We start from the raw sequence: 57,671 nt of genomic DNA, 5'->3' as shown, positions 1-57,671 counted from the left end.
ATCCTGTGTGATGACAACGTGATGCTCCTGGAGATTCTGAGCGAGGTCGTGCAGGCACAGCCGGATCTGAAGGTCGTGGGCAGCGCGTGCGACCGCGAGCAGGCGCTTCGACTCGCTCACCGTCTTCAACCGGACCTCGTGATCCTGGACGTCCGTTTCCCCGGCGGCGGCCCCTCCGTTGCCAGGGACATCGCACGGTGTTCACCGGCCAGCCGAATCGTGGCGTTCTCCGCCTACGACGACAAGGGTGCCGTCGAGCAGATGCTGATCGCCGGCGTTTCCGAGTACGTACTCAAGGGTGTGAGCAATCAGGAGCTCCTCGCGGCTCTGCGCCGAGCGGCAGAACCTCGATGAAGGTCAGCTGAGGTAGGTACGGCCCGCCACGGGAGACTCCTCCGGCTCACTCCAGACCCATGTGGAGACGCAGGACGAGTCCCTGCTCCACCGCTCGGATCTCGACCAGATCGCACACCTGATGCATGATCCACACACCTCGGCCGCCGGACGCCGCCCGGGGGTCGGGCCGGCGGCGGCCCGTGAGGGGATCGGCCAGCAGGCCCTGGTCGCGGATCTCCGCGACGAGTTCACCATCGGCGCACCACATGCGCAAAGTCCCGCGGCCGCCTCCATGACGCACCGAGTTGCTGGTCGCCTCGCCGATGGCGAGGAGCCAGTCCGTGCGGCGGACCGGTGGCAGACCGGCAGCGGCCGCCCAGCGATCAGCCTCGTCACGCACGAACGCCAGTCCCTGCTCGCCGAACGGGACGACAACGGCATCCGGCGGCTCGGGCAGCGGGGTGTCGCAGTCGCGACAGACCTCGTGGGGATCGGCGTAGCGGGAGCTGGCACGGTAGGCCCCCGGATCACCGACCACCGGGTGGGTGCGGTACGCCTGTGCCAGCACTTCCTCGGGCAACGCCGTGTCGTAGGGACACAGGATGCTGACCGGGCGCCCGGTGAAAGCCAGGTTGATCAGCGCTTCGTGGCGAGTCGCCTCCCACGCCTCCGCCGGCGTACGCCCGACCCAGATCGGCTCTCCCACGATCGACGCCTTTGTGCGTGCGTCCCCTGCCTGGTCGGCGAACTCCTGGAGCATCGACAGGATGCGTCCCGGATTGCGTCCCGCCTGGTGCATGTCCACCCACCTGACGTGCTTGCGGTTGCCCTCGACGAGGTCCTGCAGAAGCGAAAGGCGCTGGCCGGGCACAGCCACCAGCACGGAATGCTCGTGGTCCAAGGCGTCCTGGACGAATGCCCCGACTCCGTCGAGGTACTCGTCGTCGGTGCCGTAGAACAGTGCCGGGTGGTAGAAGGCGGCCTGCTGGCCGGGACCGGCTGAGGTCGGGCCGTAGGTTGTCATCGATCCACGACCTCCACCACGGAGTCGAGCTCCGGGAACAGTTGCAAAAGTCGCCACATGGGCGAAGGTGCCTGCCGGACTCTCAGTGGCATGCCACCCGGCCGCCCGGCCGCGGCGTCGGCCAGCACGGCCAGTGAGGCAGCGTCGAGGTGGCGCAGGGCCGCAAGGTCCAGGTCCATCTGCTGGGCTGCCGAGCCTGAGATGACGGCAGCCGCGGCGGCGACTGCGTCCCGTGTGTCGTATCCGGCAGATCCGGACATCAGCAGGCCGGGCCGGTCCACCAGCGGAGCCACCCGCAGAGTTGGCTCGGCGTGCGGTTCCCCCCTGTGCGTCGCGTGGGCACTCGCCAGAACACTCACGTACTCGTCGGACATCAGGCGGCGGTCGTAGAAACACCACGTCGTCAGCGGCAATCGAGCGAAGACCTCGTGATGCAGGCGTAGTTCGTACTCCAGCAACCGGTCGGCACCGGTGATGTCCCTCGCCGCCCAGGACATCTCGCCGATCGCCCGCAGCCCCCGGTATCCCGAGGCGCAGGCCGCTTCCGCCGCGTCGAACCACAGCCCGATCATCGCGTCCGGATCGAACCCGGAACCGGCGAGGTACGTCTGCGCGGCAACCGACACGGACAGTTGTCCGCGCGTCACGGCGCCCGCCGCGTCGATGCCCGCATCGGTGAGCGCACGCAGCACTCGTTCAGGGGCGGTGGTGTCCGCGAAGTACTGGACCTGCTCGCCATTCTCGAGCCCGCCGCGTACGAAGGCGCCAAGATGTTCGGCCCACTGCCGGTCGTCGGAGAAAACCACGCTGGAGTGGCATCCCTCCAGCGACTCCCGCTCAGGGGACGCCGCCACCCTTCGTGCCGTCGGCATGCTGCGCCCCCTTGCCCCGTCCGATGTAGCTGTCCTGAACATGGAAACACATGGATGCAATGCGCCTGGTGCCCCGGGCCGGGGGCACGTGTGCCTGCCCACCCAGGACGGCCTCCCTTCGCTCCTGCGGAAGGTCCTCGATCGCAGGCACGGCGGCAGCATCGGACGGGAGGGAGACGCGGTACAGCAACCGGTTCGAGCGGATGTCGTGGCCGCGGCTTTCGGCCTGGACGGCGCTCGCTGCGGAGAGACGAGATCGTGAACAGCACCCTGCCGGCCGTCTGCTGGAACCGGCGTAGTCCACAACCGGGCCGAGACAGGAGAGCATGTGGCCGGGCGGCCGCCTGGACTTATGGGCACCCGCACCCGTACGCCGGGCGGGACCGCGCGGGATCAGCGGGCCGGCCAAGTTCCGTGAGTCCACCGCAGCGGCGAGCCGCCGGTCGTGACGGGACTGGGTGACGGCATGGCGGCGCGTACCTCGGCGACGAGCGCCGGTGGTTTGACCTTGACGCTGCGTCAACTTCTAGCATCGGGGTCATGTCGATCACTGTTCTTGACACCCGCTCCGCCATGAGGCGGATCCTGCTGGCCCCGGTCGCAGACCGCGTTGACCTGCTGCGTTCGATGCTGGAGCCCACCAGGGGCATGTACCGCTACTATCCCGGCGAGGTCGACCTGGTGGCCATGCACCCCGAAGCGTCCGGGTTCCCCATCGACCGCGACGGGGAGCGTTGCCTCGACGCGCTCGAAACCCTGGCGGCGGCCGGAGCCTGGGAGCGGATGCAACACGCCCTCGACAACGCTCTCACCGCACTGCTGGAGGCGACGCCGGGGCTGGGGGCCCCGGACATCACCGTACTGTTCGTGCTCGGCGATCCGGGTGACGAGCACTTCATGGGTCCCTGCCAAGGAGTGACGGGGTTCGGCGGCATCTCGGGCCACATCGTGATCACGCTCTGGCCCTTCCCCGAGAACGTGGAGCGGCTGGAGGCCACCGCCGTGCACGAACTCCACCACAACCTGCGGTTCGGGCCGGGCGGAGTCGTATGGGACCCGATGACCGTCACGGTCGGCGATCACATCGTCTCCGAGGGCCTGGCCGACGCCTTCGCCCGACAGCTCTACGGCAATGAGCTCGGCCCCACCCGTATCGGGGTGCCGCACCTGCACGACGACGAGATCTTCGGCAAGGTGCTCACCGGGCTCGACGTGACAGGCATGCAGAACTTCACTGCCTGGGTGCACGGCGACCCCGGCGCCGAGCGCTTCGGCCTCACCCCGGTGGGACTGCCGATGGGCGCCGGGTACGCCGCGGGCAACAGGCTGGTCGACACCTACCTGGCGGCGACCGGGCAGACTGCGGCGCAGGCTCTGCACGCCGACAGCTCGGAGATCATCGCCGCCACTCTCCGCCACGGGTGACACTGGAACGATGGAGTGGACGATCCAGGAACTCGCGACGAGGGCCGGCATAACCAGCCGCACCCTGCGCCACTACGACCGCGTCGGGCTCTTGGCCCCGTCCCGGGTCGGCGCGAACGGGTACCGCTACTACGACCCGGGCGCGGTCGCCCGGCTCCAGCGGATCCTGCTCATGCGCCGGCTCGGCATTGGCTTGGCGGCCATCGCCGAGGTCCTGGCCGACGAGGTGGACACGTGCGACGGGCTCCGCGCCCACATCGCCGCACTTGAAGAGGAACGGGACCGCGTCGAACGGCAGATCCGGTCTGTGCGTCACACGCTCGAGGCCCTGCAGGCGGGGGCGGAACCGCGGATGGACGTCATGTTGGCGGGGTTCAACGACCGCTACAAGGACGAGGTGATCTCGCGCTGGGGCGAGCGCGCGTTCCAAGTGAGCAACGACTGGTGGCACGGCAAGACCCTTGACCAGCAGCGGGCCTGGAAGCAGGCCACCGAAGACCTCGTCGCCGCGTGGGTAGCCGCGGTGAAGTCCGGGGTGTCTCCGACATCGGAACACGCTCAGTCACTGGCTGCCCGGCACGTCCAGTGGCTGAGTCACATCCCGGGTACCCCCACGGCCGAGGGCGACCGGGAGCGCTCGGTCGAGATGGTGAAAGGCATGGGGGACATGTACGTCGACGACCCCCGCTTCGCCGGCATGTACGTCGACGCCGCGGGGGCGACGTTCGTCCGTGACGCCCTGCGAACGTACGCGCTGACCCGCATGTAGCTCTTGTGCTTCGCAGCCACTGCCGGCTGGTCCTGGCGACCCAGGTCGCGGCGGGGGTGCAGTGGTAGCAGCCGTCCGAGGGCAGCCACTGCGCCGGTTCCTTGTCGCCCTAAGGGGGGTTGGACGCGAACCGGCGGGTGCCACGGCTCGACCGGACGGACGGAGGGGGTACGCAGTCGTGGTCGCCGGGGACGTCATCGCGCACGACGTACAGCGGACGAGACCTGGCCGTACCGGCCGCCGATACGGTTGAAGACCCTCAGTAGTTCTGCCACTCGTGGCGGGTGTACTCGAGCACCGCGGGATCCATCAGGGTGCTCGCGCGTACGTCCTGGGGGCGGCGGTCCAGGGGGAAGACGGTGGCGGCTTCAAGGACGGCGTCGTCCAGGAATCGCAGGGGCGGGGCGTCCTCGGCCAGGCGCAGCGGCGGCGGTGGACCGTCGGCGCCGGGGGTGGCAAGGACATAGCCCCAGTTGCCGAAGCTGGGGACATCCACCTGATACTCGGTGGTCGCGTAATCGGCCTCGTCGATCGTGGTGGCGATGGACCAGTACGACTTGGGGGCGAAGAACGGAGAGCCGCCCTGCACCACGACCCGGCTTCCGGGGTTCAGCACGCGGCCCAGCAGGTGGTAGAACTCGACGGAGTAGAGCTTGGCCAGCGCGGCGGTGTCCGGATCCGGGAAATCGATGATGACCGCGTCATAGCGTTGCGCGGCGTCCCGCAGCCAGTTGAACGCGTCGGCGTTGACGGCGGTGACACGCGGGTCGCCGAGCGCGTGGTCGTTGAGTTCGAGCAGCGGTTCGAGGGTACGGGCGAGCCGCGTCATCGCCGGATCGAGGTCTATGAGCGTCACCTCTTCGACGTCGTCGTAGCGCAGGACCTCCCGCAGGGCCAGTGCGTCGCCGCCGCCCAGGATCAGCACGGCCGAGCGCTTTCCCGACAGGGCGGGGTGAACGAGTGCCTCGTGGTAGCGGTACTCGTCGACGGAGGAGAACTGCAGGTCGCCATTGAGGAACAGCCGTGTATCGGGCTCCCCGGTGAAAGCGGTGGACTGGGTGAAGACAATGTCCTGGTACGGCGTGGTCTCGGCGTGGATGATCGGGTCGCGGTAGAGCTGCTGCCGAGCGGTGACCTCGATGTCGTCCGCCAGTACGTACACCGTGCCGAGTACGGCAAGAACGGCGGCCATCCCCGTCAGCAGCGTGATCCGCACGATACGGCGTGTCTCGCGTCGGAAGATCCACAGGACGACGACGACACCGGCCACGGCATTGACCGCACCCACCACCAGCGCGCCCTTGAGCTGGCCGAAGGAAGGCAGAAGCAGCAGGGGGAAGCACAGGCCGCCGACCAGCGCTCCGACGTAGTCCACGGCGAACATGTCGGCGACCGCGCTGCCTGCCTCCTGCCGCCTGATCCGCTGAAGCAGCGTCATCAGCAGGGGAATCTCGGCGCCGATGAGGAGGCCGATGGCGAACGTGACCACCACCATGGACGGCATGTAGATCCGCAGCCAGGCGAACGACACGTACAGGATGAGCACCGACAGGCCGCCGACAAGCGCCAGCAGTGTCTCCACGAGGGCGAAGGCACCCACCGCGCGCCGTTGCAGCGGCTTGGCGGCCAGTGAACCGATGCCCATGGCGAAGACCATGACGGAGATGACCACGGAGGTCTGCATCACGGAGTTGCCGATGAGATAACTGCCCAGCGCCGTCAGCGCCAGTTCGTAGACCAGGCCGCAGGCCGCGCAGACGAACACCGCGAGCAGCAGCAGGAAACGCGCGCCCCGCGAGTAGGTCGTCGGCGGGCGTGCGGTAGCTGGTGCGGTGCGGTCCAGGGTGCTGGTGCTCATGGTTTCGTTCAGGAAACCGCGGCACCGACCATGAAGGCCGTGCCGATGTACATGGCCGCCTGGACCCAGGCGGCAGGATGGGGACGGTCCCCCTGGTCGTCGAGCACGGCGGCACCCATGCGGCCGGGGGTAAGCAGACCGACGATGCAGGAGATGACGGTCATCAGGACGACGCCGGCGAGGCTGTACAGCAACGTGCTGAGCAGACCGTAGTCGAGGCCCTGCTCGGATTCGCTGGCCCTGATGGACTGATCGATGACGTAGCCGATGGCGATCGTCTGGCCGGCGAGGAGGACCGCGGCGCCGCGGTTGCGGTCCGTCCACACCACATGGACGAGCTTTCCGGGGGTGGTGAGGTCGAGTGCGATGAAGCCGACCGCCATCACGACGAAGCCGACCAGGCCGTAGAGCAGGGCGTCGCCTGCCGACTCGAAGATCTCTGCCACGGGGCTGCCTTTCGGGGACGTCGTCGAGGAGTTCGGGGTGGGTGTCCTGCGGGTGGTCACTTGCCGGTGCCGGGGCCCCCGCCACGGAACGCGTCGCTGTCCGGATCCGGCCACACGGATCCGACATGGGGTCTCCAGCGGTTGTAGCCGGTGCGGTAGTCGTCGATCTCGATCCTGCTGCCGCGCTGGTAGGGGGTGATCGCGACGATGTCGTTCCGGTAGCGGAGGAAGACCTTGTCTCCGTCGCTGGTGCGGTCCTTGGCCGAGGCTTGGCCGTCGATCTCCTTCGCGACTGTGGACGTCGCGTCGCTGCTGTCGACGTAGCCCGCGCTGCTGCCGCCGTACTCCGAGCGGATCCAGCTGGACGGTACGTCGTTGCCGTCGTCCGAACCGCTGGAACAGGCGGCGAGCGCAAGCGTGGCGAGGGATACCAGGCTGATGCGTCGGACAGTCTTCATCGGGCCTCCAGTCGGGTGTGCGTCGCCACGATCTGGCCGCTCTGCGGGTAGGTGTGCCAGGTGCGCCAGCTCAGTCCCGTGCTCTGCCGCTCGACGATCAGTGCGGTGACTGCTTCCGGGAAGCCGGGAAAGATCCCGTACAGCGCCTGGGGATGTTCGTCCGACCGGCTGCGGATCTGCGCGACCTGCTTGCTGAACTCCAGTGCGGCGAAGTGCTGGACACGGGCGCCGAACTGGTAGTTCCAGTCGTCGAAGTCCTGCGCCGCCGCGTCCGGGAGGCCCCCCTCGAAGCCAGGCAGGCAGGCCACGGTTTCCCTGACCGGCCCTGCGAACACCTGGTGGGAGGCGCCCAGGAGTCTGAGCTGCACATCGAGCCCACCGACCGTCAGGTCGCGTACGGCGAGTGCCTCGCGAGCGGGATGGCCGAGCGTGAACGCGAGCTGATCGGCGTCGGTGTCCAGATACGGGGCCGTGAGGGCTATGCCGCTCATGTGACGCTGCCCGGGCAGCTGACCGGCGCTCTCGGAACCGGGCGCTCTGTCGGCGTATCCGTCCGGTTACGGACGGCGTCGACGGCTGCGGGTACGGTGCCGACGACGGCAACCTCCAGCTTGAACAATGGTCCCCCGACTCCGGAACGTGCAAAGCGCGCTGAGTATGGCACAGGGCAGATGCGCCATTGCGAGGGGGAGCCCTGCCGCGATCCGGGGGACTTCCGGTCCCGCTGATCCTGCCGCCAACTGAGTCTGCCAAAGCCGAGTAGATCGGCTGGTCATGGGAACGATCAGGGCTCCCGAACGGGCATCTCCGCCCGCCTACGCGCAAGGATCGCCGATGCTTCCTGAGGTCCGCCCCCACGTATCCAGCACCCTCGCAGACCAGTTGGAACACCGATTGGGCCTGGCTCCGCATCTCGATGCCGGCCACCTCGATGTGGAGGGCGTCGCCGGCATCGCAGTCGTCGCGGCTGCCCACTCCGACGGCTATGCGGCCACCGGCCATCTCCTCGGCCTGCTGGCCGCGCTACCTGCCCCTGCCGAGGCAGGAGAAAGGTTCTGGTCGGACCTGTGGAGGTCCTCAGGCACCGCGTACCTGCTACCCGTCAACATCAAGGCTCTGGTGCTGCGTTCCCTGGCAGGAGAGGGGACTGCCCTGGCCCGACAGATCCTCTCGGCCGTCGATGAGATGACCCCGCCCCAGCGCATTGCAGCCGGGGAGGTGATCGGTCAGGCCCTCGTCGAGTCCGACCATTTCCCCGACCTCAAGACACAGGTCATCGGCGAACTGTGGCTCCGAGATCTCGAGCTCACCGCCTGGCGCGTCCTGCATGCGGACCGCAGACGGGACGACGCGGCTGGACGGAAAGCTTTCGTCGACGCCTGGACGAGCGTCTGACCGTCTGTCCGCTTCCAGGACGGCGCGCTCGGGAACCTCCGGGTTCTGAGGGTTTCGCGGAGCAGGGCGCCTGGCGGCGTACCGCCGGCTACGACGTGGCCGGCACTCCCGGGCTGGGCAGGAAGCCTGTCTCGTGGAAGTACGTCAGATAGCGGATCAGGGTCTCGTCGGTCAGCGGTGGCTGGTGGACGCCCACGGCCGCTGCCGCGGCGGCTGTCCGGTGGGAGTCGAAGCGGCGGAGGTCCTTCGCCTCCCGCCTGGTCTGCCCCTCGTCGCCGAGGAACAGTTGTGCGGCGTTGTCGGGCTGAGCCGCCACGCGAGCCTGCCACTGCGCCGCGGGAACGGTTCGCAGCTCGTGCCCGAGGCAGGCGGCCGCGTCGAAGACGCGGTTCAGGCCCGGCGCGTCCGGGTTGGTGAGGTGGTACGTCTCCGTGCCGGTCCCGCCGGACGCGCAGAGCGCCACGACCGCGGCGCTGACGTAGTCCACGGGCACCCAGTCGGTCGACCCGTACGGCAGGTCCGGCACCACGCCCGCCTGGAGGCAGCCCTTGACGAGCTGCCACAACAGGTCGCGGTCCTGGCAGGCGCCGGTGGCGGTGTCGCCGCTGATACGGCCGGGCCGGTGGACGGTCACCGGCAGGCCGCGTTCGCGGGCCAGGCCGACGAGTCCCTCGGCAACCCACTTGCTCTGCGCGTACCCGTCGGGCAGGGCGGGTGCCGGGCCCGTCGGGGTCGACTCCGTGATGATGACGGGGCCGGGCGCCGGGGCGTACACACCGGTGGTCGAGATGTAATGCATCCCGGGTGAGGCGGAGTCGGCGAGCAGACGCAGCAGCTCCTCGGTGCCGGCCACATTGGGGGCGCGCAGATCACCGTATGCGGCGGCGAAGTTGACGCGCGCGCCGTTGTGCAGGACTGGGCCGAGGCGGCGGACCAGGGCAGTGCGGTCCCCGGGTGACAGACCGAGGCCCGGGGCGGCGAGATCGCCCGGGACGGGGCGGATCAGGTCCGCGTACCGGGGGCGCCACAGACCGTAGCGTTCCAGGTTGGCCCGCAGCCGGTGCGCCGCGCGGTGGTCGTCCTCGGCCCGTACGAGGCAGTCGACGGGGCCGTCGGTCGTCTCGATGAGGTCGCGCAGGAGGAAGGCGCCGAGGAAGCCGGAAGCGCCGGTCAGCAGGGGCCGGGCGGAAGGGCGCAGGAGCCTGCGTGCGGGGGCGGGCACGGCGGCCGCAGCGTCCCGGCCCGTCCCCGAGATGTCCGCTGCCAGCCGAACCTCGGCGGCGAGGTCAGGGGTGGCCGCTTCCTCCTGGCGCTCCTCCCCCGCCTCACGCCCCAGCAGCCGGTCGACGCCCTCGACGGTGGGAGCCGCGAACAGGGCCCGCAGGGAGGGGCGTCGACCGCATCGTTCCCCGATCCGCCGGGCCAGGGTCACGGCGAGCAGCGAATGGCCGCCCAGGGTGAAGAAGTCGTCCGTGACGCCTACCTCGGGCACACCGAGCGTCTCCGCGAACACCTCGGACAGGGCGTGCTCGCGCGCGGTGCGGGGCGCACGGCCTCCTGCCGGTGCGGCACGGTGGGGCGCGGGCAGAGCACGCCGGTCGGTCTTGCCGTTGGGGGTGACGGGCAGGGCCCCGAGACTGACGTGGGCGGCCGGGACCATGTGGTCGGGCAGGGTCGCGGCGAGGTGCGTGCGCACCTCGGCCTCGTCCGGGCCCGGCGCACCGTCCGCGGGCACGGTGTACACGACGAGGCGCCGGTCGCCCGGCCGGTCCTCCCGGACGGCGGCGCAGGCCGCGGCCACGCCGGGCATGGCGGTGAGCGCCGCCTCGATCTCACCGAGTTCGATGCGGAACCCGCGGAGTTTGACCTGGTCGTCGACTCGGGAGACGTAGACGAGTTCCCCGGCTGTCGTCCATCGCACCAGATCGCCTGTGCGGTACATGCGGCCCCCCGCGCTGTCGAACGGGTCGGCCAGGAAACGGGACGCGGTCAGCGCGGCCCGGCCGTGGTACCCGCGGGCGACTCCGTCACCGGACACGTACAGCTCACCGACCACGCCGGGCGGCACGGGTGCCAGCCAGTCGTCCAGGACATGGACCCGGGTGCCGTTGACGGGGGTGCCGATGGACACCGCGCGGTCGGGGGCGAGTGGCCCGTCCGCGTGCTGGAACGCGCTCATGGTGGCGCAGACGGTGGTCTCCGTCGGGCCGTAGGCATTGACGAGGAAGCGGTCCCGCGCCCAGGCGTGCACCAGGGCCGGCGGGCACGCCTCGCCGGCGAGGACCATCGTGATGCCGGCGGGCAGCGAGCCGGGGGGCATCACCGCGAGTGCGGCGGGCGGCAGGGTGAGGTGGGTGATCCCCCGCTCGCGGACCAGGGCTGCGAGGGTGGGACCGGGCAGCAGGGCGTCGCGTTCGTCGATCTCGAGGCGGGCCCCTGAGAGCAGACCCATGCACAGTTCCCAGAACGCGGCGTCGAAGCTGACGGACGCCATGTGCAGCACGCGGCTGCCCGGGATGACGCGCAGCCGCTCGCTCTGGGTCCTGGCCATGGCGCCGACGCCCCGGTGGGTGACCACGACACCCTTCGGGCGGCCGGTGGAACCCGACGTGTAGATGACGTACGCCGGGTGTGCCGGGTCCGGGGACGGGGCGGGGCCGGGGCGGGCGGCGGTGTGCGCCGCCGTCCGGGTGCTGTTGCCGAGGTCGTCGGCGTGGAGGTGCGGCACGCGGGTCTCGGGGAGGCGGCGGTGGATGGCGGTGGTGGTGAGGAGCAGGCGCGGCCTGGCGTCTTCGAGCATGTGCGACAGGCGCTGGGCCGGGTAGTCGGGGTCGAGGGGCACGTATGCCGCCCCGGTCTTGAGGACGGCGAGCAGGGCCACGACGAGGTGGTGGGTGCGGGGCAGGGCGACGGCCACCCGGTCCTCGGGGCCGACGCCCTGTGCGGCAAGGTGGTGGGCGAGGGCGTCGGCGAGGGCGTCGAGCTCACCGTAGGTGAGGGTGGTGTCCGCGTCGCGGACCGCCAAGGCGTCGGGGGTGCGCCGTACCCACTGCTCGAAGAGCGCGGGAACCGTCGACTCGGGCAGCTCCTCGACGGGCCCCGTGCCCCAGGCGGTGAGGCGGGTGCGCTCGGCGGTCGTGAGCACGTCGTACGTGCGCAGTGGGCGGTCCGGGTCTGCGCTGACGGCACCGAGAAGCAGGACCAGCCGGTCGGCGAGGGCGCGTACCGTTGCCGCGTCGAAGAGTTCCGTCGCGTAGTCGACGGCCGCCCGCATGCCACTGAGGGCGCCGCTGTCGTCGTATGTCTCGGTGAAGGTGAACGACAGGTCGAACTTGCTGACCCCGGCGTCGACCGGCACGCCGCTGACCGCGAGGCCCGGAAGGTCGATGCCGGCGGCGGGCGTGTGGTTCTGAACGTTGAGCATGGTCTGGAAGAGCGGATGGTGGCTCTGCGAGCGCGCGGGGTTGAGGAGCTCCACCAGACGCTCGAAGGGGACGTCCTGATGCGCGTATGCGGAAAGGTCGAACTCCCGCACCCGGGAAACCAGTTCGCGGAACGTCGGGTCGCCCGTCAGGTCCGTGCGCAGCACGAGTGTGTTCACGAAGAAGCCGACGAGGTCCGAGGCCGCCTCGTCGGTGCGTCCGGCTACGGCCGTGCCCAGCGGGATGTCGTCGCCGGCGCCGTGCCGGGACAGTACGGTCGACAGGGCTGCCTGGAGCACCATGAAGACACTGCATCCACTGGTGCGGGCGAGGTCCGCGACCCGCTGTGAGGTGGTGCGGTCGACGGCGAAGTCGTAGGTGGCTCCGGTGTGCCGGGGCACGGCGGGGCGCGGACGGTCCCACGGCAGCTCGACCATTTCGGGAAGCCCGTGCAACGCACCCTTCCAGTAATCAAGTTGCCGTGAGACGACGCTCTCGGGGTCGTTCTCGTCACCGAGCAGGCGGCGCTGCCAGAGAGTGTGGTCGGCGTAGTCGACGGGCAGTGCGGTCAGCGCGGGGCCCTCCGCACGGACACGGGCGCGGTAGGCGGCGCCCAGGTCATGGGCGAGGGGCGCCAGGGACGAGCCGTCGGCGGCGATGTGATGGATCACGAGGACCAGGACGTGGGCGTCGCCGGCCAGGCGCATCAGGGTCGCCCGGAGCGGGAGACGGTGCTCGATGTCGATCGGTTCGGCCGTGACGGCTCTGATCCGGTCGGCGGCCTTGTCCTCGTCGACGGTTTCCAGCGCGAACGGGAGGCGGACGTCGTCCGGGGCGGTGATGTGCTGGTGAGGCCCGTGGTCGTGCTCGGGGAAGACGGTGCGCAGGGCCGCGTGCCGGCTGACGACGTCGCCCAGGGCCCCGCGCAGGGCTTCGGTGTCGAGCGGGCCGTCGATGCGTACGGCGAAGGGGATGTTGTACGTGGCGGAGGGGCCTTCGAGCCGGTGGAGGAACCACAGGCGCTGCTGGGCGTACGACAGCGGGAGCGTGGCAGGGCGTTCCTGCGGGACGAGGGCGGGGCGGGCAGGGCGGTCCGCGTCCTCCAGGGCGGCGGCGAGTGTGGCGGCGGTGGGGTTCTCGAAGAGGGTGCGGATCTCGGTCTCGGTGTCCAGGGCGGTGCGCACGCGGCCCACGAGCCGGGTGGCGAGCAGGGAGTGGCCGCCCAAGGCGAAGAAGTTGTCGTCGATGCCGACGCGTGGCACGCCGAGCACGTCGGCGAACAGTCCGGCGAGGATCTCCTCAAGGGCGCTGCGCGGCGCCCGGCCCGCCGTGCCGGACGGGGTGGCGGGCGCGGGCAGGGCCGCCCGGTCGAGCTTGCCGTTGGGGGTCAGTGGCAGCGAGTCGACCGACTGGATGACGGCCGGCACCATGTAGGCGGGCAGGTGGAGTCCGACGTACGCGGCGAGCGGACCGGGGTCCGGGGTGTGTCCGGGTGCGGGGACGACGTAGGCGGTGAGAGTGCGGTCGCCGGGGAGGTCCTCGCGGACCAGCACGCAGGCGGCGCCCACGGACGGGTCGGCGCGGAGCACCGCCTCGATCTCGGCAGGTTCGATGCGGTGGCCGCGCAGTTTGATCTGCTGGTCCGCCCGGGCCACGTAGTGCAGGGTTCCGTCGATGTCCCAGCGCACCAGGTCGCCGGTGCCGTACATGCGCGCCCCGGTGCCGACGAACGGGTCTGCGACGAACCGGGTGGCGGTGAGGCCGGGCCGCCCCAGGTAGCCGCGCGCGACACCGGCGCCCGCGATGTACAACTCTCCCTCGGCGCCGAGCGGCACGGGCCGCATCGCCGCATCCAGGACGTAGACGCGCATGCCGTCGATCGGCCGGCCGATCGGGGCCGCGCCGCCGGGAACGTCGTCGGGGCGAACACGGTGGGTGGTGGCGAAGGTCGTGGTCTCGGTGGGCCCGTAGACGTGGAGGACGACGGTGCCCGGGTGGGCGGCGGCGACGCGCTGCAGGACACAGGGCGCGGCGGCCTCGCCTCCGGAGGCGACCAGACGCAGCAGGCCGAGGGCGTCCGCGCCGGTTTCGGCGAACACGTTGAACAGGGCCGTCGTCAGGAACGCCGCCGTCACACCGTGCCGGGCGACAAGGTCCCGGAGCACGGCCGGCTGGAGCGTTCCCTCGGGCGCCACGACGACGCGGCCGCCGTTGAGGAGCGGGGCCCAGATCTCGAAGGTGGAGGCGTCGAAGACGTACGCCGAGTGCATGAGGACGGCGTCGGCCGCGCCGTCGCCCCAGTTCTGGTCGGACCCGAGGGCCATCACGTCGGCGTGGGTGACGCCGACGCCCTTGGGCAGTCCGGTGGAGCCGGAGGTGAACATCACGTACGCGAGCCGGGTGCCGCCCGTGGCGGCCGGGAGGGCGCCCGGGGCGTCCGGGCCTCCGTGCCGGACACGGCCTGCGGCGTCGACGGTCAGCACGGTCACGTCCGGGCCGAGTTGGCGTACCCAGGGGTGTGCGCGGGTGGTCTCGTCGACGATCAGGACGCGCAGGGCGGCCACCTCGGCGACGCGGTTGAGCCGTTCGGTGGGCCACCGCGGGTCGAGAGGCACGTAGGCGGCACCTGCGCGCAGGACGGCAAGGGAGGAGGTGACCGTGGCGGTCGAGCGGGCCACGAGGATGCCGACGCCGTCCTCGACGCCGGTCCCGAGCCCTGTCAGGGCGCCGGCCAGATCGTCCGAGATCTCAAGGAGCTGCCGGTAGGTCAGCTGCTCGCACGCGCCAGATACGGCCACCGAGTCCGGGTGCCGGGCGGCGCGTTCGGCCACGGCGTCCGGGATGCTCATCTCCAGTGCGTCGACGCGCAGTTCGGCGCCGCATCCCCGGGCGAGCAGTGTCTCGCGCTCGCCGTCCAGAAGGACGGGAACGGCGTCGGCGCGGCGGTCGAGCCCCTGCGCCATCATCGTCAGCAGGCGTCTCATACGGGCGACCGTGCGGGCCACCTCGTCGCGGCCCAGGACGGCGGCCCGGTAGCCGAAGGTGATCCTCAGCGCGTCACCCGGAGCGATGGTGAGGGTGAGCGGGTAGTGGGCCGCGTCCGTGCCGCTGAACCCGGTGACGGCGAGACCGGGCAGTCCGTGCTGCGCGGTGCGCAGGGCCTCGTCGTCCATCGGGTAGTTCTCGAACACGGTAAGGGTGTCGAAGAGTTCGTCCAGGCCGGTGACGCCCCGTATCTCGGTCAGGCCCACGTGCTGACTGCCGAGGAGACGGCCCTGTTCCTCCTGGAGCCGTGTCAGGAGCCCGGCCAGGGTTTCGCCGGACGCCGGGCGCAGCCGTACCGGCACGGTGTTGATGAACAGGCCGACCATCGACTCGATGCCGGGAATCTCCGGCGGGCGCCCGGACACGGTGGCGCCGAACACGACGTCGGGGCGTCCGGTGAGGTGCCCCAGTACAAGACCCCAGGCGCCCTGGACCAGGGTGTTGAGGGTGAGCCGGTGGACGCGGGCCGTCTCGCGCAGCCGGTGCGTCGTGGCCGCGTCCAGTTCGAGGACGAGCGTTTCGGGCAGTTCGGCGGAGTCCGGCGCGCCCATGCCGCCGGGCCCGGCGAGCAGGGTCGGGGCCTCGATGCCGGCCAGGGCAGTGGACCAGGCGTCCAGGGCGGCGGTGCGGTCCTGCTGCGCCAGCCAGAGGAGGTAGGTGCGGTAGGGGGTGACGCGCGGCAGGGCGCTGTCGTCACCCCGGGTCGCGTACAGCTCGAAAAGTTCCCGCACGAGGAGGGGCATCGACCAGCCGTCGAAAAGAATGTGATGGCTCGTCATGACGAGGCGGTGGCGTTGCGGGGCGGTGCGCACCAGCGTGAACCGCATCAGCGGCGGGGTGGTCAGATCGAAGCGGCGGGTGCGGTCGGCGGCGAGGAACGCGGTGAGGCGTTCCTCCGTCGTGCCCGCGCCGTCCGTACCGGTCAGGTCCAGTTCCTCCAGCGGCACGGGAACCTCGGCGGCGACGGCCTGCACGGGCTCGTCCAGATCCTCGTGGAGGAAACCGACCCGCAGGTTGGCGTGCCGGCGCAGCAGGCTGCCGATGGCGGCGCGCAGTGCGGGAACGCCGACGGGGCCTTCGAGGTCGAAGACGAACTGCGCGGTGTAGACGTCCACGGCGTGGGAGTCGTACAGGGCGTGGAAGTGCATGCCTGCCTGCAGCGGCGTCAGCGGTAGTACGTCCTCCAGTTGGAACCCGGTCACTTGCGTCCACCCCACTTGTTCTGCAGTCGGTCGATCTGGGCCTGGCTGAGCGAGACCAGGGGAAGGTCGGACGGCGTGTAGCCGCCCGCGTCGGGTCGTTCGGCGTGTTCCGCGATGGCGCGCAGTGCGCGGATGAACGCATCGGACAGGGCCCCCACGTCCTCCTCCTTGAGGAGGTCGCTGGGCCAGGTCCAGCGGGTCACCAGGCGCGGGCCGTCCGGCAGGTCCTCGGTGTGCGCGTTGATGTCGATGACGTGGTGCACGGGCATGTCCGGGTCCTGGCTGCGTGGCCCGCCGCCGTCGAGCAGGACGTCCCAGTCGGCGCCTTCGCCGCTGTCCGCCGACTCCTGCGAAGCGGCGTACCTTCCGAGGTAGTTGAAGCCGATCTGGGGTTCGGCCGAGGTGGCCAGCCGGGGGCGGGACTCCGGGTTGAGGTAGCGCAGCATTCCGTAGCCGACGCCGTGGTCGGGCACGGTCCGCAGCTGTTCCTTCACGCGTTTGACGGCGCGTTCGACGAGAGCGGCGTCGAAGCGTCCGGGGTCGCGGGCGTCGAGGGGCCCGGGGTCGAGCCGGACCGGGTAGAGACTGGTGAACCAGCCGACCGTACGGGACAGGTCGATGTGATCGGCGATCTGCTCGCGGCCGTGGCCCTCCAGGTCGAGGAGGACGGCGGTGCCGTCCGGCCGGGCCCCGCCGAGGCCGGCGGCCCGTTCCGCCCGCCAGGAGCGGACGGCGAGGGCCAGGCCGGTGAGCAGGACGTCGTCCACTCCGGCGTGGAAGGCGCCGGGGACAGTGGTGAGCAGGGACCTCGCCCAGGTGGCCGGCAGGTGGGTGACCAGGGTGCGCGTCCCGTCGGCGGTGTCCAGATGGGGGTCGAGCGGCCGGTATCCCAACTGCGGATCCGGAGTGCTCAGCACGTCCTGCCACAGCGGGAGTTCGGCCTCCCGCGCGGCCCCGCGCGCCTGGGACGCGAGAAGGTGTGCCCAGCTTCTGTAGGGCGTGGTGACGGCGGGCAACGCCGCGGCCCTGGCGGGGCGCTCGCCGCCGGACGCGGTTTCGGTGACCGCCTGCCAGGCGCGGGCCAGATCGGCCGCGAGGATGCGCCAGGAAACCGCGTCGACGGCCAGATGGTGCACGACGAGCAGCAGGCGCCCGCGCGCGTGCGGTCCGGCATCGCACCAGACAGCCTCGACCACGTCCCCGTGCGCGGGCCGCAGCCGTCTGCGTACGCGTTCGCCCGCCTCGGTGACGGCGGCGCGGGCGGCGCCCGCGTCGAGACCCGCGATGTCGACACGGGTGAAGCGGCGGCGGGCCTGCACGGCACCGGGTGGCAGGGCTTCGAGTACGGGTTCGCCTCCGGCCGGGCGGGTGACCCGCAGACGGAGCATGTCGTGGTGGTCGATGAGGAGTTGGAGTGCGGCGACGAGCATGTCCTCCTCGGCGCCCGCGGGTGTGCGCAGCACCCCGGACTGGTTGTAGCCGTCCGTGGTGCCGGGCCGCTCCAGGAGCCAGGCGGCGATGGGCGTCGGCGGCATCTCGCCGGTGCCCTGTTCGGCCGGTGCGGCGGCGTCCTGGCCGAGCGCGGTGGCGACGGCCGCGATGGCCTCGGGCGTCCGGTGGGCGAAGACATCGCGGGGTGTGACCCCGAGGCCGGCCTCACGGACGCGGCTGACGAGCTGGATGGAGAGGATGCTGTCGCCGCCGAGCGCGAAGAAGTCGTCGTCCGTGCGGACGGCCGGGCTGCGCAGGACGGAGGCGAACACGTCGCACAGGACCTGTTCCTGCGCGGTGCGCGGCTGCCCGCCGGGCCGGGTGGCGGCGGGGCGCGCCGGGGCGGGCAGGGCCCTGCGGTCGGTCTTCCCGTTGGGCAGGAGCGGCAGCGCGTCGAGGGCGACGAAGACGGCGGGCACCATGTACGGCGGCAGGACCGATGTCAGCCGGGTGCGCAGTTCACTGTCGGCCGGACGTGAGGCGCCGCTGCGGCTGTCGGGAACCGTGTAGGCGACCAGGCGCCGCTCGCCCGGCCGGTCCTCGCGGACAAGGGCGCAGGCGGCGGCGATGCCGTCGAGCGCGGTGAGCGCGGCCTCGATCTCGCCGAGTTCGATGCGGAAGCCGTGCAGCTTGACCTGGTCGTCGGCGCGGGAGACATAGGTGATCAGGCCGTCGGCGTCCCGTCGGACGAGATCGCCCGTGCGGTACATGCGGCTGCCGGCGGGGCCGCACGGATCGGCGACGAACCGCGCGGCGGTCAGGCCGGGGCGCCCCAGGTAGCCACGGGCGAGGCCGTCGCCCGCGATGTGGAGCTCGCCGGTCACGCCTGGCGGCACCGGCCGGAGCCCGGCGTCCAGGACGTAGGCGCGGGTGTTGTCGACGGGACGGCCGAGTGGCACACCCCCCTCCCCCTCGGCGGTTTCCGTCTCCCCGCTCCGGTGGTGGTGGGCAGTGGCGTCGATCGTCGTCTCGGTGGGTCCGTACAGGTTGTGCACCTCGACCTGCCAGGCCCGCCCGGTGCGCGCCGCAAGGGACCGGGACAGGGGTTCGCCGCCGCACAGCACGGCCCGCAGGGTCGCGGGCGCCTCCTCGGGACCGGTCTCGGTGAGGACGAGCGAGAGGTGCGAGGGCACGAACTGCACCAGGGTCGCGCCCGCGTCGCGCATACGGGCCAGCAGCCCGGCGGGGTCGTGGTTGAGCGCGCGCGGCACGGGGCAGGTGGAGCCGCCGTGCAGCAGCGGCAGCCAGGTCTCCCAGACCGAGGCGTCGAAGCTGGGCGAGGTACGTGCCAGGACCCGGTCGTCGTCGGTGAGGCCGAGGTGGTCGGCCATCCACGCCATGTGGTTGACCAGGGACACGTGGGTGACGACGACGCCCTTGGGACGGCCGGTGGAGCCCGAGGTGTAGATGACGTACGCGGCGTCGCGCGGGTCCGGCGCGGCGGCGGGCGGCGCCGCGCGCCCGGTGGACCAGGCGGCCCGGTCGTCGAGGGCGAGGCAGGGCATGGACGGGACATACCGCGCGGCGCGGGCGGTGCCGTGGGTGAGGAGCAGCGCCGGGCGGGCGTCTTCGAACATGTAGGTGATCCGGGCCTCGGGGTACTCCAGGTCGACCGGCAGGTAGGCGGCCCCCGCCTTGAGCACCGCCAGCATCGCGACGACCTGGTCGGCGGTGGCGTCCAGGGCGAGGGCGACGAGATCGCCGCGTCCGATGCCCCGGTCGTGCAAGTGGTGCGCCAAGTCGTCGGAGAGCGCGTCCAGTTCGCTGAAGGTGAGCTGGTGCGAGCCGTCCCGCACGGCGATCGAAGCGGGGGTTCTGGCGGACTGTTCGCGGAACGCCTCGGGCGCCGTGCGCGCCGCCACGGGCCGGACCGGGCCGTGCGCGGCCCGCTCCAGGCTCTCAAGCTCGGCCGCGTCCAGGAGGCCGACGGCGTGGACACGCCGGCCGGGGTCGGCGGCGAGCGAGGCCAGCAGGCGGGTCAGGCGCGCGGCCAGTGCGTGCGCGGTGGTGTGGGCGAACAGTTCGGTGGAGAACTCCAGGACACCGTCGAGGCCGGCGGGCCGGCCTGCGCCGTCGCGTGTCTCGGTGAAGGTGAAGGTCAGGTCGAACTTGCTGATGCCGGTGTGCACGGGCTGTTCCGTCACCGTGAGACCGGGCAGGTCGACGGCGGTGTCCGCCTGGTTCTGGAGGACGAGCATGGTCTGGAACAGCGGATGGTGATTCTGGGCCCGGACCGGGCTGAGGGCATCCACCAGCCGCTCGAACGGAACGTCCTGGTGGGCGTAGGCGGCCAGGTCGAACTCCCGTACCCGGTCGATCACTTCGGCGAAGGTGGGGTCCCCGGTCAGGTCGGTGCGCAGGACGAGGGTGTTGACGAAGAAGCCCACCAGGTCGTCGAGGGCTTCGTCGGTGCGTCCGGCGACGGCCGTGCCGAGCGGGATGTCCTCACCGGCGCCGTGCCGGGACAGGAGCACCGACAGGGCCGCCTGGAGCACCATGAAGAGGCTGCATCCCCGGGCTCGGGCGAGATCCGCGAGTGCCCGGTGGGTCTCCTCGTCGACAGGGAAGGCGAACGCGTCTCCGCGGTACGCCGTGACGGCGGGGCGTGGTCGGTCGCACGGCAGATCGAGCAGGTCCGGGGCGCCGGCGAGTGCGGTGCGCCAGAAGTCCAGCTGGCGGGCGGCCTGGCTGGTGGGGTCGTCCTCGGCGCCGAGCAGCGCGCGCTGCCACAGCGTGTAGTCGGCGTACTGGACGCCCAGTTGAGTCCAGGAGGGTGCCTCGCCCTCGGCACGTGCCCGGTAGGCGTCGCCCAGGTCGCGGGCGAGCGGGGCGAGGGACCAGCCGTCGCCCGCGATGTGGTGGACGAGCAGCACGAGGACGTGGGTCTGGGCGCCGAGCCGCAGCAGCCTGGCCCGTACGGGCAGTTCGGTGCTCACGTCGAAGGTGTGCGCCACCTCGGCGGTCAGGACCTCGTCGAGGCGGGCAGGGTCGGTGTCGCGGGGCGTCAGGTCGAGGTCGGCGCCACTGGCGTCGAGGACGAGCTGGCGCGCCACGCCGCCGGCCTCGGGAAAGACGGTGCGCAGGCTCTCGTGGCGTTCGACGACGTCCTCGAGGGCGCTCTGCAGGGCGTCCGCGTCGAGCGGCCCGTCCAGGCGGAGCACCATCGGCACGTTGTACGTGGCGCCGGGCCCCTCGAACCGGTTGAGGAACCACAGGCGCTGCTGGGCGAAGGACAGCGGCAGCGGATCAGGCCGGCGCCGGGCCCGTTCCAGGGGGGTCCTGGCCTCTTCGGCGCCGTCCAGCGTGGCAGCGAGCGCGGCGGGCGTGGGGTGTTCGAAGACGGCCTTGACCTGGACCTCCACGGCGAGCGCGGTACGGATACGCGCGGCGAGCCGGGTGGCGAGCAGGGAGTGGCCGCCCATGGCGAAGAAGTCGTCCTCCGCGCCCACCCCGTCCAGGCCGAGCACGTCGGCGAAGAGCGTGCAGAGGATCTCCTCGCGCGCGGTGCGGGCGGCGCGCCCGCGGACCGGACCATGGTGCGCGGGCTCCGGCAGGGCACGCTGGTCCACCTTGCCGTTGAGGGTGAGCGGCAGCGCCTCGATCAGGACGAACACGGAGGGCACCATGTAGGCGGGCAGGGACCTGCCGACGGCTCGGGCGAGGTCGCCGGGTTCGGGGCGCGCCCCGATGGCGGGCACCACGTACGCGACGAGACGCCGGTCGCCGGGGGCATCCTCGCGGACGACGGCGAAGGAGTCGGCGACGCCCTCGCAGCAGGCCAGCACGCCCTCGATCTCACCGAGTTCGATGCGGTAGCCGCGCAGCTTCACCTGGCTGTCGGCGCGGGTGACGTACGCGATCTGCCCGTCGCGGGTCCACCGGACCAGGTCGCCGGTGCGGTACATGCGCCCGCCCGCCGGGTCGAACGGGTCGGCCACGAAGCGGGCGGCGGTCAGGCCCGGAAGGCCGGTGTACCCGCGTGCCACACCGCGTCCGGCGAGGTACAGCTCGCCCACGACTCCCGGCGGGACCGGCCCCAGGGAGCCGTCCAGGACGTACAGGCGCATGCCGTCCAGGGCTCGTCCGATGGGCGGTGGTCCCGACGGCAGGTCGGCCGCCACGTCGTAGCGGGTGGCGAAAGTGGTCGTCTCGGTGGGTCCGTACACATGGAGGACGCGCGCGCCGGGCGCGGTGCCGGCAACGCGCTGCATCGCATCCGGGGAGGCCAGTTCTCCCCCGGCGCAGACGAGCCGGAGGCCGGCGAAGGCGCCGGGATCGGTGTCGGCGATCACGTTGAACAGGGCCGTCGTCAGGAAGACCGCGGTCACTCCGTGCTCATGGACGGCATCTCCGAGGACGCGGGCCTCCAGGACGCCGTCCGGTGCGACGACGACCCTGCCGCCGTGCAGCAGCGGGGCCCAGATCTCGAACGTGGAGGCGTCGAAGACGTACGCCGAGTGCAGCAGGACCGCGTCGGCTGCGCCGCCCTGCCATGCGGAGTCGGCCGCCAGGGCCACCACGTCGGCGTGCGTGACTCCGACGCCCTTGGGCAGGCCGGTCGAGCCGGAGGTGAACATCACGTAGGCGAGGGCTCCGGGGCCGGGCACGGGGGCTGGGCGGCCCTGCTGCTCGGGCGCGCCCCGCAGTATCCGGCCGAGCCTGTCCACGACCACGACCGGTACCCGCTGGGCCGTCGCGGCCACCCACGTGGAGGCGAAGGCGTCCTCGTCGACGACGAGGACGCGCACGTCCGCCACCCCGGCGACCTGTTCGAGCCGCTCCCCGGGCCAGCGCGCGTCCAGCGGGACGTAGGCGCCGGCCGCGCGGACCGCGCCGAGCGACACCGACACCATGGCGGGCGACCTGGTGAGCAGCACGCCGATCCCGGACTCGGGGCTGACGCCGAGGCCCGCGAGGGCGCGGGCGAGGTCGGCGGAGATCCGGTCGAGTTCGGCGTAGGTGAGGGCGGTGTCGTCGTCGGCGACGGCCACGGCTTCCGGTGTGCGGTGCGCCTGGGCCGCGAAGAGCGCGGGCAGGGTGGCGGCATCGTCGGGGGCGGGCAGGCCGCGGCCGGTGCCCCAGTGGGTGACACGGGCGTGTTCGTCCCGCGTCATCAGGTCGTAGCTCGCGATGGGCAGAGCGGGCTCGGCGGCCACCTGCTCCAAGAGCCGGACCAGGCGGTCCGCGAGGGCTTCGACGGTGGACCGGTCGAAGAGGGCGGTGGCGTACTCGATCCCGGCGGTGAGGCCGCCCCCGCCCCGCTCCTCGTTGAAGGCGAAGGTGAGGTCGAACTTGCTCAGGCCGTTGTGGACGAGCCGGTCCTCGACGGTGAGGCCCGGCAGCTCGGGGCGGGCGGTCTCCTGGTTCTGCAGGACCAGCATGGTCTGGAACAGCGGATGGTGGTTGCGCGCCCGGACAGGGTTGACGCTCTCGACGAGACGCTCGAAGGGCACGTCCTGGTGCGCATAGGCGGCCAGGTCGAACTCCCTGACGCGTAGGAGCAGTTCCCGGAAGGTCGGATTGCCGGACAGGTCCGTGCGCAGGACGAGCGTGTTGACGAAGAACCCGACCAGATCCTCCAGCGCCTCGTCCGTGCGGCCGGCGACGGGCGAGCCGAGCGGAATGTCGTCGCCCGCGCCGTGCCGGTGCAGCAGGGCGGCCACCGCCGCCTGGAGCACCATGAACACACTGCTGCCCGACTGCCTTGCAAGTCGCTGGAGTTGGGCGTGCAGAGGGGGTGGTACGTCGAAGGTGTGGACGGCTCCCGCCGGGTCGGTGGTGACCGGGCGCGGCCGGTCCAGCGGCAGGTCGATCAGCCCGGGCAGACCCGCGAGGGCGGTGTGCCAGTGGTCGAGCTGCTGCCGCAGGACGCTCTGCGGTGCGACGCCGTCGCCCAGGGCGGCGTGTTGCCAGAGGGTGTAGTCGGCGTACTGGAGCGGGGTGCCGGCCGTCGGCTCGGGCTCCCGGCCGGCGAGACGGGCCCGGTAGGCGTCGCCGAGATGTCGGGCGAGCGGGGCGAGGGACCACCCGTCGCCCGCGATGTGGTGCAGGACGAGCACCAGGACGTGGTGGCCAGGTGCGGCGCGCAGCAGCAGGGCGCGCAAGGGCGGGTCCGTGATGACGTCGAACGGCTCGCGCACGGCGGCCAGGACGGCTTCCTCCAGATCCGCGGGCGCCGTGCTGACGACTGGCAGGCGAGGTGTGACCGCGTCGGCGGGAAGAACCAGCTGATGCGGTACGCCGTCCCGTTCGGGGAACAGGGTGCGCAGCGCCTCGTGCCGCTCCACGACGTCGCGGAGGGCGGCGCGCAGGGCGTCCGTGTCCAGGGCGCCGTCGAGTTCGAGGACGAGCGGGATGTTGTAGGCGGAGCTGGGGCCTTCGAGCCGGTTGAGGAACCACAGGCGCTGCTGAGCGAAGGACAGCGGCAGCGGATCGGGCCGCTGCGCGGCGGGCACCACCGGAGGGTGGGCCCGGCCCCGCATGTCGAGGACGCGGGCCAGGCCCGCGACGGTCGGGTGCTCGAAGAGGGTGCGGACGGCGATCTCGGCGCCCAGGACGGCGCGGACACGGCTGACGACCCGCATGGCGAGGAGCGAGTGCCCGCCGAGGTCGAAGAAGCTGTCGTGCGGGTTCACGAGGGGCCGTTGCAGGACGTCGGCGAAGATACCGGCGAGCAGGCCCTCCTGGAGGCTGTGCTGCCCCGCTCCGTCGGCGGCGTCGGAGCCCGGCGCGGGCTCCGGCAGGGCGCGCCGGTCCACCTTGCCGTTGGGCAGGAGCGGAAGATCGTCCAGGATGACGACGGCACCGGGCACCATGTGGTGGGGCAGGCTCTCGGCGAGGGCGTCGCGCAGGGTGACGGGGCGCACGGCCGGGTCGCCGGTGACGGCGTAGGCGACGAGGCGGCGCCCGCCGGGTATGTCCTCACGGATCACGGCGCAGGCGGCCGATACCCCGGGGCGCGCCAGGAGTGCGGCCTCGATCTCGCCCAACTCGATGCGAAATCCCCGGAGTTTGACCTGGTCGTCGGCGCGGGCCACATAGTCGAGCAGGCCGTGCCGGTTCCACCGGACCAGGTCGCCCGTGCGGTACATGCGGACGCCCGTGCCGTCGAACGGGTCGGCGACGAACCGTGCGGCGGTCAGGCCCGGGCGGTCCAGGTAGCCGCGGGCCAGGTTGGGGCCCGACAGGTACAACTCACCGGTGACACCGGGCGGTACGGGCCGCAGCCTGCCGTCGAGGACGTAGGCGCGCATCGTGTCGACGGGGCGGCCGATCGGCACGGTCTCGTACGGCGTGCCGTCCGCCGCTCCGCTGTTCTCCTGGCCGCCCACGCGGAGGGCGGTCGCGTCGATGGCCGTCTCGGTCGGCCCGTAGAGGTTGTGCACTTCGGCCCGCCACAGCTCGGCGACGTCGTCGGCGAGGGCGCGTGGCAGCGGTTCGCCGCCGCACAGCACGGCGCGCAGGCCGGGCAGCGGCGCGGTGTGCGCCGCCTCGGTGAGGACGAGGGTCAGGTGGGAGGGCACGAACTGGGCGACGGTGACGCCGAACCGGCTCATCCAGGAGACCAGGGTGCGGGGCTCCGTGTTGGCACCGGGCGGCAGCACACAGACTTCGGCGCCGTTCATCAGCGGGAGCCACAGCTCCCACACGGAGGCGTCGAAGCTGGAGGAGGTGCGGGCGAGGACCCGGTCGTCCTGGGTGATCGCCAGGTGCCGTGCCATCCAGGCCATGTGATTGGCCAGGGCGGCGTGCGGCACGACCACACCCTTGGGGCGGCCGGTGGAACCGGAGGTGTAGATGACGTACGCGGGGTCTGCCGGGCGGGGTGCGACCGGGAGGGACGCGGTGTGGCCCGTGGGCCGGGCCTCCCGGTCGTCGACGGCGAGCCACGGTACGTCGCAGACGGGCAGGTCCGGGTGGACGTCCGTGGTGGTGAGCAGCAGGACGGGACGGGCGTCGTCGAGCATGTGGCGGATGCGGGCGGGCGGATACTGCGGGTCGACGGGCAGATAGGCGGCGCCGGCCCGCGACACGGCCAGCATGGCGACGACGGTGTCCACGGACGGCGGAGCGGCGATGGCCACCGTGCCCTCACGGCCCGCGCCGCGCTCGCGCAGGATGTGGGCGAGGGTGTCGGCGCGGGCATCGAGTTCGGCGTACGTGAGGCTCGTGTGCGCGTCGCGCACGGCAACGGCGTGAGGTGTGCGCGCGGCCCACTCCCGGACCGCTTCGGGGGCGGTACGGGCGGGCAGCGGCTGCTCCGCGCCGCGTCCCTGGGCGAGAAGGCGGTCCCGCTCACCCGGCGCGAGCGGGTCCAGGTCGCTGATGGCCCGGCCGGGCTCGGTCACGGCCAGGGTGAGGACACGGGCGAATCTGGCGCTCAGGGCGCGAGCGGTGGCGGCATCGAAGAGGTCCGTCGCGTATTCCAGGTATCCGCCGATGCCTCCGGCGACGGGCGGGGGGTCCGCGACAGCGCGCCCTGCCGGGGCAGTGGGTCCGGGAGTTCCCCGGTCGCGATGTCCGGTGGGTCTGGTGGCGTCGGTGGGTCTGGTGACCTCGGTGCCTACAGGGACTTCAGCGGCTTCGGGCGCTTCAGCAGCGTCGGTGACTTCGGTGACTTCGGTGACTTCGGTGACTTCGGTCAGCGAGAACGTCAGATCGAACTTGCTGCCCCCGCGGTGCTGGGACCGGTCGTGGACGGTGACGCCCGGCAGATCGAGGCCCGCCCGCTCCTGGTTCTGAAGGACCAGCATGGTCTGGAAGAGGGGGTGGTGGTCGCCGGACCGCTCAGGGTTGAGGGCCTCCACGATCCGCTCGAACGGGACGTCGCCGTGGCTGAGGGCGGCGATGTCGAACTGCTTGACCCGGTCGAGCAGTTCACGGAAGGACGGATCGCCGGAGAGGTCCGCGCGCAGCACGACGGTGTTGACGAAGAACCCGACCAGATCGTCGAGGGCCTCGTCGGTGCGTCCGGCCACCGCGGTGCCCAGCGGGATATCGGAACCCGCGCCGTGCGCCTGCAGCGTCACGGCGAGGGCCGCCTGGAGCACCATGAAGGGGGTGCAGCCTGCGCCACGGGCGAGCCGGGTCAGCGCAGCGTGCGCGGGGGCGGGCAGCTCGAAGGGGACGGCGCCGCCCCGATGGCTGGGTACGGCCGGGCGGGGCCGGTCGAGGGGCAGGTCCAGCAGGTCGGGGGCGCCGTGCAGCGCCTCCTGCCAGAAGGCGAGCTGGCATGCGGCCAGGCTGTCCGGGTCGCCGTCGTCGCCGAGCAGCCGGCGCTGCCAGAGGGCGTAGTCGGCGTACTGCACGCGCAGCGGGGCCCAGTCGGGCGTGCCCGTGCCCTCGCTCCTGGCGCGGTAGGCGGTGCCGAGGTCACGGCTGAGCGGGGCGAGGGACCAGCCGTCGGCGACGACATGGTGGAGAACGAGGACCAGGAAGTGGCGGGCGGGGCCCAGACGGAGCAGATGGGCGCGGACGGCGGTGTCGCCCATGAGGTCGAAGGGCGTGGTAGTCAGCCGGCACAGCGTTTCCTCGGCCCAGGCGTCGGCGGTCTTCCCGACCGGGGGCCGCTCGACGACGAGTGGGACGAACGATGCGGCGTCGTCCGCATCGAGGACTTCCTGGCGGGCGATGCCGTCGTGCTCGGCGAAGACGGTGCGCAGGCTCTCGTGGCGGGCGACCACGTCGGCCAATGCCCCGCGCAGGGCGTCCGTGTCCAGAGGACCTTCGAGTTCGAGGACGAGCGGAACGTTGTAGGTGTCGCCGGGGCCCTCCATCCGGTTGAGGAACCAGAGGCGCTGCTGCGCGAAGGAGAGCGGTACCGCTTCGGGCCGCGGCTGCGGGGAGAGGCCGGGCCGGGCCGCCGCGGTGGTGTCCAGGACCGCGGCCAGGGAGGCGACTGTGGGGTGCTCGAAGAGCGTACCCAGGCCGAGTTCGGCGCCCAGGGCGGTCCGCACCCGGCCGATGAGGCGGGTGGCGAGCAGCGAGTGGCCGCCCAGGGAGAAGAAGTTGTCGTCGATACCGACCGCGGTCACACCCAGGACGTCGGCGAACAGGCCGGCCAGGACCTCCTCGTAGGCGGTGCGCGGGGCGCGGCCCGTGGTGGCGACAGCGCGGGGGGCGGGCAGGGCGCGGCGATCGACCTTGCCGTTGGGGTTCAGGGGCAGTGCGTCGAGTGCCACGAACGCGGAGGGCACCATGTACGCGGGCAGGGCGCGCGCGACACGACGGGCCAGGGCGGAGCCGTCCGGCCGGGCGCCGGGGGCGGGCACGACATAGGCGACGAGTCGGCGGTCGCCGGGTAAGTCCTCGCGGACCACGACGCAGGCACCGTGCACATCCGGCTCGGTGAGCAGGACGTTCTCGGTCTCGGCCGGTTCGATGCGGAACCCGCGGAGTTTGATCTGGCCGTCCGCGCGCCCGACGTACTCGATGTCGCCGCGCGCGGTCCAGCACACGAGGTCACCGGTGCGGTACATGCGGCCACCACGTGCGTCGTACGGGTCGGCGACGAACCGGGTGGCGGTCAGCGCGGCACTGCTCTGGTAACCGCGGGCGACGCCGTGGCCGCTCACGTACAACTCCCCCACGACGCCGGGCGGCACCATGCCGAGGGAGTCGTCCAGCACGTACAGGCTCACCCCGTCGAGGGCCCGGCCGATGGGCGGGACGCCCTCGGTGCCGGCAGCGACCGGATGGCGGGCGGCGAAGGTCGTGGTCTCCGTGGGGCCGTACACATGCAGGACGAGCGTGGTGGGCGCCGCGGCGGCCACCCGCTGCATCAGGTCCGGGGTCGCGGCCTCACCGCCCGCGGCCACCATGCGCAGCCCGGCGAACGCCGTCGGGTCCGCCTCGGCCACCACGTTGAACAGCGCAGTCGTCAGGAACAGCGCGGTGACACCATGCCGGTCCACCATGTCGTGGAGGACCCGTGCCTCCAGGACACCGCTGGGTGCGACGACCACGCAGCCGCCGTTCAGCAGCGGCACCCAGATCTCGAACGTGGAGGCGTCGAAGACGTAGGCGGAGTGCAGCAGCACCGCGTCGGACACGCCGTCCGTCCAGGTGCTGTCGGCGGCCAGCGCGAGGACGTCGGCGTGGGTGACGCCGACGCCCTTGGGCAGCCCGGTGGAGCCGGAGGTGAACATGACGTAGGCGAGCCGGTCGCCGCGGGTCACGCGCGGCAGCGGTCCCGGCCGCGGCGGAGCGCCGCGTAAGACACCGCCGAGAGCGTCGACGACGATCAGCGGAAGGCCGGCGGCAGTCTCCTGCACCCAGGGCTGATCGGCGGTGGCCTCGTCGACCACCAGGGCACGGACGCGAGCGGCTTCCGCGACGCGGCCGAGCCGTTCGGCCGGCCAGGCAGCGTCCATGGGTACGTACGCCGCTCCCGCGTTCACGGCGCCGAGCGTGGCGGACAGCACGGCCGCCGAGCGACCCACGAGGACGCCGACGCCGTCCTCGGCACCGACGCCCCAGCCGGCCAGGGCACCCGCAAGGCCCTCCGCCGCCCGCGCCACCTCCCGGTACGAGAGCGTGACGGCGCCGTCCACCACCGCCGGGGCGTCCGGAGTCCGGCGCGCCTGCGCCCCGAACGCCTCCGGCAGGCTCGAGGCCACGGCTCCCGCCGGCAGGGCGGTCCCGTGCCCCTGCGCGTGCAGGGCCCTGGCGGTGGTCTCGTCGAGGAACGGCAGGTCGCGCAGGGGGATGTCGGCGTCCGCGTCGGCCAGAGCCGACAGGAAGGAGACGATGGCCTCCTGGTGCAGCCGCACGTCCTCGGGACGGTACAGCTCCGGGTTGGCGTCGAACCCGATCAACGGCCCTTTGCCCTCGCCCCGTTCTGAGACGAAGAGAGAAACGTCGTCGACAGGGCCGATGGACAGCACGCGGGAGGCGCCGGGGCTGCCGGCGAAGTCGAGGTCGTAGTCGTAGCCCATGATGTTGACGACGACACCGGTGAGTCGGGCCGCATCGTCGGCCATGTTCAGCTCACGGGCGAGTTGTTCGCGTGAGAAGCGGCGGTGACGCAGGGCGCCGCGCATCTCGGCGGTGACGGCGCGGACCAGAGTGCCGACTGTCATGTCGGCGGTGACGGTCACGCGCAGCGGCAGGATGTTGGCGGTCATGCCGACGATGTGCCGCAGTCCGCCGTGCCGGCCGTTGGAGGCTAGGCCCACGGTGACGTCCTGCGTTCCGGTGACCCGGCCGACGTATGCGGCGACCGCGCTGACGAGGACGGCGCTCCAGGTGGTGCGGTTGGCGGAGGCGAGCCGGCGCAGGCTGTCGAAGACGACGACGGGCAGCGTCTCGCCGCCGTGCAGCCGGACGTCCGGCCCGTCGAGGACCGCCGGTGCGGGAGCGTCGGTGCGCCGGCGGATGAGCGCCCTCTCACCGCGCGCGTCCGCTTCACCCCCGGCACCGGCCGTTTCCACGGCGCGGTCGGCGACCAGGTCCGCGAACCTGCCGGTCCAGTAGGCACGGTCGGCCTCGTAGCGGTCCGAGCCGCGGTAGTCCGCCTCGTCGGCGACGAGATCGCGCAGGGGCGCGGAGGGCAGCTCGACTTCGGCAAGGTCCTCGCCCCGCACAGCACGCCCGTAGAGGTCGGCCACGGTGCGGGCGAAGACGGCGCCGCCGAGGCCGTCGACGGCTATGTGGTGGAAGCGCACGTACCAGTAGTGCAGTCGGTGGTCGAGACGCAGCAGCGCGAAGTGGTGGTGCGGGGCGTCGAGCCTGTCGACGGCGGCCATGTCGTCGGCCAGGTAGCGCTCGGCCTCTCCGACGGGATCGTCGGCGTCGGACAGATCAACCACGCGGAGCCGGCTGCTCTCGGCCCGGGAGCGACGGACGACGTGCTGACGGACGGTGTCGCCGTCGGCGACGAACTCGACGTTGAGGCTGTCGCACAGCGCGACGGCCCGGTCCAGCGCTGCGGCGAACAACACCCCGTCGAGGTCGCCACGAATCTCGAAGCATTCCCCGATGTTGTATTTCGGACTGTCCGGATCGACCAGTTGTCCGTACCAGACGCCTTGTTGAGCCGCAGTAATCCCGAAGGACTCGAAGGACTCTTCGAGAACCGCGTACGAGGGGACGGAGCCGTTTTCGCGCATGCCGAGCCACACCTTTGGGGAGAGTTTTCGGGGGGGGCGAAGAAGGCGGGACGAAACCGGCCACACCGGTGCAGCATCCATCGCCTACGAGGGGCTGGTGAAAGCGAAGATGCACATCGCCGGACCCATGACGTCAGGCACTGGCAGCGGCCTTACCGGCTCAGGCACTCCACTGTCTTCGCGCATACAAGGACGAGCCACGAGGCTGTCCACCGATGATTCATGAAATCTTTAATGGACGCGATGTGAGCACTTACGGGCTCGACATGACCGATTACCCCTCCTTCCTGATCGACTTTGCTCTCATACGAGCAGAATCGATCAGGCAGGAGGGTCGGAACCCGCTCGGCCCAGTAGCGGCACGCGCCACTCCCGACGGCTCGGGGGCCGCCCTATCCGGCGTCGGCCTCCATCGCCCGCACCAGACTGGTGGGCCGCATGTCGCTCCACGCGGCCTCGATCGCATCCAGGCACTCCTGACGCGACCCTTCCGGTCCGTCAACGCGCCAGCCACCCGGGATATCGATGTGCGCCGGCCACAGCGAGTACTGACCCTCGCCATTCACCAGCGTCACGAACCGCCCCGACTCGTCATCGAAAGGATTGGTCACGACCGTCCCCCACTATCCACGACATGTTCATCAGATATTTTCAGGCATGCTGCGCCGGTCAATTTTCTGCAGCCACATCCAAGCCGTCCACCCCCTCGCGGTGCGATCTCGACCACGCATGGCGGAGATACGTTACGCCTCGAGATACCGGCATGGCGTGACACGTGGGCTCGCCGGAGCTCCCCGACTTCGCCCGCGCACACCAATCACAATAGATGACCCTCGACGGCCAAAGGCGCAAATTCAGCCCATTACTTACGAGCACTCAATCGGGCAACGGGGGAAGAGACTCGCCCGAGACATATGCCAACCCGCCCTCAACAGAAACATTCGGCCACCCCATGTCCCTATTATGCGAGTATTGCTGAGTACGACCCGTTCAAATCCGGATAGCCGTCGGCGTGCGCCCGCAGACTCTCTGACACCCACAGCTCTCAATGCGCTCCCGTGCGCCGGGCGCGCGCCCCGCCCCGCCAAGCGGAGCCGGTGCCCGTCGCCAGGCGTGAGGCCGACCGCGCCGAGCGCGTACATGTGCTGGAGCAGTCCTGGACAGCTCCCTGCACCGGGCCCGCCCGAAGCGGTTCGGCTGGCTGATCATCGCTCTGCGGCGCGAGGGGACCGGCTCCGTACGCGGGGGCGGTCCTGGAGCCCGCCCCCACGCACCGCGGCACCGGTACGAGCCGCCCGAAATGCGCCATTGGCCTCACGACGCGCACCTCCCGGCGAGGCGACGCATGGCCGCGCTCCGCACCGACGCCGCATCATGGCGCTGTCGTGCGGGAACAGCCCTCCACGCCACCGCGTGAAGACGGCTTCACATGACCTTCACCATCCGACCGCTTCCAGCCGCACCGCGTGCGCGGTGCGTCTCGTGGTGCAGACGGGCGTGGGGACCGTGCTTAGTCTCCCGGGCCATGAGATTCACTCGCACGAGACGCTTCGGTCTCGCCACGATCATCGCCCTCGCCCTCGCCGTCTTCGGCCTGGCGCCCTCCGCGAGCGCCGCCGCCCCGGCCCCGGCAGAGCTGTCGTTCAGCACCGACGCCGCCACCACCACGCCCGGCGGTGCGGTGAACCTGTCGATGACGATCAAGAACAATCAGACGTACGACATCTGGTTCATCTACCAGACCATCAACCCGACCTGGCTGACCACCCAGCGCCCCGACCTCACGTACAGCCTCACCGGCTGCAGGCTGGCGACGGACGCCGGGGCCGTCCCGTGTTCAGGTACCGGGCCGGCGAACCTCGGCGGCAACTACGGCACCACCATCCCGCCCGGCCAGAGCCGTACCGTCACCCTGACCTTGCAGGTCGCCGCCGACTCCGGCTGCAACGGCAACATCGGCTTCTACTCCTACTTCTACGCCGAGTTCAGCGACAGCACCAGCCTCAGCGGCGGTCCCGTGTACACGCCCGAGACCCGCGTGCTGTGCGCGTGACACCCCTGTGCGCCCCGAGCGGCGCACGCCCCCGCTGAGCGGGGACCTCATGGACGAAGGCGGCGGCCGACCCTGCTCCACACCGGCCGCCGTCGGCTTGCCAACCCGGAGTGACTTGATCCAGCTCCACACCGGCCGGCATCTTGGTCTAGTCCACTGACGTTCCACCTCCGCGACGTGCGGCGGTCCGCGTACCGCCGTTCGCCCTCCGCAGCAGCACACAGGTCTGCGGGCGGCCCCCACCCCCCGATGACCGGGGGCACCACACCGTTCGCGACGACCGTCTTGTCGCATTGATAGACGCATATGCTTTTCCGTCAAGTTCCCTGGCGTGCACGCAAAAGCTCCACACAGACCTCACTATGTGAGGCGACGGATGCGTCGACGACCGGCGTCTCAGGGGGCGACGGCGTGGTCATGGGGGTGGGCAGGCTCCGACAGGAGCCCAACCTCCCCTGCCCTGGGGAGGGGTTTCCACCGCATGAAGCGGACCATTCGCACCACCGCGCTCTTAGTGGGCACACTCATGGCGACAATCGGGCTGCCGGCTGCCACGGCCCAGGCAGACGATCCGGCACCGCGCGTCGATCTGCGTGTGCTGGTCGTGAGCGACGGGGGGCCGTCCACCGACGCCATCGCCGCCGAACTGGAGAACGCCGGAACGCCGTACACCGAGGTCCGTCTGGAGGACGCCGGCCGGGCCGTGATCGACGCGGGTTTCCTCGCCGACACGGTCGACGGCCGACCGCGTGCGAAGTACCAGGCGGTCGTCCTGCCCAACGACAACCCGTTCCCGACGGGCTCCGCCGAGATGGCAGCCCTCGTGGCCTACGAGCAGACGTACTCGATCCCGCAGGTCGACGCCTACACCTACGCGCGTCCACAGGTGGGGCTCAACGCGGCGGTCGGCACGGGCTACGCCGGCAGCGTCGACGGGGTGCAGGCCGAGGTGACGCAGGCCGGCAAGGCCGGGGCCTTCGGCTACCTGGAGGGCACCGTCCCGTTCGAGGACAACTCCCCCACCGTGGGCGAGTCCTACGCCTACCTCTCGACGCCGGCGGCGGGCGCCGACTTCGTCCCTTACGTCCAGGCCGCCATCCCGGGCAGGGCGACGAAGGGCTCCCTCGTGGGCGAGTACCGGCACGACGGGCGGCGCGAACTCGTCGTCACCTTCGTCTACAACCAGTACCAGCAGCAGTACCGGCTGCTGGCCCGGGGCATCGTGGAGTGGATGACCGGCGGGGTGCACCTCGGCGCCGACCGCAACTACTTCGCGGTCCACGTCGACGACGTCTTCGCCGCCGACGACCGCTGGGACACCGCGCTCAACTGCACCCCCGGCGACGTGGACTGCCAGCCGGGCGAGGGCACCCCGAACCCGATCCGCATGGTCCCGGCCGACGTCGACCACGCGACCGCCTGGCAGAGCAGCCGGGAATTCACCCTCGACTTCGCCTACAACGCCTCCGGCACCGTGGACCACCGCGAGGACAACGGCGGCCAGGACGCCCTCGCCGACAAGCTGATAGCCGACCGCGACCAGTTCCGATGGATCAACCACACCTACACACACGCCTTCCTGGGCTGCGTGCAGGACACCGGCGTGGTGCCGTGGAAGTGCGCGACGAACGCGGACGGCTCCACCCGGTGGGTCGGCCGGAACGAGATCGCCGACGAGATCGCGACCAATGAGGCGTGGGGCGTGGCGGCCGGACTCCCGCTCAGGAGCGAGGAGTTGGTCACCGGTGAGCACTCCGGTCTGAAGGTGACCCCGCAGCAGCCGGTGGACAACCCCAACCTGGGACTCGCCCTCACCGACACGGGCATCGAGTGGCTGGGTTCGGACAACTCCCGTGACCCCGTGCAGCGCCAGGTCGGCTCCGCCACGACCGTCTCCCGCTACCCGATGAACGTCTTCTACAACGCCGGGCGGGCGGCCGAACAGGTCGACGAATACAACTGGATCTACACCGCCCGCGCCCAGGGCGGCAGCGGGATCTGCGAGGACAACCCCGCCACCTCCACTTGCCTGGCCACGCCGCTGGACATCGCCACCGGCTACACCGAGCACATCGTGCCGCTGGAGAGCCGGATCGCGCTGGGACACGTCCTCGCCAACGACCCCAAGCCTCACTTCATCCACCAGTCGAACCTCGCCGAGGACCGCATCGCCTACCCGGTGCTCGACGGTGTGCTCGGCGACTACGACGACCTGTTCACCGACGACACCCCCGTGGTGAATCTCCGCATGAAGGAGATCGGCGTCGAGATGCAGCGCCGGGCCGCCTGGCGGGCCGCCCTCGACGCGGGCCAGGTCACCGCCTACCGGATCGGCGACAGCGTGACCGTGCAGGCGCCCGGCAACGTGGCGCTCGCGGCCACCATGCCCGCCGGTACCCGGCACGGCGGCAGGGGCTTCGGGGCCGCCTACGCCGGCTCGGTCTCCGGCTGGGCCTCGGCCGACGGTCTGCCGTACACCCTGGACCTGCCCACGTCCGCCGGTTCGCCGGCCACTGCGGTCGAGCTGCAGGGGAAGTCCGCCTCGACGTCAACCGCACCCCGGACCGAGGTGCCGGACGGCGTCGAGGAGCAGGTCCCCTACGGCGCGGAGCGCTGACAGGCGTACGCCTTCCTGCCCCGGCCGCCGTGCGGCGGCCGGGGCGGGCCCGCGACCCCCGGGCCCGACACCCCCACTCCCCGGCCGTGGAGCACATAGATGCACTTTCCCCACGGCGCGCGACACCCCGGCGCGTCGCGCGTCACCCTGCTCACCGAAGGCACCTACCCGCACAGTCACGGCGGTGTGAGCGTCTGGTGCGACCAACTCGTCACCGGCATGCCCGACATCGCCTTCGACGTGATCGCCGTCACCGGCACCGGCCGCGAGCCTGTTGTCTGGGACGTCCCCGCCCACGTCGGGCGCATCGTCTCCGTCCCGATGTGGGGTCCCGCCCCAAACGGGCGCGCGCCGCGCGGGCACCGCCTCGGGCGGCTCGCCGAGTCCTACGAGCGGTTCGTGACCGCGCTGCTCGACCCGCGCGCAGAGGACGGCTTCGGCCCGGCCCTGTACGCGCTCGCGCGGGCCGCCGAGGACCGCCGGCTCAGTCCGTTCCTGCGCGGGGACCGGGCCATCGGCATCCTGACGGCCATTTGGAACCGGTCCGGGCTCGCGGTACGCGAGGCCCGGCCGACCCTGCAGGACGCGGTGACCGCGACCGCGCTGCTGGAGCACGCGCTGCGGCCGCTGGCCGCGCCGTTCCCGGAGGCGGGCGTGGCGCACGCGGTCAGCGGCGGCGTGGCGGTCCTGCCGGGCCTCGCCGCGCTGGAACGGCACGGTGTGCCACTGCTGCTCACCGAGCACGGCGTCTATCTGCGCGAGCGCTACCTCGGATACCGCACCGCTCCCTACCGGTGGCCGGTGAAGGCGCTCGTGCTGGGTTTCTTCCGGCTGCTGGCGGAGGAGACGTACCGGCGGGCCGCCCTGATCACCCCGGGCAATCGCTACAACCGGCTCTGGGAGGAGCGCGGCGGTGCCGCGCCGGAGTCGATCCGGACGGTCTACAACGGCGTGGACCCCGCCGCGTTCCCTCCAGCCGGCCCCGAGCCCGCCGATCCCGTGCTCAGCTGGGCCGGCCGTGTCGACCCGATCAAGGACCTGGAGACGCTGATCCGCGCCTTCGCCCTCGTACGGGCGCGGGTGCCCGCCGCGCGGCTGCGCCTGTTCGGCGGCACGCCGCGCGGCGGGGAGGCTTACCGGGACCGGTGCGAGGCACTGGCCGCGGAACTGGGCCACGCCGACGCGGTCACCTTCGAGGGCCGGGTCGAGGACATCAAGGACGCCTACGCGGCGGGCAACGTCGTGATGCTCTCCAGCATCAGCGAGGGCTTCCCCTTCACCCTGATCGAGGCCATGTCCTGCGGGCGGGCGACCGTCTCCACGGACGTGGGCGGCGTACGGGAGGCCGTCGGCGACACCGGTCTCGTGGTGCCGCCCCGCGATCCGGCCGCGATGGCCGCCGCGGCACTGGAGCTGCTGGCCGACGCCGATCGGCGCCGGAGGATGGGCGAGGCGGCCCGGCTCAGGGTGATCGAGCAGTTCACCCTCCGGCAGACCATCGACACCTTCCGCTCCATCTACCTGGAGCTGTCGGTGTCCGGCGGCCGGAGCGCGCCCGCAGCCGTCGAGGAACGCGCGCCGGCGGCGGCGGACAGATCACCGGTGAGGAGCGCGGCCGGATGAGCGGACCCATGTCGCTGGAGCCGGGCGGCGCGGAGCAGGACGCTCTGGCCCTGCGCCTCGCCGACGACCGCACGCTGGCCCTGCGCCTCGCCGACGACCGCACCCTCGCCCTGCGCGTCGCCGACCAGCACACGCCGGCCCTGGTCCTGCCCGGCCACGGGGCGCGGCGCGACGCGGTGGACAGGCTCGCCGCCGAACTGGCCGACCGCATCGCGCCCGCGGTCCACCCGTACGAGGTCGCCGCGCTGCTGGAGTCCGAGGGGCTCACCGGCGAGGTGATCCAGGAGAAGTATGGGCACGCCGACCTGTTCTCGCTGGCGACGGCGTTGTACCAGCGCATACCGCGGACGTTCCCCGAGCCGCCGCGGCCCGCCGATCCCTGGCGGCCTGACCATCTGCGCTGCGCCTTGCGAGGGCTGTTGTTCGCGCTGCCCGGCCTCGCCTACGCGCTCGCCGGGCGGCTGCTGCCCGCTGACGGCACGGTGCGGGCACTGGTGGTGGCCGGGCTGATCTCCTGGGCCTGGAACCAGGCTCTGGGCCACCGGGCGTACGTGCGCCTGGCGACCGGGCGCCGGGAGGCGGGCAGCACCCTGACGAAGGGGGCGCCGCTGGGTGCTGCCACGGCGGCCGCCGCCGGAGCCGCGCTCTCGGGCTCGGGCGTGACCGCCCTGGCCGTCGCGACCCAGTCGGCGTACCTGGCGGCGGCCGGTGTGCTGCTCGTACTGGGCCGCGAGCGGCTGCTGCTGGCGGTCCTCGTGCCGGTCACCGCCGGCGGGACGGCACTGCTGTGGTGGGAGCCCGGGACCGTGCTCCGGGCCGGGCTGCCACTGCTGTCGCTCCTCGGCGCGGTCGCCGCGGCCGGCTGGGCGCTGCGCGCCACCCGCACGGCCCCGGCCGCGCCCGGTGCCCCGCGTCCGGGGCTGTTGCCGTCCCTGCCGTACGGGCTGTTCGGACTGGCCGCCGGGTCGCTGGTGTTCCTGGCGGGCCGGGACCATCCCTGGGCGGTGATCGTGCTGACCCTGAGCATGGGGCCGGCCGAGTGGCTGCTGTACCGCTACCGCGGACTGTCTGTGGCGGCTCTGCGGTCCACGAGGACACCCGCCGCATTCCGGGCCCGTTCCGCCGCCGTTCTCGCCGGCTGCCTGCTGGTGTACCTCGGTCCGCTCGCGCCGGCCGCACTGCTCGTGGACGCCGAGCCCGTCACCCTGCTGCTGCTCGCCGCCGCGCTGTGGATCTCCCTGCTGCTCCAGGCGTTCGGCACCGCCTGGCCGCCGGCGGCCCTGTGTCTCACCGCGGCGGTGTTCGCCGGCGCGGTCACGCTGACCGGCGCGCCACCGGGCACCGCGGCGCTGCCGCTGTGCTGCGGTGCCGCCGTGCTCTGTCTCACCGCGGTGGCCATACGGCAGCTGGGCCGCCCGGCCGCCCACGGCTGACGCCGCTCCACCGGCCGCGCACGTGCCACCGCACCGCCATCCGTCACCCGGGCCGCCCGCGGCCCGCCACCGCCCACCAACCACCAATCACCAATCACCATCCAGCGGAAGGACACCATCTTGACCGCCCCACCGCTCGCCGCCGTCACCGGAGCCGAGGGTTTCATCGGTTCCCACCTCACCGAGGCGCTCGTCGCCTCCGGGCACCGTGTGAGGGCCATGGCGCAGTACAACTCCTTCTCCTCGTACGGCTGGCTGGAGACCCTCTCCCCCGATGTCCTGGACCAGGTCGAGATCGTCCTCGGCGACGTCCGGGACCCGGGCTCGGTCCGCCATCTCGTCGAAGGGGCCGACAGCGTCTACCACCTGGCCGCCCTCATCGCCATCCCGTACTCCTACCGGGCGCCCCACAGCTACGTGGACACCAACGTCACCGGCACACTGAACGTGCTGGAGGCGGTACGGGCCGCGGGCACACCGCGGCTGGTGCACACCTCCACCAGCGAGACCTACGGCACCGCGCAGACCGTGCCGATCACCGAGGACCACCCCATCAACACCCAGTCCCCCTATGCGGCTTCGAAGGCGGGCGGGGACCGGCTGGCCGACAGCTACCACGCCAGTTTCGACACCCCGGTGGTGACGCTGCGGCCGTTCAACACCTTCGGGCCGCGGCAGTCCATGCGGGCGGTGATCCCGACCGTCATCGGCCAGGTCGCGGCCGGCGAGCGGACCATCACCCTCGGCGACCTGCGTCCCACCCGCGACTTCACTTTCGTCAAGGACACCGCGCAGGCGTTCCTGGCGGTCGGCTCCGCGCCCGCCGAGCAGGTCGTGGGCCGCACCTTCAACGCCGGTACCGGCGGCGAGATCTCCGTCGGCGACCTGGTCAGCCTCATCGGCAAGGTGATGGACACCGCGCTCGACGTCCGCGAGGACACGCAGCGGCTGCGGCCCGCGAACTCCGAGGTGATGCGGCTCGTCGCGGACGCAGGCCGGCTGCGCGCGGCGACCGGCTGGAGCCCGGCGCACGACCTGGAGGAAGGACTCGCGCAGACGGTGGAGTTCTTCCGCGAGCCCGCCAACCTGGCCCGCTACAAGACCGGCATCTACAACATCTGACCACGTCCGGCACTTCGAGCAAGGGGAAGACCATGTACGCAGTGATCATGGCCGGAGGCAAGGGTGTCCGGCTGCGGCCCTACACCACGGCACTGCCCAAGCCGCTGGTGCCCATCGGCGACCAGCACGCCATCCTCGAGATCGTCCTGCGCCAGCTCGCCTCGGCCGGCTTCACCGGCTGCACCATCGCCATAGGCCATCTCGGCGAGATCATCCGGGCCTACGTCGGCGACGGCTCCCAGTGGGGCCTGCGAGTCGACTACTCCACCGAGGAGTCCCCGCTGGGGACCATGGGCCCGCTGCTGCCGATGCGTGAGCGGCTGCCGGAACACTTCCTGGTGATGAACGGGGACATCCTCACCGACCTCGACTACGCCGACGTCCTCCACCGCCACCAGGTCTCCGAAGCCCCACTGACGATCGCCACGTACGCGCGGCAGGTGCGCATCGACTTCGGGGTGCTGACCACCGACGCGAGCAAGGTCGTCGGTTTCACCGAGAAGCCGAGCATGGACTACCGCGTTTCCATGGGGGTGTACGGACTGACCCGGGCCACACTCGACGGGTACACCGCCGGGCTGCCGCTGGGCTTCGACGAGTTGGTGCTGGACCTGCTGGGTTCCGGCAACCCGCCGCACGCCTACGATTTCGACGGCTACTGGCTGGACATCGGCCGTCCCGACGACTACGACCGTGCCAACGCGGAGTTCACCAGCCGCAAGTCCCTGCTGCTCAAGGGAGCCTGAGCACCGTATGCGCATTCTCGTCCTGGGCTCCACCGGCTATCTGGGGGCCCACGTCGCCGAGCGGCTCGGCGCCCTTCGGGGCGCGCGGGTCCTCGCCGGCGGCCGGTCCCCCGCCGCCGGCGTTCCCGTCGACCTCGCCACCGACTCCGCCGACCGGCTCGCCAAGACCCTGGCGTCGGTGGCGCCGGACGCCGTGGTCAACTGCGCCGGTGCCACCGGCGGGGACCCGGTGACGCTGGCGGAGGCCAACGCCCGGGGGCCCGCCGTCCTGTGCGCGGCGATGGCCCTGGCCTGTCCCTCGGCCCGGCTGGTCCATCTCGGTTCGGCCGCCGAGTACGGCCCGGGGACCGGCCGGGTCCCGACGGTGGAGTCGGCGGCCACCCGCCCGCTCAGCGCCTACGGGGCCACGAAACTGGCCGGCACGGTCACCGTAACCGCCTCCGCCCTGGACGCGCTCGTCCTCCGGGTCGGCAACCCGGTGGGGCCCGGGGCACCGCCCGCCGGGCTGCCCGGCCGGGTCACCCGGCTGTTGCGCGAGGCGGGTTCGGACCCGGACGCGGTGCTCCGCCTCGGGGACCTGTCGGCGTACCGCGACTTCGTCGACGCACGCGACGTGGCGTGGGCGGTGGAGCGGGCGGTGACCGCGCCCGGGCCGCTGCCGCGCGTGCTCAACATCGGCGGCGGCGACGCCGTACCGGTGCGCCACCTGGTGCGCACGCTCGCGGACATCGCGGACTTCCGCGGACGCATCGAGGAACAGGGCGCCGGCTCCACCCGCTCGGAGCAGGTGTCCTGGCAGTGTTCCGACATCTCTGCCGCCCGGACGGCCCTCGGCTGGCGTCCCTCGTATGCGCTCCGGGAGTCGCTGGCGGCGCTGTGGTCCGCCGGCGCCCACCCCCCGTGCGAGGAAGGCGAACTGCCGTCGTGAGCCTGCTGATCCCGCTGTACGTCCACCCGGCCGTGGACCCGGGCGCCTGGCACCGGCTCATCGCGGCGGCCGACCGCACCTACGCCGTCGTGCTCAATCCCGCGGACGGGCCGGGCGGCGCTCCCGATCCCGCCTTCGTCTCCGTGGCCGGCGCGCTGCGCGGAGCGGGCGCCCGGGTGCTCGGCTACGTGGACACCGACTACGGCACCCGGCCCGCCGCGGATGTCACCGCCGATACCGCCCGGCACCAGGAGTGGTACGCGACCGACGGCTGTTTCCTGGACCGGGTGAGCGCGGCCGAGGACGCGCTGCCCGCCTACCGGAGGCTGGTGCGCGCGCTGCGCCGGCAGGGCGCGTCGTCCGTGGTCCTCAACCCGGGCGTGCACCCGGCCCCCGGCTACGCCCGGATCGCCGACCTCGTCGTCACGTTCGAGGGCCCCTGGTCCACCTATGTGTCGGCGTTCAGCAGACCCGACTGGACGGCGCGCCATTCGCCCGACCGCTTCTGCCATCTGGTGTACGGCGTGCCCGAGGCGCTGGCCCCGCTGGCCGTGCGCACCGCCCACGAGCGTGGCGCCTCGGTGTCCGGCCCAGTGACCGGGGAACCACCCAACCCTTGGTCCCGGCTGACGCCGGTGCTGCCGGGAGCGGAGCGGTGAGGCACGGAGCTCCGGCGTGGGCGACCCTGCTGACGGTGATGGCGCTCTCGGTGACTACCACGCTGACCGGTTGTTCCGATACGGGCGGCGGCCGGGGCACGGCGGCGGAGGGGCCGCGGGAGGGGCGGTGGCAGCCGCGCCCCGGGCTGGCTTGGCAGTGGCAGCTCAACGGGAAGGTCGACCCCGCGGCGGCCGACGTGCCGGTCTACGACATCGACGGCTTCGAGAACGACGCCGCGGACGTCGCCCGGCTCCACCGCGCCGGCCGTAAGGTGATCTGCTACATCAACGTGGGCGCATGGGAGGACTACCGGCCCGACAAGGACGCCTTCCCCCGCTCGGTGCTGGGCGGACCGAACGGCTGGCAGGGCGAGCGCTGGCTCGACATCCGCCGGATCTCCCTGCTGCGGCCGATCATGGAACGGCGGTTCGACATGTGCCGGGAGAAGGGGTTCGACGCGGTGGAACCCGACCTCGTGGAGGGGTACGGCGACAACACCGGCTTTCCGCTCACCGCGCGGGACCAGCTGAGGTACAACCGCATGATCGCCCACATCGCCCACGAACGCGGCCTGGCGGTGGGCCTGAAGAACGACCTGCCGCAGATCCCGCAGCTGGTGGACGACTTCGACTTCGCGGTCAACGAGCAGTGCGCGCAGTACGGCGAGTGCGCGCGGCTCACACCGTTCATCGAGGCCGGCAAGGCGGTCTTCCACGTCGAGTACACCGAGCCGGCCCACCGCTTCTGCCCCGAGTCCCGCAGGCTGGGGCTCTCCTCCATGCAGAAGAAGTGGGAGCTGGGGACCTGGCGCAGGGCCTGCTGAACGGCGAGGACCGGGACTCGGGTCCCCAGGGCGATCACCCGTGCTCACAAGTCGAGCAAGGCGGGAGATCAGGCTCCACCCGAATCAGGCAGATCCCGAGCCCGGCTCCCAGGAGCCGTGCCCCTGAACCAAGCCGTCACCCACAACGACCCGCTGCAGATGGGAACCCCGCCTTCATCGAGCCCTCCTCGCGAACAGCCGCCGCTCCAGCCGCTCGACCGACGGGGGCGGCGGCACCCGCACAGACGGCTCCCCCGGGACGCGCCCCCTTCGAGCGGGCCGGTCTCCGTCGCCGGTACCGGATTTCCCGGAGGAGCCTGAGGTTCAGGGCGCCGAGACCAACTGCGGTCTGGTCGATGACTCTCGTACCCGGCGCAGGAGAGCGGGGATGGCGAGCGCGGCTGCGGCCCCACCCCGGCGGGTCGGGTCCCGGCGAAGATGACCGACGCGGTCGCGCTGGCGAAACTGCACGGCATCGACGCGGTCGACCGGGCGTTGGGCACCGCGGCGACCGTCGAGCGGTCCGCCGACGGCGACCCTGATGGCGATCCTGGCCCACCAGGTCGAACACGACGACTCCGAGCCGACCAGGCCCGGCGAACAGCACGGCCTGCAACCGGGCACCTCGACCAGGTCAGGATTCGGATCTGTCGGCTGAGGCCCCGCAGCCGTCAGCCGACCGGCGCGGCACGGCCACCTCTTCGTCGCGTAGCGCCCACGACGGGCTGCCACCGGGCCCGGCCGGCACCTGCACAGTGAACGGCGCATAGTCGTTGAGGCTGTCGCGCACCGTGAAGCCGGCCGATCCCAGGATCGCGGTGATCGCCGCAAGCATCGCCTCCAGCACAACCCGTTGATGGACGAGCGCCGGATGGTCCGGGAGGTTGCGTCTGGCTGCACGCAGCACACAGCTCTCCAGCCGTGGGCTGGACCTCCAGCCCACGGACACCCCACCTGCGTCGTCGTCGAACGCGTCGACGTTGACCTCAACGCCTTCTGACAGCACCGGACTCAGCCCCGGCGCCACGACCGGCAAGCCGGCGGCCACCAGTTCGTCCCGCACCCGGGCCGCGACGCGCTCGCGCTCGGCCAGAACCTCAGCACCCACCTTCTCCAACATCCCGGCACCCTAGTCCAGGGCTGTCCGCACCGATCAGGAAGACCCCTGCCCATGAGCGACACCACCAGCACCCTGTCCGTCCCACGCCCGGCAGGTCATCGACTCGCTGATGGAGATGGCCAGAAAATCCAACTGCCGACGGCTCCGGCGCCGGGCCGAAGGCGTCTTGTACGAACAGGAAGCGGGGCCGCTGCCCCAGGTACGTGTTCGAACGTGTGCAGGATAGCAACTGTTGCTTAGCGGCAAAGCGGCGGTTCCGGGTGCCCGCAGAGCCCGGCGTTGCGGGGAGCGTCGCCATCCACGCGCGTCCGGACCGACGCCAGCGGCAACGTCTCCATCGCAGCCCCTGAGGAATGCCGTCACTCAACGACTGTGCCTCGCGGAAGTACAACGGCACACGGGTCCGGCGCCCACCACCGCAGCTGACGCAAATGCGGAACGTTCATGGGCCAGGCACCATGTCACTATGAGTGGATTCGCGGAGATTCCCTCGTCTGTGACGACGCCCGATGCCGTGGAGACAAGGATCGGCACTCTGCAGTTCGCCGACAAAATCCCGGATGCCGACACGTGCGAGAAGGTCTTCGACCACCTCGATCCGACGCGCGCCGTGAACGCGTATCTCGCGGGTCTGCAAGGGGTTTCGGTTCGAGCGCTGCGACGGGGCTTCCTGGACGCGGGGGCGGCCGACAACACCGTGCTGCTGCACTCGGGCCTGATGGACGGCGCGTCGCTGTTCCTCACCGGCAACGCCGACACCGTGTACTTCCTGAGTTTCCTCGACCTCACCGACGGGCCGGTGACCGTCCAGGTCCCGCCCGGCTGTCTGGGCACGATCAACGACATGTGGTTCCGCTGGGTGATCGACTTCGGTCTGCCCGGCCCCGATCGCGGCGTCGGCGCTACGTTCGTGCTGCTGTCGCCCGGCTACGACGGTCCGGAGCCCGAGGGCGGGCTGTTCGTCGGACGCTGCTCCACCTGGCAGGCCATGGTGCTGGGGCGGGCGTTCCTGGAGGGCGGTGACCCGGCGCCGACGATCGCGCGGATCAAGGAGACGTTGCGTATCGCCCCGTACACGCCTGGCGGCTACGGGACCCGCATCGGGTCCTTCCTCCAGTGCAAGGCGCCGCTCGCGCCGATCACCCCCGCCGACCCCCCAGCCTTCACCGAGGGCACCGGCCTGGTGATCAACACCCTTCCGCCGAACGACTACTCCTTCTACGAGCTGCTCAACACCCTCGTCCAGGAGCAGCCCGCCGGGTCGGGCGGTCTGGAGGCCGGCGGCGCGTTTCGCGAGATCGGGATCGCCAAGGGTCATGAGTTCAACCCCGACACCCGGATGCGGGGCCTCCTCGAAGAGGCCGTGGCGATCGGCACCGCGAGCGCCCGCACAGTCGGCCTGCGTGCCCGACAGCGGGAGGGCTTCGCGTACTACGCGGACTCGGCCTGGTTCAACCCGCGCTCTTCATCGGGGGCTACGACTGGACGCCCCCGCCCCCGGAGATCACTCCAGAGGGGGTCCAGCTCCATGACCCCGCCTCCGGCCGGGCGCTTCCGCCTTGGCATGACGGCCCACCCCGTCCCGAGCCCCCGGGACCGACGAGGGGACCCGGAGAGCGGCAGTCGGACTTCTGCGACGGCGCCCTCCCGCTGGCGGTCATCGCGACGACGCCGTGAACGGAAGCTCTGACGGCCAGTCAAGGAGCATCGTATGACGCCCGACTACACCGAGAACGCCCGGCGGCTGCGCAACGCGGTGGAGCCGGTGGCGGCGGGGGTCTACTTCGCCCCGGAGGCACACGCGGCGTACGAGGCGCTCGGCTTCGACGGGAGTCCTGTGACTCAGGACGGCGTGGCACGACCGGAGATGAAGTCCTGCTTCACCAGCCGTGGCGCGTGCACGGGCAGGTGGCGGGAGAGGTCGTGGCCGCCGCATTCGGCTGCTTCAACCCGAAGGTCGTCGTGCCCTACGTCCACACCGGATGGCGGATCAGCGACCGGAGGACGATTCTGGAGGGCCGGCAGCAGGGCGCGACGGCGATGCTGCAACGCATCCTCGGCGAGCAGCCCGAGGACCTCGCCGGGGCCACCGACCCCCTGCTACGGGCTGCCGAAGCGGCGTCGTGGGCCGCCCGGGGCGCCAACTCGGGACTGCGCCCGCTCGGCTTCCCCGGCCGGCCTATGGGCGACCTGTGGCGGGCAGCGGACCTGGTGCGCGAGCACCGAGGTGACAGCCACGTCATCTCCTGGGCGGTCGGCGGTGTCGACGCCGTGGAGATCCTCCTGCTGACCGAGGGGTGGTGGGGACTCCCGGCCCGCCCCTACACGCCGAGCCGCGGACGGAGCGACGCGGACATGGACGCCGGCTTCGCCCGGCTCCGGCGACGTGGGCTGATGACCGCTGAAAGGACTTGGAGAAATGTCATGGACGAAAGCACTGGCGTGGCCCCGTCCCGGACTCGGCGCTGGGCCGCGCGGCTGGCGATCACGACTGCCGGGGCGTCGGTGATCATCCTGGTCGTCATGGCGGGACTCAGAGGCGTCGGACTGCTGGCCATAGGCTTGGCCGGCGCAGTCGTCATGGCCGCGGCGCTGTGGTGGGCGCTTACCCGCCGTGGCCTGGTGCGGATGATCGCCGTCGCCCTGGCAGTGGCAGCGCCCGTGGCCGTCATCGTGCTTGAGGTGGCCTCCGGGCTCCTTCGGGTACTGCTGGTGTATCTGGCCCTGGGCGCTGTGGCGACGGCTGCTGGATGGGCGGCTCTCGCCGAAGCCAAGCCGACAGTTCCTCGCACCCGCTCCGTACCGCCGCCGCAGCAACCGGTCCTCATCATGAACCCCCACTCTGGCGGTGGAAAGGTGGGCCGATTCGGCCTGCGGGAGAAGGCCGAGGCGCTGGGAGCCAGAGTGGTCCTGCTCGACCCCGCCCACCACGTCGATGTCGCCGCGTTGGCAAGGCAGGCTGTCGCCGAGGGAGCCGACCTCCTGGGTGTCGCCGGTGGTGACGGCACCCAGGCACTGGTCGCGGGCGTGGCCGCGGAACACGACATCCCCTTTCTCGTGGTCCCCGCCGGCACCCGCAACCACTTCGCGATGGATCTCGGGCTCGACCGGGAAGACCCCTCACCCTCCCTGAACGCGCTCACCGACGGCATCGAGATGCGCATCGACCTCGGCCTCATCGGTGACCGCATCTTCGTCAACAACGCCTCGTTCGGCGCATACGCCGCGATCGTACAAAGCGATGCCTACCGCGACGACAAAGTAGGCACAGCCCTGCAGATGCTCCCCGACGTACTGACTCACAGGGTCGGTCCCCGGCTCACCGTCCGTACGAAAGGCTTCGCTGTCGACTCCCCGCAGGCCGTGCTGGTCAGCAACAACCCCTACCGGGTCGGCGACCGGGCCGGGCTTGGCAGACGCGACCGGCTCGATTCAGGCGTGCTCGGCCTGGTCAGCATCACCGTCGACAGCGCCGCGGGCGCGGCCGAACTGTTGCGCGGCGAGCGCGCGCCCGGCCTCACCGTACTCACCACCGAAGAAGTTCTCGTAGGCGCTGACAGCAACGAGATCCAAGCCGGTGTCGACGGAGAAGCCCTCACCTTTCCGGCTCCGGTGCACTGCTCGATCCGACCCGCAGCGTTGCGAGTCCGCGTGCCGCAGGACAGGCCGGGCGTTCCCCGCCCCAGGCCCCGACTCGACTGGCGCAGGCTGGGCCGCCTGGCACTTCCCGGCAACAGCACGAGGCCGGCATCGGCCGCTGGCCACGGACAGCGTCCCGATTGACGACCCACTCACGCTGTCGATGCCTGTAGGCCCAAGTCGAGGACCATCTCGTGGAACGCGAGTGGCCCCGTCGGGGGTGCCACTCACAGCGGGCCTCCACCTCTGACCCGAACCAACCGCTCGCCGAGTTCGACGCCCATTGGATGTCCGGTGCAGGAGTAGGACGGACTCGATCACGGCGGCGGTGGTGCCGGGCGGAAGGGCGGGGGTGGCGCTGGTGCGCTCGGGGTGGCGTACGGCCGTGCCGGAGATGCTGTCGGCGGCCAGAGAGAGCAGGATTACGGGTTCTGTCGGCCATCGGAGTCGTAGAAGTAGACGCGGAGTCCGAGGGCAGGGCGTCGTCGTTCTCGGGTGTGCGTAGCCGGCCGTCGTCGGCGATGTCCTCGTAGACGCGGGTGGGCGGCAGGAAGCCGGTGAGTCGATCGTCGACCTGGCCGGTGAGCCCGCATTCTTAGCGCCGCTGGGTGAGGTTGCTGGGCTCTGCGGGCGGGGGCTCCTATCCATGGCATACCGGCGCGCCCGGTCCGTACCTCTTCGGCCCCTTGCGGCGCATATCCTCTCCGCTCGGGGGCACCGGGACAGAAAGCCGGCGAACGGTATACGCGGCCGGGGACCGCCCTGTGGGGAGTGAACGGATTGGCACGAGACGTACGTCGGTTGGCTGCCGGGCGGTGGGCCGGGCGGGAGTGGGCGGCGGTCCGGCGGTCCGTCCATAGCGCGTTCGAGGAGTCCGGGCCCGAACGGGACACCCTCGTCCAGTCCCTCAAAGCAGCAGCGGCAGCGATCATCGCCTGGGCCCTGACCGGATGGTGGCTCCAGGCCCCCATGGCGTTCCTGGCCCCCTGGACGGCTGTCGCTCTGGTCAGTGGCACCGTCTACCAATCGCTGCGCACGGGCACCCAGCAGTTCGCCATCATCGCCCTCGGCACGGTGTGGGCCTCGGCCGCCCTGGCCATCACGCATGACCAGACCATGGCCGCCATGCTGCTCACCCTGCCGTTCATGACTCTGCTCGGGAACTACCGTCGATTCGGGAGCCAGGGCATCCTCGGGGCGAGCACGGCCCTTTTCGTGATCACCTACGGATCGTCCAGCGCTTCCACGGTCGGTCACCGGCTGCTGGAGACACTGATCGGCGCGGTGGTGGGCATCACGGTCAACGCCCTCATCCTGCCCCCGGTCCATCTGCGCAGCGTCCGTGATCGCCTGCGCCAACTCGCGCGGAATTCCGCAAACCTGCTCGACACCATGGCGCACGGCCTGCGCGAGGACAGCGCGTTGGAGAGGGCGGAGAGCTGGCACGCCGAGGCATCCCGTCTCACACTGTCCCTCCAGGGTGTGGCCGACGCCAGGTACTGGGCCACGGAGGGAGCGCGCTGGAACCCGGGCGGACGGCTGCGGCGGACGGGCCCCCCGCCCCCACCCTTCGCGGAAGACATTCGGTGGGGCCGGGTCTGCACCCGCATCCTCGCCGTCGCACGCACCCTGAACGGAATCGGCGACGGCGATATGGGCCTCCCCACGCCGTCCCCCTGCTTTCTCGTCGAACTGTCCGACGTGCTGGAGCAGGCCGCACGCGTATGCGCCGAGGAGGCCGAGCCGCCGGTCTCCTCCCCCGCTGCCGAGCGCCGCGAGGCGGCGTTCGACAAGGCATGGACCGCGCACCGCACTCTCGCCGACAACTTCCAGCAACAGAAGGGAACAGCGGCCGCCGTCGGAGGTGAACTAGTGCTGGAGACACGGCAGTTGCTTATGGAACTGGCTCCGCCGCCCTGAGCGGCACCAGCCACCGGTCCTGCATCGGGCCTACGGTGCGGTGTAGAAGAGCAGCAGCCCGTGGACGGTGACGCGCCGGACGCCGCCGTCCGGACTGATCAGGATCAGCAGCGGATGGCCGGCGCGGCCCCGAAAGGGCACCCGGACAAGACCTCCGGCTCCTTGATACACCTTGTCCGCCCAGCATTTGAGGTCCGTATCGGCGAAAGCTTCGACGATCCCGTGCCGCCGCACGGGGTCAGATCGTGGGTCGAGCCGGGCAGCGCCGCGGGTGCCCAAAACAACCTACGGGGCCGCCCGGCTCTTCGGCGCCCTGGCTTCTGACTGAGAGCTGCGATCCGGTAGCTGTTACGGAGCTGACCGTGGAGTGTTCCTCGGGCCAGCGGCATGCTCCAAGCTGCGGGTGCGAATCCGCCCAGCGTGGCAGGTCACAGGGCCGCCCGATCTATTCCGCGACATTTGCTCAATGAACGGCGCCGCTCCCTTCCCGACCAGGTGAAACGCTGGTCAGGAAGGGGGCGGCGGCATCTCTCATGGCGGCAGCGTCTCGCACACCCGCACGGGGCGGGAAGCGGGAGTACTTCCGCAGGGTGAATCCAGGATCGGGGTGACCCGGCCGGCGTGCCAGAGAGACAGCCGATTCCCCGGCCGCGCCAGTCCCGGTCACGCTGCCCCGGGACGACCCCCGTGCCCCTGAACCGCCGGTGCAAGCCAAGCACCGGCGGCCGGCGTCAGGCGCAGTACTGCTGCTCCTTGCCGATCGAGCGGTACATGCAGTCCGCGTTCTCGATCAGTTGGAGCACCGCGTCGCGGTTGCGGCTGGTCTCGCGCTCGATGACCTCGTCGGGCGGGTAGAAACCGCCCCCGCCGGAGCCACCGGGGTACATCTCGAAGGTGTAGCCGAAGATCTTCTGGTTGCCCCACAGCCAGTCGTCGATGGAGCCGTCGGTGATGTAGAGGTCGCTCGACTGCTCCGGCGTGTAGCCGTTGCCGGCAGCCATCTTCCGGCCGACGGTGGCGAAGGCGTCGCGGTCGTCCTGGGTCAGGCCCGGCGCCGTGTCGGCGCTGGTGTAGCCGAACGGCCAGAGGATCAGCTCGCTGTACGTGTGGAAGTCGATGCCCGCCCTGATCTGCTGCTTGCCGCCGACCACCCGGGAGCGGACGAAGTCGGCGACGACCTTCACCTCGGGAGCCGACTCGGCCGACGTGCCGCGGTAGGTCTCCGAGCTCGTCGAGCCCGAGGAGCCGCCGCAGCAGCCCCACTTGAAGTTCCAGTTGCGGTTCATGTCCGTGCCGACGTACGACGAGCCGGCGTTGGGCTGCCGGTTCTTGCGCCAGCTGCGGTAGGAGCCGGAGGCGATGTCGTACTCGCCGCCGTCCGGGTTGAGGTCCGGCACGATCCAGAGCTCACGGCCGTTGACGGCGTTGGTGATCCGGGAGTCGGAGCCGTAGCCCGCGCCCAGCTCGCGCAGCAGGTACAGGGCCATCTCGACGGTGAGGTGCTCGCGTGCGTGCTGGTGGTGCGTGAAGAGGACCTCGGGCTCGTTCTCGTCGGTGGCCACGTTGTCACTGACCTTGATGGCGATGATGTCCCGGCCCTGGTACGTCTTGCCGATGACCCGCTTGCTCATGATGCCCGGGTACTGCTGGAGCCGCTGGTTGATCTCCGTGTTCATCTCCGCGTAGTTGTGGTAGCGGGAGTCGGCGGATGGGAAGTCCATCGGCCGCACGGCCCGTCCGCCGGTCCGGTCGGGCGGCGGGGGCAGCGCCTTCAGAGTGTGGCCGAGCGCCCGCAGGCGGGCGGCCTGCCCGGCGTTGGCGCTGACGACGACCGAGTGGCCGTCCGCCTCGTCGACGGAGACGCCCGTGGCGGTGAGGGCGGTCCGTTCGGCGGCGGTTTCCGGGCCGTGGATCTCGTACTGCCGGATGACCTCCTCGCCGGCCGCGACCGGTGTGGTGGCGGGTGCGGCGGGCGCGCTCGGGGTGCTCGTGGTGGCGGTGAGCGGTACCGCGACGGCGAGCGCCAGTAAGGCCGTGAGGGTGGCGGACCTTCTGCCGCGTATGCGAAGTCGCATGCTGTCTCCTGGGTGGGGGGTACGGGACTTCCCGTGCGACGCATGGTGCAGCCATGGCATGGACTCGTCAAGAGAGCCACTCGGGCCACGGCCCGCTCCGCAGACCGCATCCGTGATAACGGACGGGCGCGGCCTTCGACGCGCCGCTTCCGGATGGGGCCCCGCCTCTTCGATACTGGACGACGTCTTTGGTCTCGTCAGCGACACTCGGGGGCTATCTGACGGTAAGCCGGCAAACTCAGCATTGAGTCAGCATCAGCCCCACCGGAAGCCGCCTGAGGGAGCTGTCGACTGCCACACGTCAAGAACCGCCACAGGCCCACTGACCTGGTAATTCCCTGCTCCAGGGCCTAGCCGACAGCCTACCCAGGAGGAACCGTTGAGAATGCTCATCAATGTCCCCGAGACCGTCGTCGCCGATGCGCTGCGCGGCATGGCCGCCGCCCACCCCGAGCTGACCGTGGACGTCGAGGGCCGTCTGGTGGTGCGGCGTGACGCGCCCGTGGCCGGGCAGGTGGGTCTCGTCTCCGGTGGAGGGTCCGGGCACGAACCGTTGCACGCCGGGTTCGTCGGGCCGGGGATGCTGTCCGCGGCCTGTGCCGGGGAGGTGTTCACATCACCGGTCCCGGATCAGATGGTGCGGGCCGCGGTCGCGGTGGACAGCGGGGCCGGGGTGCTGTTCGTCGTCAAGAACTACACCGGAGACGTACTCAACTTCACCATGGCGGCCGAGCTCGCGGAGGACGAGGGCGTGCAGGTGGCCCAGGTGCTGATCGACGACGACGTGGCGGTGGTCGACAGCTCGTTCACGGCGGGACGGCGGGGTACGGGGGCGACCCTGTTCGTCGAGAAGATCGCCGGGGCCCTCGCCGGCGAGGGCGCTCCCCTGGAACGGGTGGCCGCGGTCGCCCGGCGGGTGAACGAGTCGTCCCGGAGTTTCGGGGTGGCGCTCAGTGCCGTGACCACCCCGGCCAAGGGCAGCCCGACCTTCGATCTTCCGCCGGGCGAGCTGGAGTTGGGCATCGGCATCCACGGCGAGCCGGGGCGGGAACGGCGTCCGATGATGACCTCCGGGGAGATCGCCGACTTCGCCGTGAACGCCGTACTCGAGGACCTCCGGCCCAACGGTCCGGTGATCGCTCTGGTCAACGGGATGGGTGCGACGCCGCTGCTGGAGCTGTACGGGTTCAATGCCGAGGTGCAGCGCGTCCTCACGGAGCGGCGCGTGCCCGTCGCTCGTACGCTCGTGGGGAACTACGTGACCTCGCTCGACATGGCCGGCTGCTCGGTCACGCTCTGCCAGGTGGACGAGGAACTGCTGCGGCTGTGGGACGCGCCGGTGCAGACGCCCGCCCTGCGGTGGGGCCGCTGAAGCGCGCTTCCGTCTGTGGATCACACTTGCTGGACAAGGAGATGATGTGCTCGACGCCGACTTCTTCCGCCGCTGGATGGCCGCCACCGCGGCTGCCGTCGACCGTGAGGCGAGCCGACTGACCGAGCTCGACTCGGCGATCGGTGATGCCGACCACGGCAGCAATCTGCAACGCGGATTCGCTGCCGTGACCGCCGTCCTGGAGAAAGATGCCCCGCAGACCCCGGGGGCCGTACTGACGCTCGCCGGACGGCAGCTGATCTCGACGGTGGGCGGCGCGTCCGGCCCGCTGTACGGGACGCTGCTGCGGCGCACGGGCAAGTCCCTGGGCGACGCTTCCGAGGTGACGACGCAGCAGCTGGCCGAGGCGTTCGGGGCGGGTGTCACGGCGGTGGGCCAGCTGGGCGGCGCGCAGGCGGGTGACAAGACGATGCTCGACGCCCTGCTGCCCGCGGCCGACGCGCTGGGAGCGTCGTTCGCGGCTGCGCGCGAGGCCGCGGAGGCGGGTGCGCTCGCCACCGTTCCGCTGCAGGCCCGCAAGGGGCGGGCCAGTTACCTCGGTGAGCGGAGCATCGGCCACCAGGACCCGGGAGCGACGTCGTCCGCGCTGCTCGTCGCGGCACTGGCCGAGGCGGACACCACGCGCGGGGACGGCGGGAGCGGCTCATGAGCGGGCTGCCGAGTCAGGTCGGAATCGTCCTGGTGTCGCACAGCGGGCCGGTGGCCGAGTCGGTCGCCGAGCTGGCGCGAGGGCTCGCGGCGGGCGGGGCGACGGCACCCGTGGCCGCCGCTGGTGGCATCCCCGGCGGGGGCCTGGGGACGAGCGCGGATCTGATCGCGGAGGCCGCGCGGTCGGTCGACGGCGGCGCCGGAATCGCGGTACTGGTCGACCTGGGGAGCGCGGTGCTCACGGTCAAGGCCATGCTCGCCGAGGGGGACGAGCTGCCTGAGGGGGCACGCCTGATCGATGCACCGTTCGTCGAGGGCGCTGTCGCCGCGGTGGTCACCGCGTCGGCCGGCGGTGACCTGGACGCGGTGGAGGCGGCGGCTTCGGAGGCGTACGACTACCGCAAGGCGTAAGAGAGTTCGGAGGCGGGGCCCGCCGGGTGAGGTCTTCTCCTCCCTCGGGGGCGGGGGCCGCCGGGTGAGGTCTTTCTCCTCCCCCGGCGACCCCCTCCTTCGTGCCGTCACGCTGCCGGGGCGGCCCCCGCAGCGGTGACGCTGACGAGCGCTCGGCTCGTCGTGCCGTTGACCGTCACCGCGAGCGTGACCGTGCCCGGGCGCAGGGCGGTGAGGGTGCCGGTGGTGGGGTCGAGTACCGCTGTGTGGCGGGGGCGGGCCCCGGACTCCGGGCCGACGTGGACGTTCGGGGAGGCCGTCCAGTCCGCGCTGAGCGGGAAGGCGACCGGGACGAGGCGCGTGCCCTGGGTGAGGGTCGCGGTGACCTTGCCGCGTTCGCCCGCCGCGAGCGCCGCGGGGGCCTCGATTGCGAGGGCGTCGACGTGGGCGCGGGTCTGGGCCGAGACCCAGTCCGGGGCGCCCTGCCACGGCCGGTGACGGGCCGTGGCCTGTTCCTCCGCCATGACCCGGTCCGCCCCGATGAGGGACCAGCCGGTGAAGCCGCCCTCGTCCGCCGGGCCCGCCGGGGTCTTGCCCGCGTTGCCGTTGATCAGATACGGCACACCGTCGACGTGCGAGGCGTGGAACACCCCGACGTGGCTGCCGATGAGGGCCGCCCCCTTCCCGGTCGTACGACGGAAGTCGGCGAGCCACCGTTCGATCACGGCCGCCTCCTTGCGGTCCCCGAGCTGGCTGCCCTTCTGCACGGTCGGGTCGCGCGGCGGGACGTGCTCGATCAGCATGACGGAGCCGATGCCGGTGTCCCGGGCGGCGGCGTCCAGTTGTTCGCGCAGGTGCTTGATCTGGGCGAAACCGCCGCCTCGCAGGCTCAGACTGGAGGTGTCCAGCGTGATGAGCCGGGTGCCCTTGTGGTCGAAGGTCCGCTGGGCGGGGCCGAATTCGCCGACGAAGTTGTCGATCCTCCCGCCCATCACCTCGTGGTTCCCCGGTACGTAGTACCAGGGCAGCGCGTCCCCGAGCTCCTCGGTCAGTATCCGCCGGGCGAAGGCGAGGTCGGCCGGCGACCCCTCGTCGACGAGGTCTCCGTTGATGACGAGGAAGTCGGGCGCCGACGCCTTGATCTCGCGCAGTGTGCGGCGGGCCTGGGCGACGATCGCGCTGTCGGGTTCACGGGCGACGAACTGGGCGTCCGACATCACGGCGAACTGCCAGTCCCGGCCCTCGGCCACCGACGCCGGATCGATCAACGGGTCCTCGACGGCGTGCTGTTCGGGCAGGTCGACCGTGGGCGGAACCTGGGCGGTCAGGTCGTCGATGACGATCTCGCCGGCGTACTGCCGGGACGCCGCCGTCTCCGCGAGATAGAAGCGGAACACGCTCAGTGGCATCGCGGCACCCGCAGGCACGGCGAAGGTGACCTGCCGCCAGCCGGTCCAGGTGAGGAACGGGCCGCGCAGCAACTGGTCCGAGCCCGCTGCGTCCTTGAGGTGCAGCGTCGGCCAGGCACCGTTGCCGTCGCCCTTGATCCACAGCGTGTACGACTGCGGCTGCCCGGGCACGACGACGGGCTGGGCCGGGGCCGCGTAGGCGGCACGGGTGGCCGTCGACCGGGTGAAGTCGTACGTGAGCCTCAGCCCGGTGCCGGTGTGGCCGTCGGGCGTCGCGGCGAGTGAACCACTCGCGCGGGCCTGACTGAACTTCCACGACGCGGCGTCGTCGAAGGAGGAGACGGCCTGTTCGGTGAGGCCGACGCTGACGGCGAGGACGGTGGTGGTGCCCGCGACCGACGCCCTGATCCGGCCCGCGCCGCTGCCGGTGCGGGAGGTGACGGTGAAGCCGCCCTGGCCGTTGTCCCGGACGTCGAACAGCGCGTGGTCGTAGTCGAGGGCGACGTCACGCGGTTCGACGGGGGCGCTGGAGCCATGGGCGTCGAGGCCGACGATGCCGAAGGTGCCGGTTGCGTCCGCGTCGGCGAGGCCGACGCGCCGGGTGGTCGGCTGGATCCGGGCCAGCTGGTCGAGCACGGTCAGCCGGGTGCTGCCGCGGGCCGCGCCGCGCTGGGCGACGACTTCGGTGGTTCCGCTGCGGCGGGCGGTGAAGAGGCCGGTGCTGTCGGCCCTGCCGACGGCGGAGGCGACGGCGTTCCAGTGGGGGGTGCCCTCGGCGGGGCCGTAGGTCTCGTCGTATCCGTCCGCGGTGAGCTGCCGGGTCAGGCCGGGGAAGACCCGCTCGGGGTGGCCGCCTCTGACGGGATCGTCGCCGGGCGCGGTACCGGCCGGGGTACCGGTCTCCACCCAGAAGCCCTTGAGCCGGCCGCTGCCGTCGGGTGCGGTGAGGGCGAGGCCGTTGGGGACGGTGCGTTCACTGCCGTCGGACGGGCTGTTCTCCACCTGGAGCGCGTCGCTGCCCGGTTCGCGTGCCAGGAGGGTCGAGGAGCCGCCGCCGTCGAGGTTGAGTGCGCTGTGCGAGCCCGCGCTTCGCATCATCGTCGCGAGCTCGGTGAGGGTGACGCCCCCGCTGTCGGTCTGTCTGCCGTCGACGGTGATCACCTGCATCGTGCGGCCGTCCTTGGAGAACCCGACGGCGGTGCGGGGCGCGGCGGTGTTGTTGCCTCCGCCCTCGTGGTTCTGGGCGACACCGTCCACGACGAGGAGTTCGCGGCCCCCGACGGCGGTCCGCGGCACGGCTCCGCTGTCGGTGCGGGCGCGGTACTCCAGCGAGACCGGGTCGCCGGGTTCCAGGGCTGCCAGGAGGGCGGCGCCCTCCTCGCGGCCGACGAGGACCGTGGTGTCCTCGGGGACGGGACCCGATCCCGGGGCGGACGACACGGAGACGACCCTGCCGTCCTGTACCGCCACCTCCGCGACGGGCGTCGCCGCGTCCACGGTCAGTGCGCGGTCGGCGCTTCCCCACGCCGAGGTGTACGCGCCCACTCCCCCGGCCGGGACGTTCGCCGCGTTGTACGCGGTCAGCGGGTGCCCGCCGGACGGGAGGGTGAGGGTGCCCTCGAAGTACAGCTCCAGGACACGGCCCGCGCTCTCCGGTCCTATGCCGACGGCCCGGTGGATACCGGGGGCCGGGGAGTGGACCATCGCGCCGTCCCTGACGCCGGGTCCCTGCGGTGCGCCGGTCTGGTTGATGTCGAAGAAGTCCGCGTTGATCGCGGCGACGGTGCGACGGCCGGTTCCGGGGTCGTGCGCGGCGGCGAGCTCGGAGACCGTACGACGCGCCGCGACCTTGCCCGTGGAGAGGTAGTCGGCGTGCACGCCGCTGCCGTCGAGGTCGACGGAGAGGCTGTCGACCCGCAGCCACTTGTCGGACTCCAGGCGGTCGTACGAGGTGAGGCGTACGCCCGGGGCGACCGGACGGGAGCTGCGCGCCGTCTCGATGCCGTCGCCGTCCACGACGGACGTCCCGCCGACCGGGGGGGTTCTGCGCGACGGGGGAGCGAGGGGGCTGAGGGGCTGTGGGGGGTGGTGGGGGGGGGGGTGGGGGGTGGGGTGGGGTTGTGTGGCGTTTGGGGGGGTTGTGGGGTGGGGGGTGTGGTTTGGGGTTTTTTTGGGGGGGGGGGGGGGGGGGCGCGGAGTCGGTGGTGGGTTTGTGTGTGG

Annotated in this window: 31 protein-coding genes and 2 pseudogenes (1 of these 33 only partly in view); 20 read left to right on the top strand and 13 right to left on the bottom strand. The window is 71.6% G+C overall.

Going from position 1 to position 57,671, the window contains the following annotated elements; translation table 11 throughout:
* Positions 1 to 354, top strand: the 3' portion of a protein-coding gene (locus ACFWSK_RS00990) for a response regulator transcription factor (protein ID WP_383780148.1). It extends 48 nt beyond the left edge of the window; the window shows 354 of its 402 coding nt (coding positions 49–402); the start codon falls outside the window, past its left edge; it ends in the stop codon at positions 352 to 354.
* 46 nt (positions 355 to 400) lie between these two features.
* Here ACFWSK_RS00990 and ACFWSK_RS00985 read toward each other — a convergent pair whose 3' ends face one another.
* Positions 401 to 1,360 (bottom strand): anti-sigma factor RsbA family regulatory protein, encoded by a 960-nt coding sequence (locus ACFWSK_RS00985; RefSeq protein WP_383780145.1) that lies wholly within the window; start codon positions 1,358 to 1,360, stop codon positions 401 to 403.
* Positions 1,357 to 2,232 (bottom strand): MEDS domain-containing protein, encoded by an 876-nt coding sequence (locus ACFWSK_RS00980; RefSeq protein WP_383780142.1) that lies wholly within the window; start codon positions 2,230 to 2,232, stop codon positions 1,357 to 1,359. Before ACFWSK_RS00980 ends, ACFWSK_RS00985 begins: the two co-directional genes overlap by 4 nt.
* Positions 2,233 to 2,772: 540 nt before the next feature.
* Here ACFWSK_RS00980 and ACFWSK_RS00975 point away from each other — a divergent pair.
* The gene (locus tag ACFWSK_RS00975) at positions 2,773 to 3,657 is read left to right on the top strand and encodes a DUF2268 domain-containing protein (RefSeq protein WP_383780139.1); all 885 of its coding nucleotides are present in this window, start codon (positions 2,773 to 2,775) and stop codon (positions 3,655 to 3,657) included.
* Between the two features lie 10 nt (positions 3,658 to 3,667).
* On the top strand, positions 3,668 to 4,426 hold the full coding sequence (locus ACFWSK_RS00970; protein ID WP_383780136.1) for a MerR family transcriptional regulator: 759 nt from the start codon (positions 3,668 to 3,670) through the stop codon (positions 4,424 to 4,426).
* 259 nt (positions 4,427 to 4,685) lie between these two features.
* Here the strand turns inward: ACFWSK_RS00970 and ACFWSK_RS00965 are convergent, their stop codons facing one another.
* The 4 genes from ACFWSK_RS00965 to ACFWSK_RS00950 are packed head-to-tail and all read right to left on the bottom strand — an operon-like array spanning position 4,686 to position 7,679.
* Complete coding sequence (locus ACFWSK_RS00965) at positions 4,686 to 6,284, bottom strand: polyamine aminopropyltransferase (RefSeq protein WP_383780133.1); 1,599 nt, start codon at positions 6,282 to 6,284, stop codon at positions 4,686 to 4,688.
* 8 nt (positions 6,285 to 6,292) lie between these two features.
* Complete coding sequence (locus ACFWSK_RS00960) at positions 6,293 to 6,730, bottom strand: DUF350 domain-containing protein (RefSeq protein WP_383780131.1); 438 nt, start codon at positions 6,728 to 6,730, stop codon at positions 6,293 to 6,295.
* A 56-nt stretch (positions 6,731 to 6,786) separates the two neighbouring features.
* Positions 6,787 to 7,188 (bottom strand): DUF4247 domain-containing protein, encoded by a 402-nt coding sequence (locus tag ACFWSK_RS00955; protein ID WP_383780128.1) that lies wholly within the window; start codon positions 7,186 to 7,188, stop codon positions 6,787 to 6,789.
* Positions 7,185 to 7,679, bottom strand: coding sequence for a DUF2617 family protein (locus tag ACFWSK_RS00950; protein WP_383780126.1), 495 nt, complete (start codon positions 7,677 to 7,679; stop codon positions 7,185 to 7,187). The genes ACFWSK_RS00955 and ACFWSK_RS00950 overlap by 4 nt, the downstream gene beginning before the upstream one ends.
* A gap of 343 nt (positions 7,680 to 8,022) precedes the next feature.
* Here ACFWSK_RS00950 and ACFWSK_RS00945 point away from each other — a divergent pair, with 343 nt between their 5' ends.
* A complete protein-coding gene (locus ACFWSK_RS00945; protein ID WP_383780124.1) occupies positions 8,023 to 8,583 on the top strand; it encodes a hypothetical protein in 561 nt (186 codons plus the stop codon).
* Between the two features lie 88 nt (positions 8,584 to 8,671).
* Here ACFWSK_RS00945 and ACFWSK_RS00940 read toward each other — a convergent pair whose 3' ends face one another.
* From ACFWSK_RS00940 to ACFWSK_RS00930, 3 genes are all read right to left on the bottom strand, one after another.
* Complete coding sequence (locus ACFWSK_RS00940) at positions 8,672 to 16,252, bottom strand: amino acid adenylation domain-containing protein (protein ID WP_383780122.1); 7,581 nt, start codon at positions 16,250 to 16,252, stop codon at positions 8,672 to 8,674.
* Complete coding sequence (locus tag ACFWSK_RS00935) at positions 16,249 to 30,852, bottom strand: amino acid adenylation domain-containing protein (protein WP_383780119.1); 14,604 nt, start codon at positions 30,850 to 30,852, stop codon at positions 16,249 to 16,251. Before ACFWSK_RS00935 ends, ACFWSK_RS00940 begins: the two co-directional genes overlap by 4 nt.
* Positions 30,853 to 31,244: 392 nt before the next feature.
* Positions 31,245 to 31,463, bottom strand: a complete 219-nt coding sequence (locus ACFWSK_RS00930; RefSeq protein ID WP_383780116.1) for an MbtH family protein — start codon at positions 31,461 to 31,463, stop codon at positions 31,245 to 31,247.
* 914 nt (positions 31,464 to 32,377) lie between these two features.
* Here ACFWSK_RS00930 and ACFWSK_RS00925 point away from each other — a divergent pair.
* The 9 genes from ACFWSK_RS00925 to ACFWSK_RS00885 all read left to right on the top strand — a co-directional run bounded on the left by ACFWSK_RS00925 (position 32,378) and on the right by ACFWSK_RS00885 (position 42,857).
* Positions 32,378 to 32,905, top strand: coding sequence for a hypothetical protein (locus ACFWSK_RS00925; RefSeq protein ID WP_383780114.1), 528 nt, complete (start codon positions 32,378 to 32,380; stop codon positions 32,903 to 32,905).
* Positions 32,906 to 33,386: 481 nt separating this feature from the next.
* On the top strand, positions 33,387 to 35,522 hold the full coding sequence (locus ACFWSK_RS00920) for a hypothetical protein (protein ID WP_383780111.1): 2,136 nt from the start codon (positions 33,387 to 33,389) through the stop codon (positions 35,520 to 35,522).
* A 99-nt stretch (positions 35,523 to 35,621) separates the two neighbouring features.
* Complete coding sequence (pelF, locus tag ACFWSK_RS00915) at positions 35,622 to 37,145, top strand: GT4 family glycosyltransferase PelF (RefSeq protein ID WP_383780109.1); 1,524 nt, start codon at positions 35,622 to 35,624, stop codon at positions 37,143 to 37,145.
* Positions 37,142 to 38,578: a hypothetical protein gene (locus ACFWSK_RS00910; protein ID WP_383780106.1), complete on the top strand. Its 1,437-nt coding sequence runs from the start codon at positions 37,142 to 37,144 to the stop codon at positions 38,576 to 38,578. Before pelF ends, ACFWSK_RS00910 begins: the two co-directional genes overlap by 4 nt.
* 120 nt (positions 38,579 to 38,698) lie before the next feature.
* Positions 38,699 to 39,700: an SDR family NAD(P)-dependent oxidoreductase gene (locus ACFWSK_RS00905; RefSeq protein ID WP_383780104.1), complete on the top strand. Its 1,002-nt coding sequence runs from the start codon at positions 38,699 to 38,701 to the stop codon at positions 39,698 to 39,700.
* Positions 39,701 to 39,732: 32 nt separating this feature from the next.
* Entirely contained in the window at positions 39,733 to 40,446 is a 714-nt protein-coding gene (locus ACFWSK_RS00900; protein ID WP_383780101.1) for an NDP-sugar synthase, read from the top strand.
* A gap of 7 nt (positions 40,447 to 40,453) precedes the next feature.
* Entirely contained in the window at positions 40,454 to 41,374 is a 921-nt protein-coding gene (locus tag ACFWSK_RS00895; protein ID WP_383780099.1) for an NAD-dependent epimerase/dehydratase family protein, read from the top strand.
* Positions 41,371 to 42,033 carry a spherulation-specific family 4 protein gene (locus tag ACFWSK_RS00890; RefSeq protein WP_383780097.1) on the top strand — a complete coding sequence of 221 codons (663 nt, stop codon included), beginning with the start codon at positions 41,371 to 41,373 and terminating at the stop codon, positions 42,031 to 42,033. The genes ACFWSK_RS00895 and ACFWSK_RS00890 overlap by 4 nt, the downstream gene beginning before the upstream one ends.
* Positions 42,030 to 42,857: an endo alpha-1,4 polygalactosaminidase gene (locus ACFWSK_RS00885; protein ID WP_383780095.1), complete on the top strand. Its 828-nt coding sequence runs from the start codon at positions 42,030 to 42,032 to the stop codon at positions 42,855 to 42,857. Before ACFWSK_RS00890 ends, ACFWSK_RS00885 begins: the two co-directional genes overlap by 4 nt.
* A gap of 634 nt (positions 42,858 to 43,491) precedes the next feature.
* On the opposite strand, the gene ACFWSK_RS00880 is transcribed toward ACFWSK_RS00885, so the two are convergent.
* Positions 43,492 to 43,977, bottom strand: a complete 486-nt coding sequence (locus tag ACFWSK_RS00880) for a hypothetical protein (RefSeq protein ID WP_383780092.1) — start codon at positions 43,975 to 43,977, stop codon at positions 43,492 to 43,494.
* A 466-nt stretch (positions 43,978 to 44,443) separates the two neighbouring features.
* On the opposite strand from ACFWSK_RS00880, the gene ACFWSK_RS00875 reads away from it, so the two are divergent.
* The 4 genes and pseudogenes from ACFWSK_RS00875 (at position 44,444) to ACFWSK_RS00860 (ending at position 49,536) form a co-directional block, all read left to right on the top strand.
* Complete coding sequence (locus ACFWSK_RS00875; protein WP_383780089.1) at positions 44,444 to 45,667, top strand: DUF1254 domain-containing protein; 1,224 nt, start codon at positions 44,444 to 44,446, stop codon at positions 45,665 to 45,667.
* Between the two features lie 21 nt (positions 45,668 to 45,688).
* A pseudogene (locus tag ACFWSK_RS00870) lies at positions 45,689 to 46,326 on the top strand (hypothetical protein); the annotation flags it as partial.
* A 75-nt stretch (positions 46,327 to 46,401) separates the two neighbouring features.
* A complete protein-coding gene (locus ACFWSK_RS00865) occupies positions 46,402 to 47,760 on the top strand; it encodes a diacylglycerol/lipid kinase family protein (protein ID WP_383780777.1) in 1,359 nt (452 codons plus the stop codon).
* A 636-nt stretch (positions 47,761 to 48,396) separates the two neighbouring features.
* Complete coding sequence (locus tag ACFWSK_RS00860) at positions 48,397 to 49,536, top strand: aromatic acid exporter family protein (RefSeq protein WP_383780087.1); 1,140 nt, start codon at positions 48,397 to 48,399, stop codon at positions 49,534 to 49,536.
* Positions 49,537 to 49,659: 123 nt separating this feature from the next.
* On the opposite strand, the pseudogene ACFWSK_RS00855 reads toward ACFWSK_RS00860, so the two are convergent.
* A pseudogene (locus tag ACFWSK_RS00855) lies at positions 49,660 to 49,823 on the bottom strand (IS5/IS1182 family transposase); the annotation flags it as partial.
* A 444-nt stretch (positions 49,824 to 50,267) separates the two neighbouring features.
* Positions 50,268 to 51,611 (bottom strand): M14 family metallopeptidase, encoded by a 1,344-nt coding sequence (locus ACFWSK_RS00850; protein WP_383780084.1) that lies wholly within the window; start codon positions 51,609 to 51,611, stop codon positions 50,268 to 50,270.
* Positions 51,612 to 51,990: 379 nt separating this feature from the next.
* Between ACFWSK_RS00850 and dhaK the strand changes: the two genes are divergently transcribed.
* From dhaK to ACFWSK_RS00835, 3 genes are read left to right on the top strand one after another with little or no spacing between them, the layout of a single operon-like run.
* A complete protein-coding gene (dhaK, locus tag ACFWSK_RS00845) occupies positions 51,991 to 52,983 on the top strand; it encodes a dihydroxyacetone kinase subunit DhaK (RefSeq protein ID WP_383780082.1) in 993 nt (330 codons plus the stop codon).
* A gap of 46 nt (positions 52,984 to 53,029) precedes the next feature.
* A complete protein-coding gene (dhaL, locus tag ACFWSK_RS00840) occupies positions 53,030 to 53,653 on the top strand; it encodes a dihydroxyacetone kinase subunit DhaL (protein WP_383780079.1) in 624 nt (207 codons plus the stop codon).
* Positions 53,650 to 54,063 carry a PTS-dependent dihydroxyacetone kinase phosphotransferase subunit DhaM gene (locus ACFWSK_RS00835; protein WP_383780077.1) on the top strand — a complete coding sequence of 138 codons (414 nt, stop codon included), beginning with the start codon at positions 53,650 to 53,652 and terminating at the stop codon, positions 54,061 to 54,063. The genes dhaL and ACFWSK_RS00835 overlap by 4 nt, the downstream gene beginning before the upstream one ends.
* 107 nt (positions 54,064 to 54,170) lie before the next feature.
* Here ACFWSK_RS00835 and ACFWSK_RS00830 read toward each other — a convergent pair whose 3' ends face one another.
* Entirely contained in the window at positions 54,171 to 57,467 is a 3,297-nt protein-coding gene (locus ACFWSK_RS00830) for a phosphodiester glycosidase family protein (protein ID WP_383780074.1), read from the bottom strand.
* Positions 57,468 to 57,671: the final 204 nt, after the last annotated feature.

Origin of the sequence: Streptomyces sp. NPDC058620 (genome assembly GCF_042717135.1) — a bacterium.
GTDB lineage: Bacteria > Actinomycetota > Actinomycetes > Streptomycetales > Streptomycetaceae > Streptomyces.
This window is presented reverse-complemented; position numbering and strand designations above follow the sequence as displayed.

Excerpts from the sequence above, each read along its gene's own strand:
- ACFWSK_RS00880 (WP_383780092.1), bottom strand. The coding sequence starts at position 43,977 with ATGTTGGAGAAGGTGGGTGCTGAGGTTCTGGCCGAGCGCGAGCGCGTC.
- ACFWSK_RS00945 (WP_383780124.1), top strand. The coding sequence starts at position 8,023 with ATGCTTCCTGAGGTCCGCCCCCACGTATCCAGCACCCTCGCAGACCAG.
- ACFWSK_RS00865 (WP_383780777.1), top strand. The coding sequence starts at position 46,402 with ATGGACGAAAGCACTGGCGTGGCCCCGTCCCGGACTCGGCGCTGGGCC.
- ACFWSK_RS00910 (WP_383780106.1), top strand. The coding sequence starts at position 37,142 with ATGAGCGGACCCATGTCGCTGGAGCCGGGCGGCGCGGAGCAGGACGCT.
- ACFWSK_RS00875 (WP_383780089.1), top strand. The coding sequence starts at position 44,444 with ATGAGTGGATTCGCGGAGATTCCCTCGTCTGTGACGACGCCCGATGCC.
- ACFWSK_RS00980 (WP_383780142.1), bottom strand. The coding sequence starts at position 2,232 with ATGCCGACGGCACGAAGGGTGGCGGCGTCCCCTGAGCGGGAGTCGCTG.
- ACFWSK_RS00985 (WP_383780145.1), bottom strand. The coding sequence starts at position 1,360 with ATGACAACCTACGGCCCGACCTCAGCCGGTCCCGGCCAGCAGGCCGCC.
- ACFWSK_RS00965 (WP_383780133.1), bottom strand. The coding sequence starts at position 6,284 with ATGAGCACCAGCACCCTGGACCGCACCGCACCAGCTACCGCACGCCCG.
- ACFWSK_RS00895 (WP_383780099.1), top strand. The coding sequence starts at position 40,454 with ATGCGCATTCTCGTCCTGGGCTCCACCGGCTATCTGGGGGCCCACGTC.
- ACFWSK_RS00920 (WP_383780111.1), top strand. The coding sequence starts at position 33,387 with ATGAAGCGGACCATTCGCACCACCGCGCTCTTAGTGGGCACACTCATG.
- pelF (WP_383780109.1), top strand. The coding sequence starts at position 35,622 with ATGCACTTTCCCCACGGCGCGCGACACCCCGGCGCGTCGCGCGTCACC.
- ACFWSK_RS00935 (WP_383780119.1), bottom strand. The coding sequence starts at position 30,852 with ATGCGCGAAAACGGCTCCGTCCCCTCGTACGCGGTTCTCGAAGAGTCC.
- ACFWSK_RS00950 (WP_383780126.1), bottom strand. The coding sequence starts at position 7,679 with ATGAGCGGCATAGCCCTCACGGCCCCGTATCTGGACACCGACGCCGAT.
- ACFWSK_RS00850 (WP_383780084.1), bottom strand. The coding sequence starts at position 51,611 with ATGCGACTTCGCATACGCGGCAGAAGGTCCGCCACCCTCACGGCCTTA.
- ACFWSK_RS00925 (WP_383780114.1), top strand. The coding sequence starts at position 32,378 with ATGAGATTCACTCGCACGAGACGCTTCGGTCTCGCCACGATCATCGCC.
- ACFWSK_RS00955 (WP_383780128.1), bottom strand. The coding sequence starts at position 7,188 with ATGAAGACTGTCCGACGCATCAGCCTGGTATCCCTCGCCACGCTTGCG.
- ACFWSK_RS00900 (WP_383780101.1), top strand. The coding sequence starts at position 39,733 with ATGTACGCAGTGATCATGGCCGGAGGCAAGGGTGTCCGGCTGCGGCCC.
- ACFWSK_RS00975 (WP_383780139.1), top strand. The coding sequence starts at position 2,773 with ATGTCGATCACTGTTCTTGACACCCGCTCCGCCATGAGGCGGATCCTG.
- ACFWSK_RS00835 (WP_383780077.1), top strand. The coding sequence starts at position 53,650 with ATGAGCGGGCTGCCGAGTCAGGTCGGAATCGTCCTGGTGTCGCACAGC.
- ACFWSK_RS00970 (WP_383780136.1), top strand. The coding sequence starts at position 3,668 with ATGGAGTGGACGATCCAGGAACTCGCGACGAGGGCCGGCATAACCAGC.